Source organism: Paraburkholderia diazotrophica (genome assembly GCF_038900755.1).
Lineage (GTDB): Bacteria > Pseudomonadota > Gammaproteobacteria > Burkholderiales > Burkholderiaceae > Paraburkholderia > Paraburkholderia diazotrophica_A.
Genome location: NZ_JBBPEN010000007.1, coordinates 343,914 through 400,740, shown reverse-complemented (window position 1 = coordinate 400,740; position 56,827 = coordinate 343,914). Strand labels below are relative to the sequence as shown.

The 56,827-nt window shown below is 63.6% G+C and carries 55 protein-coding genes (2 of these 55 only partly in view); 26 read left to right on the top strand and 29 right to left on the bottom strand.

The window, feature by feature from the left end; all coding sequences use genetic code 11:
* The 7 genes from AABE10_RS23310 to ugpQ all read right to left on the bottom strand — a co-directional run.
* On the bottom strand, positions 1-1,204 hold the 5' portion of the coding sequence (locus AABE10_RS23310; protein WP_342935593.1) for a sensor histidine kinase. Its footprint begins 920 nt before the window's first position; only the first 1,204 of its 2,124 coding nucleotides appear in the window; it begins with the start codon at positions 1,202-1,204; its stop codon lies beyond the left edge, outside the window.
* 3 nt (positions 1,205-1,207) lie between these two features.
* Positions 1,208-2,488: a dicarboxylate/amino acid:cation symporter gene (locus AABE10_RS23305; protein WP_342935592.1), complete on the bottom strand. Its 1,281-nt coding sequence runs from the start codon at positions 2,486-2,488 to the stop codon at positions 1,208-1,210.
* A 387-nt stretch (positions 2,489-2,875) separates the two neighbouring features.
* Positions 2,876-3,943, bottom strand: a complete 1,068-nt coding sequence (locus AABE10_RS23300) for an ABC transporter ATP-binding protein (protein WP_342935591.1) — start codon at positions 3,941-3,943, stop codon at positions 2,876-2,878.
* Positions 3,944-3,957: 14 nt separating this feature from the next.
* The gene (locus AABE10_RS23295; RefSeq protein ID WP_342935590.1) at positions 3,958-4,791 is read right to left on the bottom strand and encodes an ABC transporter permease; all 834 of its coding nucleotides are present in this window, start codon (positions 4,789-4,791) and stop codon (positions 3,958-3,960) included.
* Complete coding sequence (locus AABE10_RS23290) at positions 4,788-5,729, bottom strand: ABC transporter permease subunit (RefSeq protein WP_342935589.1); 942 nt, start codon at positions 5,727-5,729, stop codon at positions 4,788-4,790. The genes AABE10_RS23295 and AABE10_RS23290 overlap by 4 nt, the downstream gene beginning before the upstream one ends.
* Positions 5,730-5,860: 131 nt before the next feature.
* The gene (locus AABE10_RS23285; RefSeq protein WP_342935588.1) at positions 5,861-6,967 is read right to left on the bottom strand and encodes an ABC transporter substrate-binding protein; all 1,107 of its coding nucleotides are present in this window, start codon (positions 6,965-6,967) and stop codon (positions 5,861-5,863) included.
* A gap of 71 nt (positions 6,968-7,038) precedes the next feature.
* Positions 7,039-7,803, bottom strand: a complete 765-nt coding sequence (ugpQ, locus tag AABE10_RS23280; RefSeq protein WP_342935587.1) for a glycerophosphodiester phosphodiesterase — start codon at positions 7,801-7,803, stop codon at positions 7,039-7,041.
* Between the two features lie 311 nt (positions 7,804-8,114).
* On the opposite strand from ugpQ, the gene AABE10_RS23275 reads away from it, so the two are divergent.
* Entirely contained in the window at positions 8,115-8,888 is a 774-nt protein-coding gene (locus tag AABE10_RS23275; RefSeq protein ID WP_342935586.1) for a DeoR/GlpR family DNA-binding transcription regulator, read from the top strand.
* Positions 8,889-9,111: 223 nt separating this feature from the next.
* On the opposite strand, the gene AABE10_RS23270 is transcribed toward AABE10_RS23275, so the two are convergent.
* The 5 genes from AABE10_RS23270 to AABE10_RS23250 form a co-directional block, all read right to left on the bottom strand.
* Positions 9,112-9,588: a type VI secretion system tube protein Hcp gene (locus tag AABE10_RS23270; protein WP_342935585.1), complete on the bottom strand. Its 477-nt coding sequence runs from the start codon at positions 9,586-9,588 to the stop codon at positions 9,112-9,114.
* A gap of 315 nt (positions 9,589-9,903) precedes the next feature.
* Positions 9,904-10,383 carry a DUF2778 domain-containing protein gene (locus AABE10_RS23265; protein ID WP_342935584.1) on the bottom strand — a complete coding sequence of 160 codons (480 nt, stop codon included), beginning with the start codon at positions 10,381-10,383 and terminating at the stop codon, positions 9,904-9,906.
* 477 nt (positions 10,384-10,860) lie between these two features.
* Entirely contained in the window at positions 10,861-11,850 is a 990-nt protein-coding gene (gene lipA, locus AABE10_RS23260; RefSeq protein ID WP_342935583.1) for a lipoyl synthase, read from the bottom strand.
* Positions 11,851-11,863: 13 nt separating this feature from the next.
* The gene (gene lipB / locus AABE10_RS23255; RefSeq protein ID WP_342935582.1) at positions 11,864-12,628 is read right to left on the bottom strand and encodes a lipoyl(octanoyl) transferase LipB; all 765 of its coding nucleotides are present in this window, start codon (positions 12,626-12,628) and stop codon (positions 11,864-11,866) included.
* 76 nt (positions 12,629-12,704) lie between these two features.
* A complete protein-coding gene (locus AABE10_RS23250) occupies positions 12,705-13,031 on the bottom strand; it encodes a DUF2917 domain-containing protein (protein WP_342935581.1) in 327 nt (108 codons plus the stop codon).
* A 98-nt stretch (positions 13,032-13,129) separates the two neighbouring features.
* Between AABE10_RS23250 and AABE10_RS23245 the strand changes: the two genes are divergently transcribed.
* On the top strand, positions 13,130-14,152 hold the full coding sequence (locus tag AABE10_RS23245; protein ID WP_342935580.1) for a transcriptional regulator GcvA: 1,023 nt from the start codon (positions 13,130-13,132) through the stop codon (positions 14,150-14,152).
* A 28-nt stretch (positions 14,153-14,180) separates the two neighbouring features.
* Here AABE10_RS23245 and AABE10_RS23240 read toward each other — a convergent pair whose 3' ends face one another.
* The 9 genes from AABE10_RS23240 to AABE10_RS23200 all read right to left on the bottom strand — a co-directional run bounded on the left by AABE10_RS23240 (position 14,181) and on the right by AABE10_RS23200 (position 22,257).
* Positions 14,181-14,450, bottom strand: a complete 270-nt coding sequence (locus tag AABE10_RS23240) for a DUF493 family protein (protein ID WP_087734212.1) — start codon at positions 14,448-14,450, stop codon at positions 14,181-14,183.
* Positions 14,451-14,538: 88 nt separating this feature from the next.
* Complete coding sequence (locus AABE10_RS23235) at positions 14,539-15,759, bottom strand: D-alanyl-D-alanine carboxypeptidase family protein (protein ID WP_342935579.1); 1,221 nt, start codon at positions 15,757-15,759, stop codon at positions 14,539-14,541.
* Positions 15,760-16,147: 388 nt separating this feature from the next.
* Positions 16,148-16,792 carry an alpha/beta hydrolase gene (locus AABE10_RS23230; protein WP_342935578.1) on the bottom strand — a complete coding sequence of 215 codons (645 nt, stop codon included), beginning with the start codon at positions 16,790-16,792 and terminating at the stop codon, positions 16,148-16,150.
* 41 nt (positions 16,793-16,833) lie between these two features.
* A complete protein-coding gene (locus tag AABE10_RS23225) occupies positions 16,834-17,157 on the bottom strand; it encodes a ferredoxin (protein ID WP_342935577.1) in 324 nt (107 codons plus the stop codon).
* A gap of 198 nt (positions 17,158-17,355) precedes the next feature.
* Entirely contained in the window at positions 17,356-18,516 is a 1,161-nt protein-coding gene (locus tag AABE10_RS23220) for a VanZ family protein (RefSeq protein ID WP_342935576.1), read from the bottom strand.
* A gap of 30 nt (positions 18,517-18,546) precedes the next feature.
* The gene (locus AABE10_RS23215; protein WP_342935575.1) at positions 18,547-19,173 is read right to left on the bottom strand and encodes an ABC-type transport auxiliary lipoprotein family protein; all 627 of its coding nucleotides are present in this window, start codon (positions 19,171-19,173) and stop codon (positions 18,547-18,549) included.
* Between the two features lie 18 nt (positions 19,174-19,191).
* Positions 19,192-20,154, bottom strand: coding sequence for an MlaD family protein (locus AABE10_RS23210; protein ID WP_342935574.1), 963 nt, complete (start codon positions 20,152-20,154; stop codon positions 19,192-19,194).
* Positions 20,155-20,230: 76 nt separating this feature from the next.
* Positions 20,231-21,121, bottom strand: coding sequence for an ABC transporter ATP-binding protein (locus AABE10_RS23205; RefSeq protein ID WP_342935573.1), 891 nt, complete (start codon positions 21,119-21,121; stop codon positions 20,231-20,233).
* Entirely contained in the window at positions 21,118-22,257 is a 1,140-nt protein-coding gene (locus AABE10_RS23200) for an ABC transporter permease (protein WP_342935572.1), read from the bottom strand. Before AABE10_RS23200 ends, AABE10_RS23205 begins: the two co-directional genes overlap by 4 nt.
* Positions 22,258-22,427: 170 nt before the next feature.
* On the opposite strand from AABE10_RS23200, the gene AABE10_RS23195 reads away from it, so the two are divergent.
* The 3 genes from AABE10_RS23195 to AABE10_RS23185 are packed head-to-tail and all read left to right on the top strand — an operon-like array spanning position 22,428 to position 24,484.
* On the top strand, positions 22,428-23,333 hold the full coding sequence (locus AABE10_RS23195; RefSeq protein ID WP_342935571.1) for a biotin--[acetyl-CoA-carboxylase] ligase: 906 nt from the start codon (positions 22,428-22,430) through the stop codon (positions 23,331-23,333).
* Positions 23,330-24,205, top strand: coding sequence for a type III pantothenate kinase (locus AABE10_RS23190; RefSeq protein ID WP_342935570.1), 876 nt, complete (start codon positions 23,330-23,332; stop codon positions 24,203-24,205). The genes AABE10_RS23195 and AABE10_RS23190 overlap by 4 nt, the downstream gene beginning before the upstream one ends.
* Positions 24,206-24,244: 39 nt before the next feature.
* On the top strand, positions 24,245-24,484 hold the full coding sequence (locus tag AABE10_RS23185; RefSeq protein ID WP_342935569.1) for a hypothetical protein: 240 nt from the start codon (positions 24,245-24,247) through the stop codon (positions 24,482-24,484).
* A 47-nt stretch (positions 24,485-24,531) separates the two neighbouring features.
* Here AABE10_RS23185 and rfaE2 read toward each other — a convergent pair whose 3' ends face one another.
* From rfaE2 to AABE10_RS23155, 6 genes are all read right to left on the bottom strand, one after another.
* On the bottom strand, positions 24,532-25,014 hold the full coding sequence (gene rfaE2, locus AABE10_RS23180) for a D-glycero-beta-D-manno-heptose 1-phosphate adenylyltransferase (protein WP_342935568.1): 483 nt from the start codon (positions 25,012-25,014) through the stop codon (positions 24,532-24,534).
* A gap of 188 nt (positions 25,015-25,202) precedes the next feature.
* Positions 25,203-26,081: a ferritin-like domain-containing protein gene (locus AABE10_RS23175; RefSeq protein WP_342935567.1), complete on the bottom strand. Its 879-nt coding sequence runs from the start codon at positions 26,079-26,081 to the stop codon at positions 25,203-25,205.
* A 557-nt stretch (positions 26,082-26,638) separates the two neighbouring features.
* The gene (locus AABE10_RS23170; protein WP_342935566.1) at positions 26,639-27,376 is read right to left on the bottom strand and encodes a PhaM family polyhydroxyalkanoate granule multifunctional regulatory protein; all 738 of its coding nucleotides are present in this window, start codon (positions 27,374-27,376) and stop codon (positions 26,639-26,641) included.
* 263 nt (positions 27,377-27,639) lie between these two features.
* The gene (locus AABE10_RS23165; protein ID WP_342935565.1) at positions 27,640-28,491 is read right to left on the bottom strand and encodes an enoyl-CoA hydratase/isomerase family protein; all 852 of its coding nucleotides are present in this window, start codon (positions 28,489-28,491) and stop codon (positions 27,640-27,642) included.
* Between the two features lie 91 nt (positions 28,492-28,582).
* Complete coding sequence (locus tag AABE10_RS23160; protein ID WP_342935564.1) at positions 28,583-29,791, bottom strand: ABC transporter substrate-binding protein; 1,209 nt, start codon at positions 29,789-29,791, stop codon at positions 28,583-28,585.
* A 213-nt stretch (positions 29,792-30,004) separates the two neighbouring features.
* Positions 30,005-30,997: a fumarylacetoacetate hydrolase family protein gene (locus AABE10_RS23155; protein WP_342935563.1), complete on the bottom strand. Its 993-nt coding sequence runs from the start codon at positions 30,995-30,997 to the stop codon at positions 30,005-30,007.
* Positions 30,998-31,161: 164 nt separating this feature from the next.
* Here AABE10_RS23155 and AABE10_RS23150 point away from each other — a divergent pair, with 164 nt between their 5' ends.
* From AABE10_RS23150 to AABE10_RS23120, 7 genes are all read left to right on the top strand, one after another.
* On the top strand, positions 31,162-32,052 hold the full coding sequence (locus AABE10_RS23150; RefSeq protein WP_342935562.1) for an IclR family transcriptional regulator: 891 nt from the start codon (positions 31,162-31,164) through the stop codon (positions 32,050-32,052).
* A 117-nt stretch (positions 32,053-32,169) separates the two neighbouring features.
* Positions 32,170-33,396: a DUF3108 domain-containing protein gene (locus tag AABE10_RS23145; protein ID WP_342935561.1), complete on the top strand. Its 1,227-nt coding sequence runs from the start codon at positions 32,170-32,172 to the stop codon at positions 33,394-33,396.
* Positions 33,397-33,627: 231 nt separating this feature from the next.
* Positions 33,628-34,416, top strand: a complete 789-nt coding sequence (gene pcaD / locus AABE10_RS23140) for a 3-oxoadipate enol-lactonase (protein ID WP_342935560.1) — start codon at positions 33,628-33,630, stop codon at positions 34,414-34,416.
* 117 nt (positions 34,417-34,533) lie between these two features.
* A complete protein-coding gene (locus AABE10_RS23135) occupies positions 34,534-34,791 on the top strand; it encodes a BTH_I0359 family protein (RefSeq protein WP_087734231.1) in 258 nt (85 codons plus the stop codon).
* Between the two features lie 326 nt (positions 34,792-35,117).
* Complete coding sequence (locus AABE10_RS23130; RefSeq protein ID WP_342935559.1) at positions 35,118-36,191, top strand: homocysteine S-methyltransferase family protein; 1,074 nt, start codon at positions 35,118-35,120, stop codon at positions 36,189-36,191.
* Positions 36,192-36,248: 57 nt separating this feature from the next.
* Positions 36,249-38,966 (top strand): methionine synthase, encoded by a 2,718-nt coding sequence (gene metH / locus AABE10_RS23125; RefSeq protein WP_342935558.1) that lies wholly within the window; start codon positions 36,249-36,251, stop codon positions 38,964-38,966.
* A 181-nt stretch (positions 38,967-39,147) separates the two neighbouring features.
* Complete coding sequence (locus AABE10_RS23120; protein ID WP_342935557.1) at positions 39,148-39,354, top strand: acid-shock protein; 207 nt, start codon at positions 39,148-39,150, stop codon at positions 39,352-39,354.
* A 215-nt stretch (positions 39,355-39,569) separates the two neighbouring features.
* Here AABE10_RS23120 and AABE10_RS23115 read toward each other — a convergent pair whose 3' ends face one another.
* A complete protein-coding gene (locus AABE10_RS23115; RefSeq protein ID WP_342935617.1) occupies positions 39,570-39,896 on the bottom strand; it encodes a DUF1840 domain-containing protein in 327 nt (108 codons plus the stop codon).
* Positions 39,897-40,335: 439 nt separating this feature from the next.
* Between AABE10_RS23115 and argS the strand changes: the two genes are divergently transcribed.
* From argS to AABE10_RS23085, 6 genes are all read left to right on the top strand, one after another.
* Positions 40,336-42,120 carry an arginine--tRNA ligase gene (argS, locus tag AABE10_RS23110; RefSeq protein ID WP_342935556.1) on the top strand — a complete coding sequence of 595 codons (1,785 nt, stop codon included), beginning with the start codon at positions 40,336-40,338 and terminating at the stop codon, positions 42,118-42,120.
* A gap of 90 nt (positions 42,121-42,210) precedes the next feature.
* On the top strand, positions 42,211-43,002 hold the full coding sequence (locus tag AABE10_RS23105) for an SPOR domain-containing protein (protein WP_342935555.1): 792 nt from the start codon (positions 42,211-42,213) through the stop codon (positions 43,000-43,002).
* Between the two features lie 152 nt (positions 43,003-43,154).
* Positions 43,155-43,793 (top strand): thiol:disulfide interchange protein DsbA/DsbL, encoded by a 639-nt coding sequence (locus AABE10_RS23100; RefSeq protein WP_342935554.1) that lies wholly within the window; start codon positions 43,155-43,157, stop codon positions 43,791-43,793.
* 24 nt (positions 43,794-43,817) lie between these two features.
* Positions 43,818-44,588, top strand: coding sequence for an SDR family oxidoreductase (locus AABE10_RS23095; RefSeq protein ID WP_342935553.1), 771 nt, complete (start codon positions 43,818-43,820; stop codon positions 44,586-44,588).
* Between the two features lie 3 nt (positions 44,589-44,591).
* The gene (locus AABE10_RS23090) at positions 44,592-45,401 is read left to right on the top strand and encodes a helical backbone metal receptor (RefSeq protein ID WP_342935552.1); all 810 of its coding nucleotides are present in this window, start codon (positions 44,592-44,594) and stop codon (positions 45,399-45,401) included.
* A 219-nt stretch (positions 45,402-45,620) separates the two neighbouring features.
* A complete protein-coding gene (locus tag AABE10_RS23085; protein WP_342935551.1) occupies positions 45,621-47,216 on the top strand; it encodes an ABC transporter substrate-binding protein in 1,596 nt (531 codons plus the stop codon).
* 79 nt (positions 47,217-47,295) lie between these two features.
* Here the strand turns inward: AABE10_RS23085 and AABE10_RS23080 are convergent, their stop codons facing one another.
* Entirely contained in the window at positions 47,296-48,369 is a 1,074-nt protein-coding gene (locus AABE10_RS23080; RefSeq protein WP_342935550.1) for an MBL fold metallo-hydrolase, read from the bottom strand.
* A gap of 195 nt (positions 48,370-48,564) precedes the next feature.
* Here AABE10_RS23080 and AABE10_RS23075 point away from each other — a divergent pair, with 195 nt between their 5' ends.
* The 8 genes from AABE10_RS23075 to AABE10_RS23040 form a co-directional block, all read left to right on the top strand.
* The gene (locus tag AABE10_RS23075) at positions 48,565-49,026 is read left to right on the top strand and encodes a MerR family DNA-binding transcriptional regulator (RefSeq protein WP_342935549.1); all 462 of its coding nucleotides are present in this window, start codon (positions 48,565-48,567) and stop codon (positions 49,024-49,026) included.
* A 198-nt stretch (positions 49,027-49,224) separates the two neighbouring features.
* Positions 49,225-51,048, top strand: coding sequence for a bifunctional isocitrate dehydrogenase kinase/phosphatase (gene aceK / locus AABE10_RS23070; protein ID WP_342935548.1), 1,824 nt, complete (start codon positions 49,225-49,227; stop codon positions 51,046-51,048).
* Between the two features lie 58 nt (positions 51,049-51,106).
* Positions 51,107-51,883 carry a carbonate dehydratase gene (gene can, locus AABE10_RS23065; protein ID WP_342935547.1) on the top strand — a complete coding sequence of 259 codons (777 nt, stop codon included), beginning with the start codon at positions 51,107-51,109 and terminating at the stop codon, positions 51,881-51,883.
* Entirely contained in the window at positions 51,876-53,069 is a 1,194-nt protein-coding gene (locus AABE10_RS23060) for an acetyl-CoA C-acetyltransferase (protein WP_342935546.1), read from the top strand. Before can ends, AABE10_RS23060 begins: the two co-directional genes overlap by 8 nt.
* Before the next feature lie 50 nt (positions 53,070-53,119).
* A complete protein-coding gene (locus AABE10_RS23055; RefSeq protein WP_342935545.1) occupies positions 53,120-53,797 on the top strand; it encodes an SDR family oxidoreductase in 678 nt (225 codons plus the stop codon).
* 28 nt (positions 53,798-53,825) lie between these two features.
* On the top strand, positions 53,826-54,956 hold the full coding sequence (locus AABE10_RS23050) for an acyl-CoA dehydrogenase family protein (protein ID WP_342935544.1): 1,131 nt from the start codon (positions 53,826-53,828) through the stop codon (positions 54,954-54,956).
* A gap of 13 nt (positions 54,957-54,969) precedes the next feature.
* Positions 54,970-55,416 carry a YchJ family protein gene (locus tag AABE10_RS23045; RefSeq protein WP_342935543.1) on the top strand — a complete coding sequence of 149 codons (447 nt, stop codon included), beginning with the start codon at positions 54,970-54,972 and terminating at the stop codon, positions 55,414-55,416.
* A gap of 537 nt (positions 55,417-55,953) precedes the next feature.
* Positions 55,954-56,827, top strand: the 5' portion of a protein-coding gene (locus tag AABE10_RS23040; RefSeq protein ID WP_342935542.1) for a dienelactone hydrolase family protein. The gene runs 410 nt beyond the window's last position; only the first 874 of its 1,284 coding nucleotides appear in the window; the start codon lies at positions 55,954-55,956; the stop codon falls past the right edge of the window.

The following is a 56,827-nucleotide window of genomic DNA, read 5'->3' as shown; positions in this document are numbered from 1 at the left end:
GCATCACTTCGCGCACGCGCGCGCGGCGCATGCGCCAGTAGAACAGCAACAGCCACAGTGACACATAGCCGAAGCCCGTCACGATCGTCGCGTAGCGCGCGTCTGCATTGACGGGATCGATGGGCGCCATCGTGATGAGGCGCCAGTCCGGCTCGCCGAGCGCGCGCGTCGACGCGAGAAAACGCGGCGCATAGCGTCCGCCGCCGATGCGCACGATCTGTGCGCCGCCTTCGAGCGTGCGCACGACCGTCATCGGCAGCGGCGCGATCGGCTGGCGCGCGTACTGGCGCGTGTCGTAGATCGACGCGATCACATCGCTCGAAAGCGGCTTGACGGTGTGATATTTCCACGCCGGCACCGACGACAGAAAGATCACGCCATGATCGTCGGTGACGATCAGCGGCTCGGACGCATCCGCGCCCTGGAACCATTCGAGATTCAGCTTGACGACTGCCACGCCGACGATCTTGTTATCGCGTCGCACCGGCTGCGAAATGTAGTAGCCCGGATCGAGCGACGTCGTGCCGATGCCAAAGAAGCGCCCGACCTTGCCCTTCTCGGCCTCGACGAAATACGGCCTGAACAGATACTCCTGGCCGATGAAGCTGTCGCGCTCATTCCAGTTGCTCGCCGCCACGCAGCGGCCCGCCGCCGTGATGATGTACGTGACGTTCGCGCGGGCGCGTCGATTGAGGTCATCGAGATATTGATTGGCGCGCGCGACGTTGTCCGCGTCGGGCGCCACGAGCACGTCCTGCACGAGGGGATGCTCGCCGAGCAGATAAGGAAGCGATTCGTAGCGCTCGAGCGTGCTTCTGAGCGCGTTCGTCGTGCGATCGGCGCGCACGGCGGCGTTGCGCCGCAAAGTATCGATGCCGCGCTGCCACGTGATGCTCCACGTGAGCCCACAGGCTGCCACGAGCCCGGCGACGAGCGCGAACAGGATCAGCAGGCGACGCGTCACGATGGCGGAAGTCGTTCGATGGGGATCGCCTATTGTGGCATATCGCGCCCCATCGTCGCGTTCGTCGCATTCGTCGCGTTCGTCGGGCTGGTCGAGCCCATCGGGTCCATCGCACGCGTCGAAGCCGTCGGGCGCCTCTGCGCCCGCAAGACCTTCGGATGCATCAGGCGGCGATCGATGAGACGCCGCCGCCCTCGTTGCGAGCGGCGCCGCGCCATGTTGCCGCGGCGCCGCCTTCATGGCTCAGACCTCGGCCGTTTCGTTGACCGACACATCGCGGCGCAACGCGGCGCGCAGCTTCGAGCGGTCCAGTTCCTTTTCCCATGCCGACACCACGACCGTCGCCACGCCGTTGCCGACGATGTTCGTCAGCGCGCGGCATTCGCTCATGAAGCGGTCGATGCCGAGAATCAGCACCATGCCCGACAGCGGAATCGTCGGCACGACGGCGAGCGTTGCGGCGAGCGTGATGAAGCCTGCGCCCGTCACGCCGCTTGCGCCCTTCGACGTCAGCATCGTCACGGCGAGCAGCGTCAATTGCTGGCCCCACGTGAGGTCGGTGTTGGTCGCCTGAGCGATGAACAGCACAGCCATCGTCATGTAGATGTTGGTGCCGTCGAGGTTGAACGAGTAGCCCGTCGGCACGACGAGACCCACCACCGAGCGCGAGCAGCCGAGCTTTTCGAGCTTCAGCATCAGTTGCGGCAGCGCCGCTTCCGACGAGCTCGTGCCCAGCACGATCAGCATTTCTTCCTTGATGTACGCGACGAAGCGCAGGATGTTGAAGCCGACTGCGCGCGCGATGATGCCGAGCACGACGACCACGAACACGATCGACGTCAGATAGAACGTGCCGATCAGCTTCAGCATCGGCAGCAGCGAGCCGATGCCGTACTTGCCGATGGTGAACGCCATCGCGCCGAACGCACCGATCGGCGCGAGCTTCGTGATGATGCCGACCATGCCGAACAGGATGCTCGACAGGCTTTCGATGAAGCTCGTCACCGGCTTGCCGCGCTCGCCGATATGCGCGAGCACCGCGCCGAACAGCAGCGCGACCAGCAGGATCTGCAGGATTTCACCTTGCGAGAACGCCGACACGAGCGTGTCCGGAATGATGTGCATCAGGAAGTCGACCGTCGTCTGGCCGTGCGCCTTCGCCGCATACGACGCGACTTCCTTGCCGTTGAGCGTGGCGGGATCGACGTTGAAGCCGACGCCCGGACGCAGCAAGTGCGTCGCGGCCAGGCCGAGAATCAGCGCGAATGTCGAGACGATTTCGAAGTACAGCAGCGCCTTGCCGCCTACGCGCCCGACTTTCTTCATGTCTTCCATGCCGGCGATACCCGTCACGACGGTACAGAAGATGATCGGCCCGATCACCATTTTGATCAGCTTGATGAAGCCGTCGCCGAGCGGCTTCATGTCGGTGGCGAGCGACGGATAGAAGTGCCCCAGCGCAATGCCGATGATGATCGCGACGATCACCTGCACGTAGAGGACTTTATAAATAGGTTTCTTCACGATGATGTTCCTGCGATGGAGTAAAGCGGGTGGACCGAAGGCCAGTCACGTAGCGCATGAGGTACGGTCAGACGTGCGTCATGCGCGGTGAGCAAGCCCGCGACAAGACGACGAAATCAGAGGGACCAGAACAGGAACTCAGGCATCGTTGTCTCCTATCGACCAGAGTTGGCGCTGGAGCGCGTTACTCTGCTTTGTAGTGAATGGGCCATTGCGGCCGCACGTCTTCTTCGCAAGGTCGATGCCAGCGTTTATTTCTCGTCTAGCCTGTTGATTCGAAAAGCAATTTCAATATGGCCATCCGACCGGTCTTCCGGCTTTCCGGAAATCCGGAATGCGGGCGTCCGGATTCCCGAACGCCGTTATCGGCAAAATCGAGGGCTAACCCTAGGCTCCTTCTTCGAGCACGAGCAGGTTCTCGTGCGAGAAACCGAGCGCAACAGGCTGGCCGCGTTCGGGCAGACGGCGGTTCGGATCGTTGAAGATGTCGAGCGAGATCACTTCGTCTTTCACGCGAGTCCGGATGCGCACGATCGCGCCAAGAAAGCTTACTTCTTCGACGGTCGCCGTCAGCGTATTGCGGCCGGCAGCAGGCGCTTCGAGCACGATCGCTTCGGGACGCAGCGCGAGCATGCGCTTCTTGCCGGCATCGTCGGCGGGCAGCGTTTGCGTCGTGCGCAGTTCCTGGCCGTCGACGGCCATGCGCCCCATCAACGGATCGATCACATGTCCCGACAGGATATTCAGCGTGCCGACGAACGACGCGACAAAACGCGTGCGCGGATAGTTGTAGATCTCGAGCGGCGTGCCGACCTGCTCGACGCGCCCTTCGTTCATCACGACGATGCGGTCGGAAATCGATAGCGCCTCTTCCTGATCGTGCGTGACGAAAATCGACGTGATGCCGAGCTCGCGTTGCAGCGCGCGAATGTCCTGCCGCAGCGAAATGCGGATCTTTGCATCGAGCGCCGAGAGCGGCTCGTCGAGCAACAGCACTTGCGGCTTGCCCGCGAGCGCGCGCGCCAGCGCGACGCGCTGCTGCTGCCCGCCGGACAGTTGCCACGGATAACGCTCGCCGAGATGCGGCAGCTTGATCAGTTGCAGCATTTCGTCGACACGCTGCTTGATTTCGCTCTGCGGACGACGCGCGACCTTCAGCCCGAAGCCGATGTTCTCGGCGACCGTCATATTCGGAAAGAGCGCATACGCCTGAAACACCATGCCGACCTTGCGCTGCCGTGTACGCAGATGTGTGACGTCGCGGCCGTCGAGGCGGATCGTGCCACGCGTCGGCGTCTCGAAGCCGGCGATCATCCGCAGCACTGTCGTCTTGCCGCAGCCCGACGGCCCAAGAAACGTGATGAATTCGCCGCGCTCGATCTGCATGTCGAAGTGATGCAGCGCCGTGTTCGCGCCGAATGTCTTGTGCAGGCTGTCGATTTCAAGAAACGCCATGACGGTGCCTCGATTTAGGGCTTGTGCGCAGCGAGCGTGCGCACGGAGCCGAACACCTGGATCAGCCCCATCGACGCCCACGTAACCGCGAACGCGATGATTGCGAGCGCAGACGGTTCGTAGGCGCGGTTTGCGCCGATCAGTTGCAGATACGGACCGAACGCCGGACGGTCCAGCAAACTCGCAATCGTGAACTCGCCAATCACCACCGCAAAGGTGAGAAACGCGCCGGACAGAATGCCCGAGCGGATGTTCGGAAAGATCACCTTGAAAAGAATGGTCGGCCAGTTCGCGCCGAGGCATTCGGCTGCTTCCGTCAGCGAACGGATGTCGACGGCGCGCAGCCCTGCATCGACAGCGCGATACATATACGGCAACGACAGCGTCACGTAGCCGAATACGAGCAGCAGATCGGTCGCGCGCTCGTTCGACGTCAACGGCAGAATCGAGCTGCTGTTGTAGATGCGCAGATAGCCGAACACGATCACGATCGCGGGCACGACGAGCGGCAGCAGCGTGATGAACTCGACGATGCCGCGCAGCTTCGGCAGCCGCAGTTGTACCCAATACGCCGTCGGCACGACGAGCAGCACGCCGACGACGATCGTCAGCAGCGCCATCAAAATCGAATAGCCGAACGACGCCTGAAAATGCGAATCGGAGAGCACGACCTTGTAGGCATCGAAGCTGTACGTGCCGCGCCGCATGCGCAAACTGAATTCGAAAGTCGCGAGCAGCGGAATCAGAAAGTACAGCGACCCGACGATCATCGCGGTCCATGCGCCCACGCGCGATTGCGTGTTCGGTTGCGTGCGCGACTGCGTTTTCGATCGAGATTGCGTGCTCATCTGCGCCCCCTTTCGACGCGCGAGCGCAGCCAGATATAGCCGCCGTTCGACAGCCCCGTCACGAGAATCGTGCCGAGCGCGAGCGCATAGCCGAGGTTCTGGTTGTGCAGCACGTCGCCGCGAATTTGCGCGTAGAGCAGGATCGTCACGATGTTCAGCGAGCTGCCCGTCAACGCATACGCCGTCGCGACCGCGCCGAACGAGTTCGCGAACAGCAGCAGCGTCGCGCCCAGCACGCTCGGCCACAGCACGGGCAACGCCACATAGCGCCAATACTGATACGCAGTGCCGCCGAGGCAATCGCATGCTTCGCGCCACTCGCGCTTCAGGCCGTCGAGCGCGGGCGTGATGATGAGCACCATCAACGGGATCTGGAAATACAGGTAGGTGATCGTCAGGCCCCAGAAGCTGAGGATGCTGAAGCCCGTCGAATAGAGATTGATGCCCGTGTACTTCTTCAGCAGCACCGTGACGAGGCCGACGCGCCCCAACGTGCAGATGAACGCGAACGCGAGCGGCACGCCCGCGAAGTTCGATGCGACGCCCGAGAACGTGAGCAGCGTCGGCCGAATCCAGCCCGGCAACCGGCCATGCACGGCCGCCCATGCGAGCAGCGAGCCGAGCACCGCGCCGCCGAACGCCGATGCCGCGCTCACCTTGAAACTGATCCAGTACGCGTCGAGCGTGCCTTCCTGGAACAGGTCCCGCATGTTGGCGAGCGTGAAGTGGCCTTGCGCGTCCTGAAACGCGCCGACCATCAGAAAGCCCGTCGGCAGGATCAGGAACAGCAATGCGAAGACGAAGAACGGCATCACGCCGATCCACGTCCATAGCGGCGACGACCGGCCCGTGCCGCCGACCTTCGGCGCGGGCGCCGGCACGGACGAAACCATCAGGTCCGCCTCGCCGCCTGGCCCGGCTTCCGATGAAGCGCTCATCGACTCACCCTCGCTCACCCTCGAACAGACACGCGCGCGCTGCGTCGCGTGGCATCATCGCCGTCGCGGCAGGCGATGCGGGCGGCGCAGCGCGGCCCGCATCGCAATCGCATCACCAGATCACGCCGCACTTACTTGACGTTCGCGCCGACGACCTGGTCCCACTGCTTTGTTACGACGTCCTTCGTCGCGTCCTGTTGCTGCAGGGTCGGGAACACCGCGCTCTTGTATGCGGATGCGGGCGGCAGCTTGTCGAGCAGCGCCTGCGGCACCTTCTTCTGCGTGACCAGCTCGTTGTAGCGGATCGGGTGGCAATAGCCCGTCAACCAGCCGATCTGGCCTTCGTCCGAGTAGAGATATTCCATCCACAGCTTCGCCGCGTTCGGATGCGGCGCGTATGCGCTGATCGCCTGCACGTAGACGCCCGCGACGACACCCGTCTTCGGCACGACCACGTGTACCTTCGGGTTGCCCTTCAGCGTGTCGCGGTCGGCGAGCGCGTTGTAGTCCCAACGCACGATGATGGGCGTCGTGCCTTGCGCGAGCGAAGCCGCCTTGCCGATCACGGGCACGAAGTTGCCGCTCTTGTTGAGATCCGCGAAGTACTTGAGGCCCGCCGGGCCGGCCTTGCTCGCGTCACCCTTCGCGACGGAAAGGCCCGCTGCGTAGACGCCCTGGATCGCCTGGTTCGCCGAGCGCGGATCGCCCGCAAGCGACACGGCGTTCTTGTAGTCGGCCTTTTGCAGATCGCTCCAGTCGGCCGGGACCTTGTCGATCATGTCCGCGTTCACTTCGAACGCGAGCACGCCGTAGTAGTCGCCGTACCAGTAGCCTTCGGCGTCTTTCGAATCGTCCGGAATCGACTTCCACGTCGACACCTTGTACGGCTGCAACAGACCCTGCGCCTTCGCGGCGGGACCGAACGAAAGGCCGACGTCGATCACGTCGGGCGCTTGCGGACCCTTGTTGCCCTTGTTCGCCTTGATCGCTTCGATTTCGTCGCCGGAGCCTGCATCCGGATTCAGCTCGTTGATCTTGATGCCGTACTTCTTCTGGAATGCCGCGATCATCGGGCCGTAGCCGCACCAGTCGTGCGGCAGCGCAATCACCGTAAGCTGCCCTTCCTGCTTTGCGGCGGCAACGAGCGCATCGGAAGGCGCCGCCACCGCATTGCCCGCGGCGGCCACGCCGGCCAGCGCCGACGCCGAAATCAAACAACGTAACGTGGTCGGTTTCATCGTTTTCTCATCCTCTGCCGAAAATTGCTACGTTAGGAAAACTGGTTATCGACGTCTGTGTCTCCGCACATCTAGCTGACGACGTCCTCGCCGATCATATCGAGGCGATCGGTACAAATCATGTCGACGCCCCACTTCGCGAGTTCGCGTGCGCGCGCCGGATCGTTCACTGTGTATGCGAGCACGCGCAGCCCGGCGTCGCGCACCGCGCGGACGTTCTGCTGGCTCAGATGCCTGTGGTTCGCATGCAGCGAGACGCACGCGAGTTCGCGCACGATGCGCAGCCAGTCGCGGGGCACTGCATCGAACAGCATGCCGCGCGGCAGCGATGGAGCCGCATCGCGCGCGGCTTTGAGCGCGTCGAACGAAAACGACGAAAGAAGCGGCTTTCGCGTACGCCACAAGTCTTTCGCGGCGAGCGCGACCAGACGCCCCGTGATCTCGTCACGGCCCGGACACGGTTTGATTTCGATGTTGGCGGCGATCGCCTCGCGCTCGCAGCGCGCCGCCACTTGCGCGAGCGTGGGCAGACGTTCGTCCCTGAAGCGCGCATCGAACCACGCGCCCGCATCGAGCGATGCGAGCTGTTGCCACGTGTGTTGTGCGGCGGGGCCGCGACCATTGGTCGTGCGGTTGAGATCGTCGTCGTGCAGCAGAAAGACCTGATTGTCGGAAGAGAGCTTCGCGTCGAACTCGATCATCCTGTAGCCGAAGCGGATGCATGCGTCGAAGCCTGCAAGCGTGTTCTCCGGCGCGAGCTTGCCGCCGATTCGATGTGCGACGAGCCGTGGATAAGGCCAGTCTGCGGATAGTGCCTGATCGATCCCGTTGCTCATCGTGCGTGCCTTCACAATGATCTGATGGAACTGCGGCCTGCGTGGTGTATCCGTCGATTGCGACGGTGTATCTTATTCTGAGGATCGCGAATGTTTGGTGTGTTTGAAGCCGGGCGCAAATGCCTCAGAATGCGAAGGCTAAATATAAATACCCAAACTTGCAAGCTCCCCAAAAAATACAACCCGAAAGTACACAGGTATCGCGTCGTTATGCGCTTTGACATCGCTCCGACACAATGGATTGATAGTCATCGCGTGCGCAGAAACGCGACGGCCGCACAACGTTAAAGAACAGGCGAGGACAATCAAGCATGTGGCAGGAAGATCGTCATCAGAGAATACGCGCGCTGCTGTCCACCCTCAATCGTGTATCGACGGAGCGCATCATGGCGGACCTCGGGGTATCGCGAGAAACGGTGCGGCGCGACCTGCTCGATCTCGAAGCGCTCGGTGAACTGCGGCGCGTGCATGGCGGCGCAATCAAGCCCGCCGACGAAGCGCCCATCGCCGAGCGTGCGCAGACGCATGTGAAATCGAAGAAGGCCATCGCGAAGGCCGCGACGGGTGTCGTTGCAAGCGGACAGACGCTCTTCATCGACGCGGGCACGACGACGGCAGCGCTCGCCGATGAACTCGCGAAACTCGCGAACCTCACCGTCATCACCAATTCCATCGACGTCGCGATGAAGATGCGCGGCGCGCCCGAGCAGCGCGAATCGTGGGCGAACGAAGTCATCTTGCTAGGCGGTTCGATCAGCGACCGCGCGTTGTCGACAGCGGGCGATACGACCATCCTCGACATCCAGCGTTATCGCGCTGATATCGCGCTGCTGTCACCCGTCGGCGTGGATCCGAAGAATGGCGCGAGCAATTATGACCGCGCGGAAACGGAAGTCGCGCGCGCGATGGTCGGCAACGCGGACAGCGTCGTGATACTCGCGGACTACAGCAAGATCGGTCAGCGCAGCCGCATCGCGTATTGCGCGCCGGAAAAAATCGATCTGCTGATTACCAACCGGAAAGCAGCGGACGTCGCGGCATTCGCGCAACTCAAACGCAAGGTAGGCAAGGTGATTCTCGCGTGACTTTGCGGTTGCGCCCGTCTGGTCTCGTCCTTGCATCACCTTGCGTTGTTGCAATTTTGTGCGCTTCGTCCATAGTGCATCGGCAAGTGAGCCCGCGTGCACTGCGCCATGACCCGCGTTAAATGGAAAAGCCCGCTGGAGATGGAAACTGCGAAACTGCCTAGTCCGCGTCAAGGGCTCCCGCTTTGCGGACGGTGAGCGGGCGGTGCCCGCCAGCATGCGCCTACCGTGAGATGTTCTCTTTGACGTCGATGAGCGCGGTTACGGTTCCGGCATTCCCGCCTATGGCGTTTTGAAGGATGTATTCCTTCTTCATTCGCGCGAACGATAACCCGACCTTTTCAATGCAAGCCTGTCCGCCTGCGAGCGGTTGGACGCGTGAGATCACAACGTCATAGAGGGTGATGCGCAGGAACTCGTGGGGAACGCCACCAGCCTTGCGCATCGTCAGCCTTGCTTCTTGAATGTGCTTGCCGGTGAAGCAGTGGCGCGCGAGGTTCGGACTCGCGCGGTCCATCATATGCGTGAATTCCAGATCACTGACGGTCGCCTTCGCCGCGCCGCCGCCTGATCCCGACATCATGGTTGATTGCTGCTCAACCTTCCATGTCCAGTCAACCACGTCAATTTCGTTCAGGTGCATCGCGTCCTGCGATTCCCCGTCGATGCCTTGAATCTTGATGAAAATGTCGTTTGACATTGAATTCCCTGATTCGCTAGTTATGCTGTGATGAGCGCATGATGTGTCGCCATGCAAGCCTGCTTGCGGGAACAACGATTACGGCAGCTAGCAGATGCGCAATTAGAAAGAGCGCAAGATCACAAGCGTCCTCCATGTCCAGTGAGTCGGGGTCATAGTTGGAAGTGAATAGATGCACTGCCCACCTGACGAAATCCTTCAACCATCCCGGTATCTCAAAGTAGATGTGTGCATAGACAAAGCGCGTGATGAGAAGGCCTAAGAGGAGCCACACCACGATCGATACGACACACCAGCCGAAGAGCGCGATGCGTTTCATCGAACGTCAACCTTCCCATACGCTTTCATATCGCTACCCGGTACGGGCATCGTTGCTCCCATTGCGTGAAGGTACTGCCGGAGTCTGTCGAAGTCAGGACGATTCTTGATCGTGATGCAGCCGTCGCTCTCATGCATGGGGCCATCAGGATGCAGCCGGAAAAGCCCACGCCGAATTCCGTGAACCATTGTTGCGTCGCCCGTATAAGGATTCCAGAGCATGAACCATGTGCGATGGTCCGTGGAGCCGACGTAAGGCCCGAATTCCTCGCGAATCCAACCGAGCAAGCCGCCCGACTGACGATCTACGATGTAGTACGTGCCGGGAGGGATAGCGCCGACACCCACATCAGCCACGTCGTCGGGATCGTTACGGCCTTTGCCGTGCCCCGAGTACGCTTCGACGGAGCCAAAGCCCGAGCAGACAAGTAGCGAAGTATCTTTCTTGTTGAGTGTGTACGTGCAAAACACCGGCATGGTTGTGCGTTCCCTTCAGGTTAAAACGGGAGTTCATTCCAGTCATCTTTAAAGATCGGATTGCCGCCGAGGTAGACCCTTGGAATCGAGGAGTAGCGAAGCTCCACGAGTTCCGTCTGGTTTTGCGTTTGCTTGGCTTGGCCCTTGAATTTTGGCGATATCTGCTCCGCTTGAATCGTTCAGCCACAGGTGAAGCGGAATTGCCATGCGAGAACCTCATAACGCAGTGTGCGAAATTCGCTTCTACACCGTGATCGCAGGCTTGCAAATAGAACAGGTTCATTTGCGACAATCTTTGACATCAATGATGCGGCACGCATGGCGGGCCACGAAAAGCCGCGCGGGTCCACTCGCGGAATGCCCCCACACGGGCGCCGGGTGCCATGTGGGGCTGTGTCGCTATTCAAATCGCAGACGAAAAAAAAGCCCGCATTCGCGGGCTTTTCTGCTTCAACCGATTCCTACCGCAACACGCGCTCAAACCACGCCGGCATCGTGCGCCTGCACATCGGCGTGATAGCTCGAACGCACCATCGCGCCGACAGCCGCGTGCGTGAAGCCCATCTTGTACGCTTCCTCTTCGTACATCTTGAACGTGTCGGGATGCACATACGCGCGCACGGGCAGGTGGTGCTCCGACGGTTGCAGATACTGGCCGATCGTCAGCATGTCGACGTTGTGCTCGCGCAGATCGCGCATCACCTGCAGGATTTCTTCTTCCGTTTCGCCGAGACCGACCATCAGGCCCGACTTGGTTGCGACGTCCGGATGCAGCGCCTTGAAGTCCTTCAGCAGCTTCAACGAGTGCGCGTAGTCTGAACCCGGGCGCGCTTCCTTGTACAGACGCGGCACCGTTTCGAGGTTGTGGTTCATCACATCGGGCGGAGCGGCATTCAGGATGCCGATCGCGCGATCGAGACGGCCACGGAAATCCGGCGTCAGGATTTCGATCCGCGTTTCTGGCGACAGCTCGCGCGTCTTCTGGATGCATTCGACGAAGTGCGCCGCGCCGCCATCACGCAGATCGTCGCGGTCCACGCTCGTGATCACGACGTACTTCAGCTTCAGCGCGGCGATCGTGCGCGCGAGGTTGCCCGGCTCTTCGGGATCGAGCGGATCGGGACGGCCGTGGCCGACGTCGCAGAACGGGCAGCGGCGCGTGCACTTGTCGCCCATGATCATGAACGTCGCGGTGCCTTTGCCGAAGCATTCGCCGATGTTCGGACAGCTCGCTTCCTCGCACACCGTGTGCAGATTGTGCTCGCGCAAAATCTGCTTGATCTCATAGAAACGCGAATTGCCCGTCGCCGCCTTCACGCGGATCCAGTCGGGCTTCTTGAGTTTTTCGATCGGAACGATCTTGATCGGAATGCGCGCAGTCTTGGCTTGTGCCTTCTGCTTCGCGGTAGCGTCATAAGGCGCCGGAGCGGCGTTCGAAGCTGCGGGATTGGCGATAACGTCAGTCATTCGTTCGTTCCAGTCAGGCGGCGATGGCGCCCTGCGGTTGGCCGACGGCTGCGGGACGGCCGTCGATGTTGGCGATGAGGCTTGCTGCCAGGGTCCGGGCTACGTCGTCCCAGCCGGCTGCGACGCCGAGCGTCGCCATGTCGACTGTTTCCAGCCCCGCGTAGCCGCACGGATTGATGGCGAGAAACGGCTGCAGGTCCATTTTCACGTTGAGACTCACACCGTGATAGCTGCAACCGTTGCGGATCTTCAGGCCCAGCGCGGCAATCTTCGCGCCGACGTGCAGCCCTCCATCCGGCTGCTCCGGCGCGATGTAGATACCCGGCGCGCCGGCCTTGCGTTCTCCGGCGAGATTATACGCCGCGAGCGTGTCGATCACGGCCTGCTCGATCCGCGTCACCAGTTCGCGCACCATCAGCTTGCGGCGGCGCAAGTCCAGCAGCAGATACGCGACCACCTGGCCGGGGCCGTGATACGTGATCTGCCCGCCGCGGTCGACCTTGACGAGCGGAATGCCGCTGTCTGCAGCGAGCAGATGCGCGGGATCGCCGGCCTGGCCGAGCGTGAAAACGGGAGGATGTTCGACGAGCCAGATTTCGTCTGAGGTTTCGGGCGTGCGGGCGTCGGTGAATGCGCGCATCGCGTCGAAGCTGGCCTGGTAATCCTCCGAGCCGCGCCAGCGCACCGTCACCGGGTGCGCGGCACAGGCTTGCGCGGCGGTGTCAGGCTGACTGGAACTCGGAGAGACGATGGACGATGAAACCGGCGTGGCACACATGATTCCGGGAGTTTACCGAAAACCTGCGCACCTCGCCGGGCCGGAGGACAATGAGTGGGATCGAAGCGCGGCGCGATCAGACGGTACGCCATCCGGAGCGAAGCCACGCGCCGAGACGTTCGCTGACGCGGGCAAACCAGTTGAGCGCCTTCTCGTCGGCACGCGTCGGCACGAGAAACGCCACGCGCGCCTGCGCGCCCCGCTCGACCGATAGCCACAGCCGCTCGCCGCGCCGCAGACGCAGCGTCTTGCCCGGTTCGAGCCAGTAATCTTCGACATCGTCGCTGCGCGTCACCCACACCGCGCCGCCCGAGACGGCCAGCCGCGTGCTGCGCGTGACCTTCATCGGAACGGTTTCGCCGGCTACGATTTCAAACGTGATGCTAGAGGAAATTTCTCGCATGATGGCCTCGCCAAAAATCGCTTCATGGCTACAATCTTAGGCGTGGCAAGGGTTTTCGCCAAACGACCAATTTTCACGGCTTTGTGAGAAAAATTGTCATGGATCTTCGTCAACTGCCGGCACTGAACGCGGTCAAGGCCTTCGAGGCCGCAGCCCGTCACGAGAGCTTTTCGCGCGCCGCCGACGAGCTGTTCGTCACGCATGGCGCCGTTAGCCATCAAATCCGCGCGCTCGAGGAAGAACTGGGCGTGAAGCTCTTCGTTCGCGACGGCAAGCGCGTGCGGCTCACCGACATCGGCCGCCGCTATGCCGTGCATGTGCGCACGGCGCTGGTCTCGCTCGCGGAAGCGACGCGCGAGATTCGCGCCGGAGACCGCGACCGCCGGCTCGTCGTGTCGATGCTGTCGTCGTTCGCGGCGCGCTGGGTGACGCCGCGCATCGGTAGCTTCATCGAGGCGAATCCGCAGTGGGATCTCGAACTGCTGTCGACCAACGCGCTGACCGATTTCGCCCGCGACGACGTCGATGCCGCGATCCGCTTCGGCTACGGCAACTATCCGGGGCTGCACACGGAACTGCTGCTCGAAGAGGTGTTTTTCCCCGCCTGCTCGCCGACTTTCAACGGCGGCAATCTGCCGAAAACGCCCGCCGATCTCGCCAACGTGGCGCTGCTGCGCTCGGATGACGAGCTCTGGCGCCCGTGGTTCGACGCGGCCGGGCTCGCCGACTGGCCGGAGCCGAAGCGCGGCGTGCTGTATCAGGATTCATCGAATCTGCTGCAAGCGGCCATCGACGGCCAGGGCGTCGCGCTGACGCGCCGCTCGCTGGCGATGCACGAAATCGCGGCGGGGCGGCTCGTGCGGCTTTTCGATATCGACGCTCCGAGCCCGTGGCAGTACTTCTTCATCTGTCCGCCGCAGATGCTGCAAACGGCGCGCGTCAAGGCGTTCCGCGACTGGGTATTCGACGAAGTGGCGCGCTTCAGGAAGCTCTTCGAAAAGGTGTGCACCGAGAACGCGATGCGCTCGGCAATACAGGGGACACGGGCAAACAAAGAGACGCAGACCGCACCGGACGCATTGCACGTCCAGCTTCCAGCAGTGGCGCAGACGGCGCGCTAGCGCGCTGCCGCCTGTGCTTCGAAACGCTTTACAGCACGACCTTCACCATCGGATGCCCGGTCAGCGCCCGATAGATGTCGTCGAGATGCTCGCGGTTCAGCGCGCGCACCGTCACCGTCAGGCCGGTATAGTTGCCGCCGCTCGACGGCCGCACTTCGATACGCGTCGCGTCGAAACCGCCGTCGAACTGGCGGATCACCTCGACAATCGTCGTCTGGAAATCCGGGTGCGACTTGCCCATCACCTTAATGGGGAAATCGCAGGGAAAATCTATCAATGATTCGTTCACGGGACTCATCCTCGACTCCTTCACTCACCGCACGCAATCACCACATATGATTGCGCGCGGAGAAAAAGCAAGCCGCAGATCTGTTCTTGTTGCCAGCTTACTTCTTCTTGTTGAACATCAGCATCATCGAATCCCACACGCGTCCGACGATGCCCGCCTGCGGCACGGCCTGAAGCGCGACCAGCGGAACCTGCGCGAGCGTCTTGCCGTCGGCGACGAACTTCACGCTGCCCACCTGCTGGCCTTCCGTGATCGGCGCGATCAGCGGATCGGCGTGCTCGACCTGCGGCTTGACCTTGTCGCCCATGCCCTTTGGCAGCGTGATGTACTGATCGGACTTCACGCCGAGCTTCACCGTATCCTGCGAGCCCTTGTAGACGCGCGGCGTCTCGATGACCTGGTTAGCCTTGTACAGACGCACCGCGTCGTACGCGGAGTAGCCGTAGTTCAGCATCTTCAGGCTGTCCTGCACGCGATCGTGCTCTTTCGGCTCGCCCATCATCACCGTGACGAGGCGGCGCGACGCATCGGGCACGCCCGCCAGCGGACGCTTCGCAGTCGCGATCAGGCAGTAGCCGGCCGCCTGCGTGTGGCCCGTCTTCAGCCCGTCGACGGTCGGGTCGATCCACAGCAGACGGTTGCGGTTCGGCTGCTTGATCTTGTTGTACGTGAATTCCTTGACCGAGAAGATGTTGTAGTAATCCGGGTAGTCGCGGATCAGCCGCGCGGACAGGATCGCGAGATCGCCCGCCGTGGTGTAGTGCTGCGCATCCGGCATGCCGTTCACGTCCGAGAAGTGCGTGTGCGTCATGCCGAGCTTTTGCGCTTCCGCATTCATCATGTTGACGAACTGCGATTCGCTGCCGCCGACCAGTTCCGCCAGCGCGATTGCCGCGTCGTTACCCGACTGCACGATCATCCCGTAGACGAGGTCGTGCACGGTGACGGGCTTGTTCGCCTCGATGAACATGCGCGATTCATCCGTCTTCACGCGGCGCACCGCTTCGCTCGGATTGATCGTCTGATCCATCGTGATCTTCTTCGTGCCCAGCGCCTCGAACACCAGATACGCCGTCATCAGCTTGGTCAGCGATGCGGGCTCGACGCGCTCATCCGGATTGCCCGACGCGAGCACCTGGTTGCTGGTTGCATCGACGAGCACCCACGAGCGCGCGTTCACGCCCGGCGGCGGCACCTGCGCGAACGCGCTGCTCGCGACGAGCGCAGCGGGCAGAACGAGCCCCAGGGCCAGCTTGCTGGCGACGGTTTGCGGAATGAAGGAAGCGAGGCTGGAATGGCCGGGGTTCGAAAAGCGCATAGGATCGGTTCGGGCAGAAATATGTTCTGGGTGCGCAAGGACGCGCAGTTCGGATGTTCGCGTGATGCCGGATTCGCAGGCGCCGCCGCGCGCAAGCGGTGCGGCGTCGATTTGACTGCTTGTCAGACTATCGGTTCGCTGTCGGTTCGCGCAGCGCGCCTCGCATCTCGCGCCGAATCCGCCATCCAGACTCACGGACAGGCGATTCGATCCACCAGACGGGCAACGCTGCGCCCAAAAAAAGAGCGCTCATTATACAAGCGGCTGCCTGACAATTTGCCTTGAGTTTGTGCGGTCCCAACGAGTTTTTCCCGCAATTGCGCGGGCTTTGTGACGACAAAGGGCGGCACCTGGCCGCCCTTGTCTGTCACGCGCGAGCGAGCGCGAATCAGCGCCACGCGTCGACGATGATCCGCTTGAGAATATGCAGCTTGCGATGCAGGAAATGCTCGGCGCCCGGAATCACGATGACGGGCAATTCTTGCGGACGCGCCCAGTCGAAAACGGACTGGATGGGCACGGTGTCGTCGGTTTCGCCGTGGATGACGATCGTGTTTTCCGGCACGGGCGCAACTTCCCAGCGGCTCGCCGCCGTGCCGACGAACACCATCCGCTCGATTTCCTTGCCCTCTTCGCGCAGCCGCGCGGCGACGTGCGACAGCACGAACGTGCCGAACGAAAAGCCCGCGAGCACGAGCGGCAGATCGGCCTGGCCTGGCTGCGCGCGCATGTGCTCGAGCACGGCGAGCAGATCGTCGCGTTCGCCGATGCCGGCGTCATGCGTGCCTTGCGTTTCACCTACGCCGCGAAAATTCGAGCGGTACGTGATGTAGTTCAGCTGGACCAGCGTGCGCGCAATCGTCTGCGCGACCTTGTTGTCCATCGAGCCGCCGAAGAGCGGATGCGGATGCGCGACGAGCGCGATGCCGCGCGGCGCGGCGTTCGCATCGCGCGTTGCATCGGGTGCATCGAGCGCGACTTCGATCTTGCCCACCGGGCCGTCGACCAGATACTTCTTCGTTTGTGCATTCATCTTGTGGCGTCGCTGTTGTCGCTATCGGGTCACGGCGGGCATCAACGGTCCATCAGCAAACGCTCGACGATCTTGCCGTTGACGAGATGCGAATCGACGATCTCGTCGATATCGGCTTGATCGACGTACGTGTACCAGACACCTTCCGGATACACGACGATGGTCGGGCCTTCCTCGCAGCGATCGAGGCAGCCGGACTTGTTGATGCGCACCTGACCGGGACCGGCGAGGCCGAGCTGTTTCACGCGTTTCTTCGCGTACTCCTGCATTTCCTGCGCGTTGCAGTTCGCGCAACTTGGACGCGAAGCGCCCGGCTCGCGCTGGTTCAGACAGAAAAAGACGTGATACTTGAAGAAAGAATCCATGATGACTGGCGAGTGATATCCGTTGACGGCGCGCCGCGCGCGGCTCATACAGCGCGCCGGGCCGCAGGAGATGAGGTTCCGTCGATTATAACGACGGGGCTCGAACGCCGCAGATCGCACGGGCGCACGCCGCAGGCAAATCGCAGTTCGCATGTCGATGCCCACGCGAGCAACACGGCGATCCGCGATGCGCGCCCTTCACGCCCGCGACCCACGCCTTCTCGACAGCAATGCGTGTTCCGCCGACAGCCCGACCCACACGAGCACCGCATACGGCCACATCCACGCGAGCCAGCGCGCGAGTCCGTTGAAGTGCAGGTAGCGCCCTTGGCGCCAGTCGGCGAGCACGACATCGAAATACGGATTGACGGGCAGCAGATTGACGAACACCAGCGAAACGGCGAGCGCCATCACCGCGAGCGCCGCACGCGAACCGCGCGGCAGCTTCAGCGCCAGCAGCATCGCGACGAAACCGCTGGCGAGGCCGATCAGCGCGCCCGGCGTCGCCCAGTTGAACGCGAGACCCGATTGCGATTGCAGGAACGTCGCGCCCGCCTTGACGACGAGCGCCGCCACGACGAACGAAATCAGGAGCCGCGCGCGCGGCGCCCGCTCGCGCATCGGCAGCGACGCGAGCGCGCCCGCCGCCAGCAGATTGAGCGCGGTGATGATGGCTTCCCACGCATCGTCCGGTAGCCACGACGCGACGAATGCGGGCCACGTCTGCACGTGCCAGGCCGCGGGCGTCCATGCGAGCAGCGCGTCCTGCATCGTCGAATCGAAGCGCAGCCACAGATCGCGTGGCCACGCGCCGAGGCCGAACAGCAGCGGCGACGGATACATCGTCGCAAACGGCCACAGGGCCGCGAGTCCGATCACGGCAGTGCGATCGCGCTCGAACCACAGAAAACGCATCCGGCGCAGCATGCCGCGATCGAGCAGCGCGCCCGTCAGCGGCGACATCAGCGTCGCGCCGAGCAGCGCGCCGAGCGCATTCGCGGCGAGATCGAGATTCGACGCGACGCGTGTCGGCAGCCAGGTCTGCACCGCCTCCATCACGCCCGACAGCAGCGTGCCAAGCCCGAACGCGATTGCTACGGCAAGCGCGCCGCGCCAGCGCGGATAGACAGCGAGCACGACCAGCGCGCCGAACGGCATGTAGCCGAGCACGTTCGTCACGACATCGAAGGCCGTCAGGTACTGCGGGAAAGGATCGAAGAGATAGTCGAACGGACCGATGCCGAGCGAGCGCCAGCCCATGAACGGATACCACGATCCATAGACGATGAGTGCCGCATAGAGCGCGAGCGCCTGCCTCGCAAACGCCGACGGCCGGCGCTGCCACGCCTTGTCAGCCATCCAGCGCTCCCATGACCGCGCCCCTGTCCGTCATTGCTGCGCGACGAGCGCCTGCACGCCGAGCCACGCGGAAATCTGCGCGACGAGATCGTCGGTTGCGGCCGCGAGCGCGCGCGCGCCGCCTGCTGCATCGGCCGAGCTCGACGGCGCGCGCGCGAGGAACGTGCGCTGCCCGACCACCTTGCCGTCGACGAAGAGCGTCGTGCGGGCCGTGACGGAGCCGTGGCTTTCCGACTGGCCGTCGAAGTCCTGCTCGAACTGGTCAAGATCTACCTTCAATACGGGAGCATGCCCGCCATCACCGCCCGTGAGCACCGTGCCACGCGACGACAACGCATTGCGCAGCCGCTGCGTCAGCAGTTGCGCGGGCGGCATCGTCCAGTGGCTCGTCGCGTACGAGGCCGTCTGCAGGGAGTCCGCATACGTGAGGCGATAGATGAGCTTGTCGGAGTCGAGCGTCGCGGGCGCCGTGACATCGAGCACCTTGATCGCCGGCATCGTGCCCGTGCTCCCCGGCAGCGGCGCCGGGCCGAGGTCGTAGCGGATATCGGCGAGCGCGGCCGGATTACCCGCGCAACCGGCCAGCGCGCCGAGCGCGAGCAGCACGGCTGCGAGCGCGGCGCGCGTGATGAAGAGTCGGCGATTCGAACGTGACATTGCTTATTCCTTTGAAATTCATTTTGCCGCGCGCGCCGCGGGCCACACGAAGCCCGGCTCGCCCGGGCCGGGCGCGGCAGGCGGCGCGCCGAACAGCACGCTGTTCGGCGTGCTGCTGAACGTATCGGCGGCGCGGTCGACCGAGCGCACGGCCGTGCGCACGTCTTCCGCCAGCGAGTTGACGCGCGGCAGCGTGTCGTAGCCGACGCGCGCCGATACGTCCTGCAGCGTCGCGTTCATCGCCGTCAGCGCGTCGCCCGCCTGCTGCGCGGCCGTGCCGACCTTGTTCAGCGTGACGTTGAGCGGACCGTCCGCGCGATTGAGGCTCGTGATCATCCGGTTCGTCGATACGAGCGTCTGATCCAGCTGGTTCAACGTGCCCGGCAGCTTGCCCGCTGCCGGTCCCATTTGCGCCGTCAGCGTCGTGACGCCATCGGCTGCATGCTGCAGGCTCGCCGCCGTCGCCAGCAACTGGGCGCGCATTTCCGGCGAAAGCAGCTCGTCGACGTCGCGCACGGTCTTTTCGAGCTCGCGCAGCAGCACGTCGCCGCGCGACTGCAACTGATCGAGCAGGCCCGGACGCATCGGCATCTGCGCGACGTTCTTCGGCGACGACGCGAGCGGCGTCGTGTCGTGTCCCGTGTCGTCGAGCTGGATGAACGCGAGGCCCGTGACGCCCTGCAGGCCGAGACTGCCGAACGTCGAATGCGTGATCGGCGCGTTCTTGTCGACCAGGATGCGGATCAGTATCTGTCCCGGATGCGCGCGGTCGAATTTGATCGACTGCACCTTGCCGACGTCGAGGCCGCGATATCGTACCGCAGCATCCGGGTACAAACCTGTGACATTGGTTCGTGCAATCAGATCGAAAGGGATGCGCACCGACCGGTCGACGTTGAAGAAAAACGCCGCCACGCCGATCGCAATCGCCATCACGACTGTGAAGAGCCCGGCCCAGAAGGCGTGTGATTTGTTTTCCATGGTCAGGTTCCCTGGTTCGCAGCGGGTTGGCGGCCGGCTACGCAGGCGCTTTCACGGCCGCGTGTGATTGCCGGATTCACAGCGCGGTGCGCAGCGGAAGCGCTTCCGCCGCGGGCTCGAGCGCCTCGTGCGGCAGCTTCGCGCGCCGCTCCGGCGACAGCCCCTGCAACGCGAGCCGCCCGCGCAGCCCGAGAAAATACTCGCGGATGAACGGATGATCGAAGCCCGCCACTTCCTCGACGGGCGCCGCCACGATGACCTTGCGATCCGCAATCACGGCGACGCGCGTCGACAGCGCGACCATCGTATCGAGATCGTGCGTCACCATCACCACAGTCAGGCCGAGCGCGCGATGCAATGCGCTGATCAGCTCGACGAATTCGTCGGAGGCCTGCGGATCGAGACCGGCCGTCGGCTCGTCGAGGAACAGCAGCTCCGGTTCGAGCGCGATGGCGCGAGCGATGCCCACGCGCTTGACCATCCCGCCCGACAGCGCCGCCGGCATCTTCGACGCGTGCTTGCACGGCAGCCCGACCATTTCGAGCTTGAGCATCACGATGTCGCGCAGCAGGTCTTCGGGCACCTTGCCGAGCTCGCGCAACGGCTGCGCAATGTTGTCGAACACCGACAGCGACGAGAACAGCGCGCCGTGCTGGAACAGCATGCCCGAGCGCACGCGCATCAGCGCCGCTTCTTCGTCGTCGAGCTGCGCGATGTCCTCGCCGAACACCTTGATCGTGCCCGAGGTCGGTCGTTCGAGGCCGAGTATCTGGCGCATCAGCGTCGTCTTGCCCGAGCCCGAGCCGCCGACGATCGCCACGATCTCGCCACGCCGCACGTCGAAGTCCAGATGCTGATGGACGATGTTGCGGCCGTAGCGCTTCGTGAGATTGCGCACCTCGATCACGGGTTCCGCGATCTGCGGCAACGGCTGGTCCCGAACGGCGGAGGTAAGCGGCGCGATCATGACAGCCCCACGTTCTGAAAGAGAATCGCGAATACGGCATCGGCGAGGATCACGACCGTGATCGACGTGACGACGGATGTGGTCGTGCCCTCGCCGAGACTCTGCGAATTGGCCTTGATGCGAAAGCCGAAGTGACAGCCGACGATCGCGATCAGCATGCCGAACACCACGCCCTTGCCGAGCCCGATCCACAGATTCGCGACGGGCACGACGCCCGGCAGCGCACGCGCGAAGTACGACATGTCGATCTGCAACACGAGCTTGGCGGCCAGCGCGCCGCCCGTCAACGAGACGATGTTGGTCCACATCACGAGCAGCGGCATCGCAAGCGATAGCGCGAGCACGCGCGGCAAAATCAGACGCAAGCCGTGCGGAATGCCCATCACGCGCATTGCATCGAGTTCTTCCGTTACGCGCATCACGCCGATCTGCGCGGTGATCGCGGAACCGGAGCGGCCCGCCACGAGGATCGCCGACAGCACGGGGCCCAGTTCGCGCAGCACCGACATCCCCAGAATGTTCACGATGTACTGGTTCGCGCCGAAGAGCCGCAGCTGCTGCGCGGACAGATAGCTGAGCACGATGCCGATCAGGAACGCGACGAGCGCGGTAATGGGCAGCGCCTGCGTGCCCGCGCTGTAGACGTTCGCCGAAAACTCCTTCCACGGCGCGAGCTTCGGATTGCGCGTGATCGACAGCAGATCGAGAATCACGCGCCCGAACATCGCGATGCCGCCATACAGATGCTCGAAGAACGCGAAGATGCCGAGGCCGAGCTGCGTGAACGGATCGAAGCGACGCACGGGCTCGGGGTTCTCGCGCACCGTGTCGAGCAGCGCGATGCGCTCGAAGATGTCGCGCTGCGTATCGTTGAGCGCGACGAGATCGGCGGGCAGCCTGTAGCCCCACACGCGCCACAGCGCCTGGCCACCGACATGATCCATGCGCTCCACTTGCGACAGATCCCATTGCGCGACATGCGCGCGGCTAGCGATCAGTTCGCGCAGACGCGGCAGCGCCCTTTCGTGCACGCGGTCACGCGCCAGCGCGAGCGCCGTCCACTGACCGGACAGGCGGACGATCTTGCCCCGGCTGCCTGCCGCGACTTCCAGTCCGGGAGGAGTGTCGTAGTTCAAGGATCGCTGGAATAGGGTTATCGGATTAACGGGCATTGTAGCGAAGCCACCGCTCTTGGGCCTTGGTGATACGCCTCGTTACGGCGCGAGTTCTGGCGGGGCAGCGGAAGGAAAGCGGAATGGGTCGCGACCCGATCACGATGACAGGCTCAGTGGCTAAAATACGGCTCATGAATACCCCTAACTCATCCAGCGCCTCGGGCGACTGGCGAATCGACCGGCAGCGCGCCGTTGCATTGTTTGGACCGGCCGCGCACGACTGGCCCATCGAGATCGTCGAAGAGACGGGCTCGACCAACGCCGACCTGATGGCGCGCATGAAGGCGCTGCCACGCGAACCGGGCGCGCTCGCGCGGCCCGTCGTGCGGGTCGCCTATCTGCAGACGGCGGGACGCGGCCGCCGCGGCCGCACCTGGTATGCGGAACCGGGCAACGCGCTGCTGTTCTCGGTCGCGTGCGTGCTGCCGCGGCCGCTCGAAGGACTCGCGGGGCTAAGCCTCGCGGTAGGCGTGGCGCTCGTCGACGGCTTGCGTTCGCTGCCCGTTGCGGGCCCTGGCCAGATCGCGCTGAAGTGGCCGAACGACGTACTGCTCGAAGGCGACAAGCTCGCCGGCATCCTGATCGAAACGGCGTGGAGCACGCCGGACGCGAGCGCCGTCGTGATCGGTATCGGCACGAACGTGAAGGGCGCCGACGAACTCGCCGCGAAAGTCGGCGCGCTCAACGCGGACGTACCCGCGCAGGCACGCGGCGCGGCGCCCACGGCTCTCTCGCGCGCGCTGCCGAACGCAAATCTCACCGATACCCTCGCCGCCGAGCTCAACGCGCTCGAGCCGGCATTGCAGCGCTTCGGCGCAGAAGGTTTCGCGCCGTTCCAGCAGCGCTGGAACGGCTGCCACGCCTACGCGGGACGCGATGTGGTGCTGTTCGAGCAGGGCGTCGAGTTCGGCCGCGGCGTCGCGGCGGGCGTCGACGATCGCGGGCAACTGCTGCTCGATGCCCCGTCCGGCAGGCAGGCGATCGCGACGGGCGACGTGTCGCTTCGTCTCGCGGACGAAGGCAGCGGCGCCGCATGAGTGGCGCACCGTATCTGCTGATCGACGCCGGCAATAGCCGGGTCAAGTGGGCGCTCGTTCAAGCCGATGGTACACAGACGCACTCGGGCGCGTTCGCGCATGGTGGTCAACTGGTCAAGGGCACCGGCGATCCCTTGCAGTCGAGGCATGAGCCTGACTGGTCGACGCTGCCCCCACCTGGCTCTGCATGGTTATCGAACGTCGCTGGGGACGCCGTCGCGCGCCGCATCGACGCATTCATCGACCGGTGCTGGCCCGCTCTGCCGCGCACGACGATACGCTCTGCAGCGCAGCAGTGCGGCGTCACGAATCGGTACACGACGCCGTCGCAACTCGGCAGCGACCGCTGGGCGGGCATGATCGGCGCGCGCGCGGCGTTTCCGGGCGAGCCGCTGCTGATTGCGACGTTCGGCACCGCGACGACGCTGGAAGCATTGAACGCCGATGGCGTGTTCGTCGGCGGATTGATCGCGCCGGGCTGGTCGCTGATGATGCGTTCGCTCGGCGAGCATACGGCGCAACTGCCGACGCTCGACGCAATCGACGCGCGCGGCTTGCTCGCCGACGACGGCGACGCCGCAAGCGCAAGCGAGCATGCGAATCGTGCCGCATGGTTCGCGGTCGATACGCCGCGCTCGTTGTCGTCGGGATGCGCGCTTGCGCAGATCGGCTTCGTCGAGCGGATGTGGCGTGATCTGCAGGACGAATGGAAGAAGCCCGTGCGGCTCGTCGTCAGCGGCGGCGCCGCGGGCGAACTCGCGCAGGCGCTGGGCGTGCCGCACACCCGTCACGATTCGCTCGTGCTGGCGGGACTCGCGCTGATCGCGGCGGAAGCATCGGCGGGTTCGCCGCCGGACGCCCGCCCGGCCTGAGCACAGAATAGAGGACAAACAATGGTGGAGACATCAACGATGCTGCGCTGGATAATCGCCCTGCTCCTGCTCGCCAATATCCTCGCGTTCGTCACGATGCGCGGGCTGTTCGGCCCGTCGCCGGCAGCGGGGCCGCGCGAACCGAATCATCTGGGCCGGCAGGTGCGCCCCGACCAGTTGCGCGTGTATCCGATGTCGGCGGCCGATGCGACGGATCTCGCCGTCGTCGGCGGACCCGCGCCCATTACGCCCGTCGCCACTTCGGCGCTGAGCCAGTAAGGGCTGCTGGTCGATAACGCGCGGGCCCGACCATCGCAGCGCCGTCCTTAGCCCTGCGCGCGCACTTTCTTCAGAAGTGACGTCGTCGAACGATCGTGTTCGAACGGAATCGCCAGCGCCTTGCCGCCCCAGCCACGCACGAGCGCGGATTCCGGCAGCTTGTCCATGTCGTAGTCGCCGCCTTTGACCAGCACGTCGGGGCGCAACGCGTCGATCAGCGCGACGGGCGTCTGCTCCTCGAAACGCACCACCCAGTCGACGCTTTCCAGCGCGGCCAGCAGCGCCATCCGGTCGGCTTCGTTGTTGATCGGGCGGTCGTCGCCTTTGCCGAGCATGCGCACCGACGCATCGCTGTTCACGCCGACGATCAGCGTCGCGCCCAGCGCCTTCGCGTCCGCGAGATAGGTGACGTGCCCGCGATGCAGGATATCGAAGACACCGTTTGTGAACACCACGGGGCCAGGCAGCGAAGGGCGAAGTTGAGCGAGTGCATCGCGCGTCGTGAGCTTGCGTTCGAAAGTAGCGGCCATGTGAGAAGTCGTTTAACGGATTTGCGTCGAGTGTATGCGAATCGCCCCTTGCAGTTGCAGAAGAGCTGCACGGCGGCGGCGCATGGATTCAAAGCCAGAAAGAAAAACGGCCCGGCGGGTTTTCACCTGCCGGGCCGTGGCGTTCCTGTGCAGCGCGCCGTGCGTTCAGCGACGGCGCGCCGCCCCTGTCAGGCCGGTTGCTGATGCGCAGCCGACGGCTGTTCAGCCTGCAGGCGCGTCACGACTTCCTTGCGATAGCGGTTCAGTTCCTGAGCGGTGCCGAACGAGCGCTCGAACAGGATCGACAGGTTGTGCAGAATGCGTTCGACCACCTTCTTTTCCCAGCCGTCGTCGAAACGGATCTGCTCGTCGAGCCAGCGCTCGAGCCACTCCGGATCAGGCAGACGCGATTGCACGGTGTCGCGCGGGAACAGCGCCTGATTCACGTGCAGATTCGTCGGGTGCAGCGGCTTTTCCGTGCGACGCGCAGAAGCCATCAGCACGCCGATCTTCGCGAACGACGCGCGCGCGACATCGCCGAAATTCGTCAGCGCCTTTTTCATGTATCGCAGATACGCGCCGCCATGACGGGCTTCGTCGCGCGAAATGGTTTCGTAGATGTGCTTGATGACGGGCTCGGTATGCCATTCAGCCGCGCGGCGATACCAGTGATTCAGGCGGATTTCGCCGCAGAAGTGCAGCATCAGCGTTTCGAGCGGCGGCGCCGGATCGAACTCGAAGCGCACCGCGTGCAGTTCTTCTTCCGTCGGCACCAGCTCAGGCTTGAAGCGGCGCAGATATTCCATCAGCACCAACGAGTGCTTCTGCTCTTCGAAGAACCACACGCTCATGAACGCGGAGAAGTCGCTGTCGTGGTGATTGTCGCGCAGGAACATTTCCGTGGCGGGCAGCGCCGACCATTCGGTGATCGCGTTCATCTTGATGGTCGCCGCCTGCTCGTCGGTGAGCAGCGACGCGTCGAATTTGTCCCAGGGAATGTCCTTCTCCATGTCCCATCGAACGGACTCGAGCGATTTGTAAAGTTCCGGATAAAGCATGGTGTTCATGATCCCACCCCTGTTCTGCGCAAGGCGACGTCTGTTATCTGTTGCTACTCTGCTGCGGATGAACCGAAAATTCCGAAGCGTCGGGAACTTTCGCCGTCATCAGCGCAGCATTCAATTTTACGCGGTAATCGGCTGCCAAGATGCATGCTTTGGCAAAAGAACTACTGCGGCTCGTGATGCGCACGCGAATTTCATGCCTCGAATGCGCGGCCAACCGTGGGTGAGGGAGAACCTGTGCCTGAGGTCGTGCCAGCTTGGGGCCTGGACGGCAGCATGGGGTCGCGACGGACGCTCCGGCACCGTATCGGCGCCGGCATGGGCGGCGAATCTGTCGTTGATGCGACGTTGTTCGCGCGCTCCCGCAGGCCAGAAAAAGCTTACACGATGATAGCACGCGGGGCTGCACGGCCCTGTTTTCGGGCCGTCAGGACGCACCTGCAATTGACGTAAAGCAACGTCGACGCACGGTATCCACACGAATTCAACTGGATGTGCTAGCGCGAGCACGCGCTTTTAAAGCGGCCGCATCGCTTCGCCGCGATACGGCCGCCGCTACGTCATTCGGACGCCGACGAAGTTTTCTTCGTAGCCGGTCCGCCCGTCGCGCGCTTGGCAGCCGGGCGTTTCGCGGCGGGACGCGGCGCGTCGGCGGCGGCGGATTTCGCTTGCGCTGCGGCATCGGACTCGGACTCGGGCGCATCGTCCGGTTCGAGATCGCTCGGTTCGACTCCCGCGCCCGCTTCCGATGCGCCCGTCGCCGTCGTCGCGGCCGGCTGCGCCATCGCGAACTGCGCGATCTGGTTGAACTGCGCCTGCAACAGATTCCACCAGCCCGACGCATCGAATGCGGGCGGCGGCGTCGACTCGCCGGCTTCCTGCGCGCTCGCGGCAGACTGCGGCTCCGGCTGCTTCGGAGGCGCGTCGGCTGCGGGTTGCGTCATCGCCTGCTGCGCAAACGCGCCGAACGCGCGCAGCGTCGTGAGCGTCGCGCGCTGCACTTCGAGCGCCTGAATCGCCGATTGCAGCATGTTCAGGTTGAGCTTGAGCCATTGCTCGACGGCGCGCATGTCGGTGATGCGCTTGTCGAGTTCCTCGACGTTCGTGAGCGGCGCCATCATGTCGGACATCATCGACAGCGACGGCACGATGCCCTGCGCCGCGCCCGGATGCGTGCCCGGAAACGCGGCGCCGAACGGCGTGAGACGCATCATGCCCCACATGCGGTCGAGCATTTCGGCGGGCGGGAAACCGGGGAAGCCTGGAAACGGTGGTGTCGAGCCGGGTGTGTCGGTCATTGCGGTTCTCCTTGATTTCCTGAGTTCGGTTCCAGCGTGCGGCATAGGCATGCTGTTCGATCATACCGCGCGCGGTTTGCGGCTGGCCTCGCGAATTGCTTGCTGGTCAGGGGCCTGGAGAGCGCGCGGTTCGTGCACTATCGTGCGCTTCTACCGGTGACGGCTTTGCGTTCCACCAAAGCCACATTCGCCGATTCGCAGCCGCAAGGAACGCACCCGCGCCAGCACTACCCATGACCGACGCAGTTGCCGCCGCGCGATCGTCAGAACGGCTCCTTGCCCGAAAAATCCGGCGTGCGCCGTTCGCGCAGCGATGCCACGCCCTCTCGCACATCCGGTCCCGCGAAGCCCATGAATTCCAGCGCCAGCGACGTGTCGAACGCCGGCCCCGCCGAGCGCAGCCAGTTGTTCAACGCGTACTTGGTCCAGCGGATCGCCGTCTGCGAGCCATTTGCGAGCTTGCGCGCGACTTCGAATGTCTTGGGCAGCAGATCGTTGTCGTCGACGGCAAGCGAGACGAGTCCGATCCGCTCGGCCTCTTCGCCGCTCACGGGCTCGCACAGCATCAGGTAGTACTTCGCCTTCGCCATCCCGCACAGGAGCGGCCACACAATCGCCGCGTGGTCGCCGGCCGCGACGCCCAGACGCGTGTGCCCGTCGATGATGCGCGCCGATTTCGTCGCGATCGAAATATCGGCAAGCAGTCCCGCGACGAGCCCCGCGCCGACTGCGGGTCCGTGCATCGCCGACACGATCGGCTTGCTGCAATTGATCACGTTGTAGACGAGGTCGCGCGCTTCGCGCCACACGCGCGTGCGCACGTCGAAGTCATTCGCCATGTCCTCGACGAGGCCCAGATCGCCGCCCGCCGAAAAGCCCTTGCCTTCGCCGCGAATCACCACGACGCGCGTCTCCGGATCGCGATCGACGTCGCGCCAGATGTCGGCGAGCTCGCGATGCATGTTCGCATCAGCCGTCGCGAGATTGCTCTTGTTCGTGCCTTCACCGCTCATCACGATTTCGAGGATGCCGTGCGCATGCCGCCGCACGCGCAGCGACCTGTAGTGCGCGTAAAACGCGGGTTCGACCGATGGCGATTCCGATTCGTGAGACATGGCTGGCATCCGTAAGAGCGACGCGTCGGCGTCGAAACACACTTCACGCACGCAGCGCAGCCGACGCTGCGCTGCGCGAACGCACCGCGCTCTAGCGCGGCTGATACACCCACTTCGCGCTGTGAATCTCGACCATCACGCGCGCGCGCTGATCGAGGCCCAGGTGATCCGTCGTGCTCATGTTGACGACGCCGTTCGTGTCGGCGAGACCGCGTGTTGCTTCGAGCGCATCGCGCAACGCGCGGCGAAATTCGACCGTGCCGGGCGCGCCCGATTTCAGCGCGACGGGAATCGCGTTGTTCAGCAGCATGCTCGCGTCCCACGCATACGAGCCGAACGCCGACACGCTGCCCGGCCCGCGCAGCTTCTCGAAGCGCGCGATGTAATCGAGCGCGAGACGCTTCGAAGCATAGTCCGCGGGAAGCTGCGATGCGACCAGCACGGGACTCGCGGGCAGGAAAGTGCCGTTGCAATCGGCGCCGCACACGCGCAGGAAGTCGTTATTGCCGACGCCGTGGTTGTGATAGATCTTGCCCTTGTAGCCGCGCGAGATCAGCGTCTTCGGCGGCAGCGCGGCCGGCGTGCCCGCCGCGCCCACGACGACGGCGTCCGGGTTCGCCGCCATGATCTTGAGGATCTGGCCAGTCACGCTCGGGTCGGTGCGGTTGAAGCGCTCGTTGGCCACCACGCTGATGTGATGGATCTGCGCGAACTTCGCGACTTCCGCGTAGAACGTCTCGCCGAGCGCATCCGCCTGGCCGATATACGCGAGCGTCTTCACGCCGTGCTGGCTCGCGTGCTCGGTGATCGCGGACGCCATCATCGCGTCCGTTTGCGGCGTCTTGAACATCCAGTGCCGCTTGGCATCGACGGGCTCGATGATCTTCGCCGACGACGCCAATGAAATCGCAGGCGTCTCACCTTCGGCGACCACGTCGATCATCGCGAGCGAGTTCGGCGTGATCGACGAGCCGATGATGGCATCGACATGATTTTCGGAGATCAGCTTCTTCGTGTCCTGCACGGCTTGCGTGGTATCCGATGCATCGTCGAGCACGATGTATTCGATCTTCTGGCCGGCGACTTCTTTCGGAAAGAGCGTCGATGTATCGCGCGCGGGAATGCCGAGCGATGCGGCCGGCCCCGTCAGCGACAGTACGAGGCCGATCTTCACCTGCGCGAGCGCGAGTCCCGGCAAAAGAGAAAGCGTGGCGCCAAGCGCGGTGCGCCGCCCAGCGGCGCGAGAATTGATAAAGCGCTCGCGCAAAGTTGAAAATGCAAACGTCCCGTATCGCGGCATGCCTTGTGTCTCCGTTTTTTGTGCGTTCTACGATGCTGCGTGGCTTGCGATGTTCCGCTGTCTAAAGATCAGCGGCTGCGAGGCCCGATGCCCTCGCGCGAGCGTCAGTGTAGCGGCGCGCGCGGCGCTATCGGCATCGGGCGAAACCCTTTCGGTTCGCTCGACGCCGCGCATGCATGACACGTCAATGAAACGTCATGCGCGATGCCCCTCTCACTGCGCGTCTTCGAGCGGCGCAACGGCCTGATCGATCGAGCCGAAAATCGACTTGCCTGCTTCGTCGAACATCTCGATCTTCACCGTGTCGCCGAACTTCATGAACTCGGTTTGCGCCGCGCCGTGCTCGATGGTTTCGAGGCAGCGCTTCTCGGCGATACAGCAGTAGCCACGCTTCGCATCCTTGTTCGAGACGGTGCCCGAGCCGACGATCGAGCCCGCGCGCAAGTTGCGCGTCTTCGCCGCATGCGCGATCAACTGGCCGAAGTTGAACACCATGTCGGTGCCTGCGTCCGGTTGTCCGACCTTCCTGCCGTTCCAGTGAACGATCATCGGACGATGCACGCGGCCTTCGCGCCATGCGTCGCCGAGTTCGTCGAGCGTCACGGCGACGGGCGCAAACGACGTGGCCGGCTTGCTCTGAAAGAAGCCGAAGCCCTTCGCCAGTTCGGCGGGAATCAGGTTGCGCAGCGACACGTCGTTGACGAGCGTCACCAGCCGGATGCTCTTCAATGCGTGCTCGGGCTTCGTGCCCATCGGCACATCGCCTGTGACGACGGCCACTTCCGCTTCGAAATCGATGCCGAACGACTCCGACGCGCACACGATGTCGTCCTTCGGGCCGATGAAGTCGTCGCTGCCGCCCTGGTACATCAACGGATCGGTCCAGAACTCTGGCGGCATTTCCGCGCCGCGCGCGCGGCGCACGAGCTCGACGTGGTTCACGTACGCGGAGCCGTCGGCCCACTGGAACGCGCGCGGCAACGGCGCCATGCATTCTTTCGCATCGAACGAAAACGTGTTGCGCGCGCGGCCCTGATTCAGCTCGTCGTAAAGGTCGCGCAGTTGCGGCGCGTAGAAGGTCCAGTCGTCGAGAACGCGCTGCATCGTCGGCGCGATGGTGTCGGCGATGGCGGCCGTATGCAGGTCGCGGGAAACGACGATCAGTTGACCGTCGCGCGTGCCGTCCTTCAGCGTGGCAAGTTTCATGGCGGGAAAGCGTGTGGATGACGATAAGAGGAATGTATTCTACGATGGTGAATCGGCGCGGCCCAAGCGGACGCGTCATGCACGCTTTTGCACATCGCGACGCGCGCCCGGTTTGCGTCGTTTGCTTGCTGCCGTTTTCACGATCATTGCCTGTCCCGTTGCCTATGTCACCGACTGCCCGCTCCAGTTCGATCCGCCAGGATGCCGAATCCGCCGAACCGCTCGACTCCGTCGACGACGATGCCGTCGATCAGCACGAAGCCGGCGAGGAAAAGCTGCGCTCGGGCATCCAGTCGATCGAAGTGGGCTTCCGTCTGCTCGAAGTGCTCACGCACGAACCGCGCGCGATGATGCTGCGCGACCTCGCGCAGCGCGCCGGCATGAGCCCCGCGAAAGCGCATCGCTATCTGGTGAGTTTCCAGCGCCTGGGCGTCGTCGCGCAGGACCCGCTGACGGGCCGTTACGAACTCGGCGGCTTCGCATTGCAACTGGGGCTTGCGCGGCTCGCGCGCGTCGACGGCGTGAAGCTCGCGCGCGTTGCACTCGCCGAACTGCGCGACCGGCTCGACATGACGGTGGGCATCGCGGTGTGGGGCAATCAGGGGCCGACCGTCGTGCACTGGATGGAGTCGAGTTATCCCGCGAAGGCATCGCTGAAACTCGGCGACGTGATGCCGATGCTCAGTTCCGCGACGGGGCTTCTGTTCGCGGCGTATCTGCCGCGCGGAAAGACGGCCGCGATGATCGAACGCGAGCTCGCGCACACGCAGCGTTGGGCGACGGCCAACACGCCGACCACGCGGGACGACGTCGAGCGCGTGCTCGACGACGTGCGCGCGCATGGCGCGGCGCGAGTCGAAGGCATGTTGCTGCCGACCATACACGCGTTCTGCACGCCCGTGTTCGATTCGAACGGCGATCTCGCGCTCGGGCTGATCGCGCTGGGTCACGAAGGCGCGTTCGACATCGCGTGGGGCGGTGCAGTCGATACCGCTTTGCGCGAGTGCGCGCACAAGCTGTCATACGAACTCGGGTATAGCCCGACGCCCCGATAGGCTTTCAATCGATGAGCCGCACGACCGGTCGCATGATGACCCGCACGATGAACGCGTGACGGCGGCGCCCGGTCGAAACGTCTTTAACCGCGTTCCGCGCTCAACCTACTGCCTCCGATGTCATCTCCGTTTGCTGTCCGCACCGTTTCGTCGCATGCGCAACTCGCCGCGGCGCAGCGCCGTTCGTCGCGTTTGCGGTGGACGGGCGTGCTGGCGGCTGTGGCAGGCGCGCACCTGATCGCCGCGCTGTGGTTCGAACGGCATCATGAAACGTTCAAGCCGGTTGCGCCCGAGCATGTTCCCGTGCAGGTCGCGCTGCTCAAGCCCGAGCGCATCGAAACGCAGGCGGCCGGCTCTCCGCCGCCCGCAGTAGCGAAGACCGCTCCGCCCAAACATGGTGCGCAGCCGCCGCGCGAGCATGTGCTGACGGCGACGCGTCCGCAACCGTCGAAAGCGCCCACGACGAACGACGCAGCCAGCGCGCCTGTCGGCGCTTCAGTTGCTTCGGATTCAGTAGCTGCTTCCGCTGCGGCAGCAGCCCAAGCCACCGCCGCGAACCCTAGACCCGGCATCGGCCAGGGCAACGCACCGCTCTCGACACCGGGGGTGAAGTTTTCCGTGCCGCCATCGGGCGATCTGCAATACGACACGTTCTACAACGGCGTGCGCAATCAGCCTGGCACGATTCACTGGACGAGCGATGGCCACTCGTATGACATCGTCGTTTCGGTGCCTCTACCGTTTGTCGGCACATTCAGCTATTCGAGCCACGGGCACGTCGACGCATTCGGTCTCGCGCCCGATCAGTACGTCGAAAAGCGCGGCCGTCGCGGCGAAGACGTGACGACGTTCCATCGCGATACGAAGCAGATCGGCTTCACGCGCACGCCGACTACATTGGCGCTGCCCGACGGCGCGCAGGACCGCTTCAGCATGGTGATGCAACTGGCGAGCCTGGTGCGCGGCGACCCGGACGCGTATCAGCCGGGCGTCACGCGGCAGTTCTACGTGACGGATAACGATAGCGGCGAGCTCTGGCCTATCGAGACGATAGGCGACGAAACCGTGCGCACCGAACAAGGATCGGTCGATGCGCGGCATTTCATGCGGCTGCCGCGCCGCGAAAACGATCGCCGGCGCATCGACGTGTGGCTCGCGCCGTCGCTCGGCTGGCTGCCGGCGCGCCTCGTGCAGACAGAACCGAACGGCACGCAGATCGAACTCGTGTGGCGGGGCAAGCTCGCGCCGCCGGATGTCAACGACACGTCTTCTTCGGACGACACCTCGTCGGGCAGCACCCAACCCTCCGTCACCGATCCCGGCGCCGGACCCGAAAAGCCCTGATGCAAGCAGGCTCTTGGCGCTGCGGGATACTTAACATCGAGGCTGTAGTCATCTTCAGAAACTTCTGTCGCGTGCATGAATCGGACGACGAACAGCGGCACGACGAGCAGCGCTCATCACACGAACGTTTCATGCGCATCCGGTGATGCGAATCGAACGACCCGGCGAACGACGCGGATCGCATGAACGATTCACTCGTTCTTTCATTGCGACAACACTTTTGGAGTCCGCATGCAAATCAATGTGAATGGCATCGATACGCGCTACATCCTGAGCAATGAAGGTGGAGGCCCCTGGCTCACGTTCGTTCATCAGCTAGGCGGCGATCTGTCGATATGGGATCAGCTCGCCGGATTCTTCCGCGACGAGTACACGGTCTTGCGCTACGACGTGCGCGGTCACGGTCAAACAGCCGTATCGGACAGGCAGTTCAGCGTGGCGGATCTGTCGCAGGATCTGCGCGCGTTGCTGGATGCGCTTGGCGTCCAGAAGACGCATCTGGTCGGCATGTCGATGGGTGGCATGATCGCGCAGCAGTTCGCGCTCGATAACCCCGATCGCGTGGAGACGCTGACGCTCGCCGATACGCACGCCGCCACGCCAGCCGATGGCCGTGCCCTCTGGGAGCAGCGCGCGGCGACGGTGCGCAACGAAGGCGTCGGCTCGCTCGCGCAAGCAACGATGGAACGATGGCTGACGGCCGGCTTCCGCGATGCGCATCCCGAAGTCGTCGAGCAGATTCGCGAGGTGTTCGAGCACACTTCGTCTGAAGGTTATGCTCATGCGTGCCTTGCACTGCGCGATTTCGATGTGAGCGGTAGACTGAAAGAGATCGCCCTCCCTACTCTCACAGTGGCTGGACGCCACGATGCAGGCACGCCACCTGCTGCTACACAGGCAATAGCGGATGCCATTCGGGGAGCGAGATTCGAACTGCTAGACGCGGCTCACCTCGCACCGATCGAGCAATCGCAACGTTTTACGGCTTTGCTTGAATCGTTTCTGCAGAAACTGGTCTAACAGACAGGTCCGGGATCTTTAACGCGTCAGGCCGGACCCACCCCTTGAATTCCAAACCATGGGCTCCATCTACGGTGCAACACTGGCCCGGAGCCATCGGAAAGAAGGAGTGTCGCCATGCAAATGATCTATAACAGCCCCAACTATTGTGTCGTCGAATTCCCGCCGCAGGACGGGCATATCGCGATGAGGTCCGGTGGGTATGAGATCGTCGACAAGAACACGCAGCGCGAGATTTATATCGACGGCGTGATGGCAGCCAGTTTTCGCGAGCATGTGCAAAAGCTCATCGAAGACGAACCGACGCTAGACGAAGTGGACGAATTTCTCGGTCAATTCGACAGCCTGATGAATCAGCCGGTCATTCTTCACTGACCCATCGGCGCCGCTGACGCCAACTCCAGGCGACACGTCTCCAATCGACCCCGCCCGGCTTGCCCGGCGGGGTTTTTCGTTTTTTGTCCTTTTCGTTTTTGTCTGCGAGGCGCCCGTCTCGCGGTGCGCCGCGCCGGGCAAGGCGAACGCGCCGCGCAAACAGCGAAAGATATACTGCCTGCGCTCCATTGTCAGCAACCGGCGCGCCTTGCGCGCAGGCACGGACTGCAAAGCCGCGTCGCGCGGCGAGTTCGCGGCCATCCGGCTACAATATTGAGTTTCCTGAAAAAGTCGGCAGAGCCAGCCGGCACGAGCGCGATCAGACCATGAACCAGCCCGCCAAGTCAGCCCCATCAGTCGCCAACGCCGGCGCCGCCTACACGCGCGGCGCGGCCCTGCCCGCGTTGCTCGAATCGCGCATCCTGATTCTGGACGGCGCGATGGGCACGATGATCCAGCGCTACAAGCTCGACGAAGCCGCCTATCGCGGCGCGCGCTTCAAGGACTATGCGCGCGACATCAAGGGCAACAACGAGTTGCTGTCGATCACGCAGCCGCAGATCATCAGCGAGATTCACGAGCAGTATCTGGCTGCTGGCGCCGACATCATCGAGACGAACACGTTCGGCGCAACGACTGTCGCGCAAGCCGACTACGGAATGGAAGCGCTCGCCGTCGAAATGAACCGCGAATCGGCGAAGCTCGCGCGCGCCGCATGCGACAAGTACTCGACACCCGACAAGCCGCGCTTCGTTGCCGGCGCAATCGGGCCGACGCCGAAGACGGCGAGCATCTCGCCCGACGTGAACGATCCCGGCGCGCGCAACGTCAGTTTCGACGAACTGCGCGCCGCGTACTACGAGCAGGCGAAAGCGCTGATGGAAGGCGGCGCAGACCTGTTCCTCGTCGAAACGATCTTCGACACGCTGAACGCAAAGGCCGCGCTCTTCGCGCTCGACGAACTGTTCGACGATACAGGCGAGCGCTTGCCCATCATGATCTCGGGCACGGTGACGGACGCATCGGGCCGCATTCTGTCGGGACAGACGGTCGAGGCGTTCTGGAATTCGCTGCGCCACGCGAAGCCGCTCACGTTCGGCCTGAACTGCGCGCTGGGCGCGGCGCTGATGCGCCCGTACATCGCGGAGCTGGCGAAGCTGTGCGACACCTACGTGTCGTGCTATCCGAATGCCGGCCTGCCGAATCCGATGAGCGACACGGGCTTCGACGAACTGCCGGCCGATACGTCGGGCCTCCTGAAGGAATTCGCGCAAGCGGGTCTCGTGAACATCGCGGGCGGCTGCTGCGGCACGACGCCGGAACACATCGCCGCGATCGCGAAGGCGCTGAACGACGTGAAGCCGCGCAAGTGGCCGAGCCACTATCGCGACGTCGCCTGAAGCACATCAACGCTGTCTGCCGAATCAACTGAAGCAACGACGAAATACGCACAGACCATGACCGATCACACGATGCGCCTCTCCGGCCTCGAGCCGTTCAACGTCACTTCGGGGACGCTCTTCATCAACGTCGGCGAACGCACGAACGTGACGGGCTCGAAGGCATTCGCGCGAATGATCCTGAACGGGCAGTTCGACGAAGCGTTGGCCGTCGCGCGCCAACAGGTCGAAAACGGCGCACAGGTCATCGACGTGAACATGGACGAAGCGATGCTCGATTCGAAAGCGGCGATGGTGCGCTTCATGAATCTGATCGCGTCGGAGCCGGACATCGCGCGCGTGCCGATCATGATCGACTCGTCGAAGTGGGACGTGATCGAAGCGGGCCTCAAATGCGTGCAAGGCAAGGCAATCGTCAACTCGATTTCGCTGAAGGAAGGCGAAGAGAGCTTTCGCCATCAGGCGAAGCTGATTCGCCGTTACGGGGCGGCGACCGTCGTGATGGCATTCGACGAACAAGGCCAGGCCGACACGTTCAAGCGCAAGACGCAAATCTGCAAGCGCTCATACGACATTCTCGTCAACGAAGTGGGCTTTGCGCCCGAAGACATCATCTTCGATCCCAACATCTTCGCAATCGCGACGGGCATCGAAGAGCACAACAACTACGCCGTCGACTTCATCGAAGCGACGCGCTGGATCAAGCAGAACCTGCCGTATGCGAAGGTGAGCGGCGGCGTGTCGAATGTGTCGTTCTCGTTCCGCGGCAACGACCCGGTGCGCGAGGCGATCCACACCGTGTTCCTCTACCACGCGATTCAGGCGGGCATGGACATGGGCATCGTCAACGCGGGCCAGTTGGGCGTGTACGCGGACCTCGACGCCGAATTGCGCGAGCGCGTCGAAGACGTGGTGCTGAACCGCCGCGAAGACGCGACGGACCGGATGCTCGAAATCGCCGACAAGTTCAAGACGGGCGCGGCGAAGAAAGAAGAGAACCTCGAGTGGCGCAACCATGGCGTCGAGCAGCGTCTCGCGCATGCGCTCGTGCACGGCATCACGAACTTCATCGTCGAAGACACGGAAGAAGCGCGCGTCAAGATCATGCAAGGCGGCGGCCGCCCGATCAACGTGATCGAAGGCCCGCTGATGGACGGCATGAACATCGTCGGCGACCTGTTCGGCCAGGGCAAGATGTTCCTGCCACAAGTGGTGAAATCGGCGCGCGTGATGAAGCAGGCCGTCGCGCATCTGATTCCGTTCATCGAAGAAGAAAAGCGTCAGCTCGCCGAAGCGGGCGGCGACGTGCGCGCGAAAGGCAAGATCGTCGTCGCGACCGTGAAGGGCGACGTGCACGATATCGGCAAGAACATCGTCTCCGTCGTGCTTCAGTGCAACAACTTCGAAGTGGTCAACATGGGCGTGATGGTCCCGTGCAACGAGATTCTCGCGAAGGCGAAAGTCGAAGGCGCGGACATCATCGGTCTGTCGGGCCTGATTACGCCGTCGCTCGAAGAGATGGCCTACGTCGCCTCGGAAATGCAGCGCGACGACTACTTCCGCGTAAAGAAGATTCCGCTGCTGATCGGCGGCGCGACGACTTCGCGCGTGCATACCGCCGTGAAGATCGCGCCGAATTACGAAGGCCCTGTCGTGTACGTGCCGGATGCGTCGCGGTCGGTATCGGTGGCGTCGAACCTGCTGTCCGACGAAGGCGCCACGAAATATCTCGACGAGCTGAAGTCCGATTACGACCGAATCCGCAATCAGCACGCGAACAAGAAGGCCCAGCCGCTCGTCACGCTTGCGGAAGCACGCGCGAACAAGACGAAGGTCGACTGGAGCGCGTATCAACCTGTCAAGCCGAAGTTCATCGGCAGGCGCGTGTTCAAGAACTTCGATCTGAACGAGCTCGCGAACTACATCGACTGGGGTCCCTTCTTCCAGACGTGGGATCTCGCCGGTCCGTATCCCGCGATTCTCAACGACGAGATCGTCGGCGAATCGGCGCGGCGCGTTTTCTCGGATGCGAAGTCGATGCTCGCGCGCCTGATCCAGGGCCGCTGGCTCACGGCGAACGGCGTGATTGCGCTGTTGCCGGCGAACACGGTCAACGACGACGACATCGAAATCTACACGGACGAATCGCGCAGCGAAGTCGCGCTGACGTGGCGCAACCTGCGGCAGCAAAGCGTGCGTCCCGTCGTGGACGGCGTGATGCGACCGAACCGGTCGCTCGCCGACTTCATCGCGCCGAAGGATTCGGGCGTCGCCGACTACATCGGCATGTTCGCGGTTACGGCGGGCCTCGGCGTCGACGCGAAGGAAAAGCAGTTCGAGCAGGATCACGACGACTACAGCTCGATCATGCTGAAGGCGCTCGCCGACCGCTTCGCGGAAGCGTTCGCCGAAGCGATGCATGCGCGCGTGCGCCGCGACCTGTGGGGCTATGCGCAAGGCGAGAGTCTGTCGAACGATGACCTGATCGGCGAGAAATATCGCGGCATCCGTCCGGCGCCCGGCTATCCGGCATGCCCGGATCACCTCGTCAAGCGCGACATGTTCGCCGCGCTGCAAGCCGACGAGATCGGCATGAGCGTCACCGAATCGCTCGCGATGCTGCCGGCCGCGAGCGTCTCCGGCTTCTATCTCGCGCATCCCGACAGCACGTATTTCTCGGTCGGCAAGATCGGCCTGGATCAGCTCGAGGACTACGCGCGACGGATGTCGCTGTCCAAGGCGGACGCGGAGCGCGCGCTCGCGCCGCTGCTCTGAGCGCAAGTGGCGGACGGCAGGACTATATCGCTGGCCAGAGGCTGAACATTTTCAGTTGAAAGGCCCAGCGGATATTTTCGGCTTTGTAGACTGAAAACGCTTCATCCTGCCGAACCTGCCAGACGCGACCGCAATAACGCGTCGGCTCAACGACTTGCAACCGTCAACGGAGAGAAATCGTATGAAGAAGCTGACGCTGATGTTGATCGCGTTATCGCTTGCCGCCGTCACGCCGCTCGCCGAGGCACAGCCTCAGGCCCCCGGTGGATCGAGCACGGTGAGTTCGTATTCGCCGCCCACCGTCACGCACGTGAAGAAACCCAAAAAGAAGAAGGTGAAGAAGGGTGCGTCCGCTCCCGCGACCGCGCCGGAAGCCGCAAGCCAGTAACGCGCGAGCGCAGCGTCACTGCGGAACAGCAACGAAAAAAGCCCATCGCGAGATGGGCTTTTTCATGGCCGGACGCGGCAGATGCGCGCTCTGCCGGAATCGATTCCACGTAGGCGCCGCCACGTCCACGACGGCGCGTAAGACGGTGGCACGGCGAACGGGAGCACACGACGAAGCCGCCTGTGTGCCGCCTCGTCGGCGCAGCCGAAAGCCGCTCAAATCCCCCAGACGATGTCCGTATTTTCCTTCTGCGCAGCGCGCAGCATGTCGAGGAACGGAAACGCGCGTTGCGCGAGACCGATCGGAATCTCGTGAGATTCGTGGCCTTCCTCCCCTTCGTGGAAGTGCCCTTCATGCTCGGCACGTTCCTGCTTGTCGGTCACGATCGCCGCTTCGAGCTTCGAGATCGCAACGCCGAGTTCGTCGTGATTGATTACACCGCGTGCGCCGAGCCGCTTGCCGATTATCCCCAGCAGATATTGGGCGAGATTCTCCAACATCACCACATCGGGGGCGGAGCGGCACTTGAAAGTAATCAGCATGACTGTTCCCTTTTCGTTATGTTGGCTTCTCCCACGGCCGGCCGCATGGTGCTCATCGCGGTCAGCCGCACGGGTTCCGTTGGCGCGCCGGCTGCTTGCTCGGGTGTTGCCGGTGGCCACGGCCCCTGCTGGGCATCTCATTGGACATATTAGCACCTGCTAAAATCCGGCTAGACGGAAAAGCTCGCCGCCGTGCGTCCGGTCACGCTGTATACGCCGTGCCGCTTTGTATACACCGTGCCGCTTCGCGGCAGCGCGTGTCCGGCTATCGGCACGGCGCGGGCCGCGAAGCGATCACCGCCCTACCGCGCCGCCGCAGCGTCACGCTCCCGGCGCGCATCCGGCGCTCAAGCGCTTTCCGCGCCGTCGACGGCCTGGTTCCGCGCCGTTCGCGGCGCTGCCCGCTTCATCGGACTGCCTCACTGGACTCGCAACAAGCATGCTGCCTGCACACAAACAAACTCTCGAAACCCTGCTGATCGACGTCGTCAAGCAGGTCGCCCAGGCCACACAAGGTGAATCCGAAGCCGCGTTCGTCACGCCGGCCATCACGCTCGAACGACCGAAAGTCGCCGCGCATGGCGACATCGCGTGCAACGTCGCGATGCAGATCGCCAAGCCGCTGCGCAGCAACCCGCGCCAGCTCGCGCAACAGATCGTCGATGCGCTGCTCGTGCATCCGCAGGCAAAGGGCCTCGTCGACAGGGCAGAAGTGGCGGGTCCGGGCTTCATCAACCTGCGTCTGTCGGCCGCTTCGAAGCAGGCCGTGATCGCTGCGATCTTCGAACAGCGCGACGCCTTCGGCCGCTCGACGCGCGACGCGGGCAAGCGCGTGCTGGTCGAGTTCGTGTCGGCCAACCCGACGGGCCCGCTGCATGTCGGACACGGCCGCCAGGCGGCGCTCGGCGACGCGATGTCGAACGTGCTCGCGTCGCAGGGCTATGCCGTGCATCGCGAGTTCTACTACAACGACGCCGGCGTGCAGATCGGCAACCTCGCGATCTCGACCCAGGCGCGTGCGCGTGGCCTCAAACCCGGCGACGCGGGCTGGCCCGAAAGCGCGTACAACGGCGAATACATCGCCGACATCGCGCGCGACTACCTGAACGGCGAAACCGTGTCGGCGAGCGACGGCGAGCCCGTCAAGGGCGCAGGCGACGTCGAGGATCTCGAAGCGATCCGCCGTTTTGCCGTCGCCTATCTGCGTCACGAGCAGGACATGGACTTGCAGGCGTTCGGCGTGAAGTTCGACCAGTACTACCTCGAATCGTCGCTGTACAAGGAAGGCCGCGTCGAGAATACCGTGAAGGAGCTGATCGACGCCGGCAAGACCTACGAACAGGACGGCGCGCTGTGGCTGCGCACCACCGACGACGGCGACGACAAGGACCGCGTGATGCGCAAGTCCGACGGCACGTACACGTACTTCGTGCCCGACGTCGCCTATCACGAGACGAAGTGGCAGCGCGGGTTTACGAAGGTCATCAACATCCAGGGCTCGGATCACCACGGCACGATCGCGCGTGTGCGCGCCGGTCTGCAGGGCCTCGGCATCGGCATTCCGAAGGGCTATCCCGACTACGTGCTGCACAAGATGGTCACGGTGATGCGCGACGGCCAGGAAGTGAAGATCTCGAAGCGCGCCGGCAGCTACGTGACGGTGCGCGATCTGATCGAATGGTCGGGCGGCGCGCTGCCGGGCCAGGAAGCGGCGCCCGATCTGCTCGACGAAGAGACCATCCGCCGCGGACGCGACGCAGTGCGCTTCTTCCTGATCTCGCGCAAGGCCGATACGGAGTTCGTGTTCGACGTCGATCTCGCGCTCAAGCAGAACGACGAGAACCCCGTGTACTACGTCCAGTACGCGCACGCGCGCATCTGCTCGGTGATCAGCGAATGGAAGTCGCGCTACGCGGCGGACGAAGCCCTGCTGCCGTTCGTCGATCTGTCGCCGCTCGACAGCGAGCGAGCGATGGCGCTGCTGCAGAAGCTCGCCGAATTCCCCGACATGCTGACGCATGCCGCCGACGAACTTGCGCCGCATGCGATCGCGTTCTACCTGCGCGATCTCGCCGGTGAATTTCACTCGTTCTACAATGCCGAACGCGTTCTCGTCGACGAAGAAGCGCCGCGCACCGCGCGCATCGCGCTGCTCGCGGCGACGCGTCAGGTGCTGGCGAACGGCCTCGCCGTGATCGGTGTGTCGGCACCCGCCAAAATGTAATCTCCACGCGCTTTAATTAAAACGTCAGGCGGATGGCCGTCGCTATAATCGACGGTCATTCCAGATTTCCTTTTGCAGGTGAAACAGACGATGGCAAAACCACGCCGCACAACGAAGCAATCGAAACAGACCGGGGGCACTTTTCTCGGTATCGTGCTGGGCCTGATCGTCGGCCTGGCCATCGCGGTGGTGGTGGCGCTCTACATCACGCGCGCGCCCACGCCGTTCGTCGCGAAGGTCGCGCCGCCCGCCGCGTCCGATGCCGGCGCGAGCCAGCCCCAGTACGACCCGAACCGTCCGCTGCAAGGCAAGAGCCCCGGCCAGCCGGTGCCGCAAGCCGCGCAGCCCGCGCCGCCCAACACGGCGCCCGGCCAGACCACGAACCAGTCGCAGACTTCGGGCATGCTCGAAGAGCCGCAGATCGTCGAAGTGCCGCCGTCGAACAACGGCGTCGCCGTCCCGCCGAAGCCCGCCGAGGACAACGGCGCGAACAACAGCGCGAACAACAGCAACACGATGGCGATGAACCAGCCGCGCAAGCCGCCGCAAGCGACCAGCGCGCCGAGCATCGCGAACAACGCACCGAATCAGCCGAAGGCCGGCTCGACGCCGAACGGCGCGCCGCCCTCCGCCGCCGACGTGAACACCGGCTATCTGCTGCAGGTCGGCGCGTACAAGACGGCCGCCGACGCCGAACAGCAGCGCGCGCGGCTCGCGTTCCAAGGCTTCGAATCGAAGGTCACGCAGCGCGATGCAGGCGGTGTGACGTACTATCGCGTTCGAATCGGCCCGTTCTCGAAATTCGAGGAAATGAACACCACGCGTCAGCGCCTGTCCGATGCGGGCGTCGACACCGCCGTCATCCGCTTCACCAAGCAGTGATTCACGCGCAGTAACGGGTTGTCACGCGCCGCCGCTGAACCTTCAGCGCGCGGCGCGAGTCTCATGTGCGGCAGACGCCTGCCGTCGAACCGTTGCGGTCGCGGCGCGCCCAAGCCCGCCACCGTTACTTCCCCTGATTGGGTTCACAAGACATGAAAAAACTGCTGAGCATTCTTTTCCTCTCTCTCGGCCTCGTCGCGAGCGCGGCGCAAGCAACGCCCGCTGCGCCCGTCGCCGGCAAGGACTACACGGTGCTGTCCACGCCGCAGCCCGTCGAGGAGCCCGCCGGCAAGATCGAAGTCATCGAATTCATGTGGTACGGCTGCCCGCACTGCAACGAATTCGATCCGTACCTGGAATCGTGGGTCAAGAAGCAGGGTCCGGACGTCGTGTTCAAGCGCGTGCCCGTCGCGTTCCGCGACGATTTCATTCCGCACTCGAAGCTCTATCACGCCGTCGACGCGCTCGGCCTCGCGAACCAGCTCACGCCGACCATCTTCCACGAGATCCACGTCAACAAGAACTATCTGCTGACGCCGGAAGATCAGGCCAAATTCCTCGCGAAGAACGGCGTCGATTCGAAGAAGTTCATGGACGCATACAACTCATTCTCGACGCAGAGCGCGATCCAGCGTGACAAGAAGCTGATCGAAGATTTCCGGATCGACGGCGTGCCGACGCTGGCCGTGCAGGGCAAGTACGAAACGGGCCCCGCGCAGACGAACAGCCTGCCCGGCACGCTCCAGGTGCTCGATTACCTGGTCGGCCAGGTGCGCGCGAAGAAGATGTAATTCCATTCACGCTCGACGGCCGGCATGAGTTCACCGTTGAAGGTTTTCATCACCGGCGCGTCGAGTGGCATAGGCGAAGCGCTCGCCGCCGAATATGCGCGGCGCGGCGCGATTCTCGGCCTCGTTGCCCGTCGCGGCGACGCTCTCGCCCACTTCCAGCAGTCCCATCCCCAGAACGCGATTTCCGTGTATTCCGTCGACGTACGGGACGCGGACGCGCTCGCTCATGCCGCGCAGCAATTCATCGCGGCACACGGCTGCCCCGACATCGTGATCGCGAACGCGGGCATCAGCCACGGCGCCGTGACGGGCCACGGCGATTTGCAGGCGTTTCGCGACGTGATGGACGTGAACTACTTCGGCATGGTCGCGACGTTCGAGCCGTTCGCCTCGGCGATGATCGCCGCGCGCAAGGGCACGCTCGTCGGCATCGCGAGCGTCGCGGGCGTGCGAGGGCTGCCGGGCTCGGGCGCGTACAGCGCGTCGAAATCGGCGGCGACGAAGTATCTGGAAGCGCTGCGCGTCGAGATGCGGCCACTCGGCGTGTCGGTAGTCACGATCGCGCCCGGCTATATCCGCACGCCGATGACCGAGCGCAATCCGTACCCGATGCCCTTCCTGATGGACGCGGACCGCTTCGCCGAAAAAGTCGCCGGTGCGATCGCGCGGAAAACGCGCTTCGCGATCTTCCCGTGGCAGATGCGCGTCGCGGCGATGCTGCTGCATGTGCTGCCGCGCTGGCTCTACGACGCCGTCTTCGAAAAGGCCCCGCGCAAGCCGCGCGCTGCCCGCTGAATCATGATCGCGCGTGTCGATGCAGCCGGTATCGAGCACGCGAAAGCGGGTAGCGGCGCGCGCATCGTGTCGCTGGTGCCGAGCATCACCGAACTTCTCTTTGCATTGAAGCTCGACGCGCACATTGTCGGGCGAACGGGCTTTTGCGTGCATCCGCGCGACAAGGTGCGCAAGGTTCCGAAAGTCGGCGGCACGAAGGCGGTGAAAATCGATGCGGTGCGCGCACTGCAACCCACTCATGCAATCGTCAATATCGACGAGAACAAGCGCGAGACCGTCGAACGGCTGCGCGAGTTCGTCCCGCATATCGTCGTCACGCATCCGCTTGCGCCGACCGATAATCTCGCGCTGTACGCGCTGCTCGGCGCGATTTTCGACCGTGAGAACGACGCGCAACAGTTGGCCTTCGCCCTTCGGACGCAACTCGATGCAGCCGCTTCGCGCGCGTGGCCACGGCAAAACGTGCTCTACGCGATCTGGCGCGAGCCGTGGATGACGGTCGCGCGCGACACCTATATCTCGGCGATGCTGGGTCTCGTCAACTGGCAAACGTTGCCGGACGTGCAAGGCGGCGAGAAAGGCGCAGCCCGTTATCCGTCATTCGATCTCGATGCCGCGTGGCTCGATGACGTCGATCGCGTGCTGTTGTCGAGCGAGCCGTATCGCTTCACACGCCAGCATGGCGACGCGCTAAAACAGCATGCGCGCCTCAAAGGCAAACGTATCGAGCTGATCGATGGGGAGATGGTGTCGTGGTACGGCTCGCGCGCAATCGACGGCCTCGCGTATCTTTTGCGCTACGCCAGCCGCTAGCGTGAAGGCGCAACCATATCGATATGCGGATTCAATTGTTGTCGCTGCCGTAAGCGTTCGATAAGCTTGCGCCAGAGCCGGCGGAATTGACGCGCTGCGTCGGCGCCGAATCCGTATCAGAATGAAAATGCGTGAAGCACCTGCCCGGAGCGCGCGCAGTGCACGACAGAATGCACGACGCCGCCCCGCCACGAAGAATTCGAAATTCCGGGAGATCTTATGCGTTTCAAGCTGCTCGCCGCCACGACGCTGATGGCCCTCGCCATTGCGCCCGCGCTGACCATCGCAAAACCGCTTACCGTTTGCACCGAATCGAGCCCTGACGGCTTCGATGTCGTTCAGTACAACTCGCTCGTCACGACCAACGCATCGGCGGATGTGATTTTCAACTCGCTCGTGTCATATGACGAGGCGGCGAAGAAAGTCGCGCCGTCGCTCGCCGACAAGTGGGACGTCAGCGCCGACGGCCTCACGTACACGTTCCACCTGCATCCGAACGTGCAGTTCCAGACCACCGACTACTTCAAGCCGACGCGTCCACTGAATGCCGACGACGTCGTGTTCACGTTCGACCGCATGCTCGACGACAACAACCCGTGGCACAAGGTGGCGGGCGCGAGCGGCTTTCCGCACGCACAGTCGATGGGGCTCGTGAAGCTGATCAAGTCGGTATCGAAGGTCGACGACAACACGGTGAAGTTCGAACTGAACGAGCCGAACGCAACGTTTGTGTCGATCCTGACGATGGGTTTCGCGTCGATCTATTCGGCCGAGTACGCGGACCAGTTATTGAAGGCCGGCAGGCAGGCCGATCTGAACGCAAAGCCGATCGGCACGGGTCCGTTCGTGCTGAAGAGCTATACGAAGGACTCGATCATCCGCTATGACGTGAACCCGTCGTACTGGGGCCCGAAACCGAAGATCGACCGGCTGATCTACGCAATCACGCCCGATGCCGCCGTGCGCGCGCAAAAAGTGAAGGCGGGCGAATGCCAGATCGCGCTGTCGCCGAAGCCGCAGGACGTCGCGGATGCGAAGAAGGACAAGTCGCTCGCGATCGTCGAGACACCTGCGTTCATGACCGCGTTCGTCGCGCTCAATACGCAGAAAAAGCCGCTCGATAACCAGAAGGTGCGCGCCGCGCTCAACATGGCGTTCGACCGCACGTCGTATCTGAAGGCCGTGTTCGACAATACGGCGACGCCAGCGAACAATCCCTATCCGCCGAATACGTGGAGCTACGACAAGGCAGTGAAGCCGTGGCCGTACGACGCCGCCAAGGCCAAGAAGCTGCTCGCCGAGGCAGGCTATCCGGACGGCTTTTCGACGACGATCTGGGTGCGCCCGACCGGCAGCGTGCTGAACCCGAATCCGAAGGCGGGCGCCGAAATGCTACAGGCCGACTTCGCGAAGATCGGCGTGAAGGCGGAGGTGAAGGTGATCGAATGGGGCGAGCTGATCAAGCAGGCCAAGCAGGGACAGCACGATACGCTGTTCATGGGCTGGGCCGGCGACAACGGCGACCCGGACAACTATCTGTCGCCTCTATTCAGCTGCAATGCGGTGAAGTCGGGGATCAACTTCGCGCGCTACTGCGATCCGGAACTCGACAAGCTGATCGAGCAAGGCAAGCAAACCGCCGATCAGAGCAAGCGCACGAAAGCGTATCAGGCCGCGCAGCAGATCATCCACGATGAGGCGCTGTGGATTCCGCTCGGCTATCCGACCGCGACCGCCATCACGCGGACGAACGTCCACGGGTATCACGTCAGTCCGTTTGGTCGGCAGAATTTTGGGGCAGTGGTGGTGCAGTAGTCATCGTCGCTCACGAAACGGTCTGCATTCGACGGCCCGAACGCAATCGCGTTCGGGCCGTTTTGCATTCGGTCCTGGCCTATCGCATTTCGAACCGGATGACACCATCCGCGCCCTGCACGCGCTTCATTTCCCCGTCGAGCCACAACAGGTGCAGGTGCGCGAGCGCTTCGCCCATCGCAAACGTCATCTGATGGATATCGAGTTCGCGCTTGAACATGATGGGGACGATATCCGCCGCGCTGCACGGCTTCTGCGCGCAAGCGGCGCGTACTTCCGCGAGGCGTGCCGCGTGATGGTCGCGCAGCTGAAGGACGCGCGTATGCAGTCCGCGAAACGGCTTGCCATGCGACGGCAGCACCAGCGTGTCGGCGGCCATCGATTCGTAGCGGCCGAGCGAACCGAGATATAACGCAAGCGGATTGCCTTCCGGCTCGATATCGAACACCGACACGTTCGTCGAAATGCGCGGCAACACCATGTCGCCGGAAATCAGCACACGGTCCGATTCTGCGTGCAACGCGCAATGCTCCGGCGAATGACCGAAGCCTGTCACGACGCGCCACGTGCGACCGCCGATCGTCAGCGCATCGCCCTCTCGCATGCGCCGGTATTGGCGCGGCACCGACGGCACCAGATTCGAGTAGTAGCTCTTGCGATTGCGCAGCTTGTCCAGCGATGCCTCGTCCGTCAGCCCATGCCGCGCGAAATGCCGCGCCGCGCCGTCGCCGCCCGCGTTCGAGCCGTCGCCTGCCGCCATTACGCGGCCGAGCATGTATTCGCCGAGCGTGATCCACAGACGCACGTTCCAGCGCCGCTTGTCGCCGCCTTCGCACAGCCAGTCCGCGAGACCGAGGTGATCCGGATGGCAGTGCGTGACGATCACGCGCAACACGGGAAGACCTTCGAGCATCGAATCGAACAGCGTCTCCCAGTTCGCGCGGATCTCGTCCGAAGCGATGCCGCAATCGACGATCGTCCAGCCCTTCTGCCCGTCGATCTCGTCGCGCAGCAGCCAGAGATTGATGTGATCGAGCGCGAACGGCAGCGGCATGCGCAGCCAGTAGACGCCGGGCGCGACTTCCTGCGTCGTGCCGGCGGCGGGCATCCGGTCGGCGAACGGGTATTCGAGTTGGTGTTCGAGAGCATTCATCGTGGGGGTGTCCTCCGTCGGCGGCGCGGCACATCGGTGAATGGGTGAATCGCGAACCGTGTGCGTCGTGCGGCGCGGGTTGCGCTTTGTTCAGGTTGACGATAACGTAAACGTCGATTCTAACCGTTCAATCCGTTTTTGTGCCCGGCTACACGAAAAGCCTGCCAGGCCGGACGATTCGATGAACACCCGACGATGAACACGCACTACACGACGCAATACACGATCACCGAACTGGCTCGCGAATTCGATGTGACGCCGCGCGCGATCCGTTTCTACGAGGACCAGGGTTTACTCTCACCGAGCCGCGAAGGATCGAGCGGACTGCGCCGCGTGTACTCGGGCCGCGACCGAACGCGGCTCAGGCTCACGCTGCGCGGCAAGCGGCTGGGCTTCACGTTGTCGGAAATTCGCGCGCTGCTGGATCTATACGATTCGCCGACGGACACGGTTCCCCAGCTCGAGGCGTTTCTCGCGACGGTGGTCAGGCATCGCGAAGTGCTGGAACGTCAGCGCGAAGACCTGAACGCGACGCTCGAAGACCTCGCGCAATACGAAGCGCAAGCGCGCGCGCTGCTCGAAAGCGGGATGCGCCGCAACGGCTATGACGAAGCGGAAAAACTCGCGCACGCGGAAGCATCGAAAGAAAAAACCTGAGCAGGAGATCGGGCGACATACACGATAGTTGGCGCGGCTTTGCGTGAAGATGTGCCAAACGCCTTGCAACACGCTTCAAAAGACGATGCGTCGGCGCCGCGCTCAAAGGACCTGAAGCGGCCTGAAGGCGTCTCGCAGGCTCACCCGGGCGATACAATCGCGGATGTCTTCACGACATTGAACGAATGCACGGTCGACATGAATCACTTTCCCAAACTGCTGTCGTCACAGATCGGCTTCGACGTCGCGGAGACGCTGCTCGAAGGCTTCGACCGGCATTACTGCATCTTCCGTGAAGCCGCGATCCGCGCGAAAGACCTGTTCGAAGCCGGCGACTGGCACGGCCTGCAAAAGCTCGCGCGCGAGCGCATCACGTCGTATGACGATCGCGTGCGCGAATGCATCGAAAAGCTCGAAGACGAATACGACGCGGAGAACATCGACGACGACGTGTGGCAGCAGATCAAGCTGCACTACATCGGTCTCTTGACGACACACCGCCAGCCCGAATGCGCGGAGACGTTCTTCAACTCGGTGTGCTGCCACATCCTGCACCGCTCGTACTTCAACAACGATTTCATCTTCGTGCGGCCCGCGATCTCGACGGAGTACATCGAGAACGACGAGCCCGCCGCAAAGCCGACGTATCGCGCGTATTACCCGGGCAAGGACGGGCTCGCCGTCACGCTGGAGCGCATCGTCACGAACTTCCAGCTGAACCTGCCGTTCGAGAATCTCACGCGCGATGTCGAGTGCGTGATCCAGTCGTTCCGCGACAACTTCGGCACCTTCAACAATGAAGCACCGAATTTCCAGATTCACGTGCTGTCGTCGCTGTTCTTCCGAAACAAGGCGGCGTACATCATCGGCCGAGTGATAAACGGTGACGCAATGGTGCCGTTTGCTCTGCCGATCCATCACGTGAAGCCGGGCCTGCTCGCGGTCGATGCGCTGCTCTGCCGGCGCGACCAGTTGCTGATCATCTTCAGCTTTTCGCATTCGTACTTCCTCGTCGATATGGAAGTGCCGTCCGCGTATATCGAGTTTCTCGGCAGCATCCTGCAAGGCAAGCCGAAAGCGGAAATCTATACGTCGGTGGGCTTGCAGAAACAGGGCAAGAATCTCTTCTATCGCGATCTGCTGCGGCATCTGAAGCATTCGAGCGACCTGTTCATCGTCGCGCCCGGAATCAAAGGCATGGTGATGCTCGTGTTCACGCTGCCGTCGTTCCCGTATGTGTTCAAGGTCATCAAGGATTCGTTTCCGCCACCCAAGGACACGACGCGCGAAAACGTGCAGAACAAGTATCAGCTCGTGAAGCGCCACGACCGGTTGGGACGCATGGCCGATACGCTCGAATATTCGAGCGTCGCGTTGCCGCTGTCGCGCCTCGATGACGCGCTCATTCGCGAACTGGAAAAGGAAGCGCCGTCGATGCTCGAATACGAAGGCGACAATCTCGTCATCAAGCATCTGTATATCGAGCGCCGCATGGTGCCGCTCAACATCTTCCTGCAACACGGCACCGACGCCGACATCGAGCACGGCATCAAGGAATACGGCGACGCAGTGAAGGAACTGATGCAGGCGAACATCTTCCCCGGCGACATGCTCTACAAGAACTTCGGCGTGACGCGCCACGGGCGTGTCGTGTTCTACGACTACGACGAGATCGAATATCTCACCGACTGCAACGTGCGCGCCGTGCCGCCGCCGCGCAACGAGGAAGACGAGATGTCGGGCGAGCCGTGGTACACGGTCGGACAGCACGACATTTTCCCGGAGACGTACGGCACCTTTTTGCTCGGCGATCCGCGCGTGCGCGAATCGTTCATGAAGCATCACGCGGATTTTTTCGATCCATCGCTGTGGCAAAAGAACAAGGACTCGATTCTCAAGGGCGAATTGCCCGACTTCTATCCCTACGACCGCAGCCTGCGCTTTTCAGTCCGCTATCCGGAACGGTTCGCTGCGGACCGCGCTGCCGATGCGGATCTGGCGCCCGCCGTGCGCGTCGCATGAACGCGCGCAGCGTCCGCCATCGGATAAACAGACACACGCAACTTACGTCGAAACGATCATGAACACGAACACGCCTTCCGCCTCTCATCCTCTTGCGCACCTGTTCCAGAACAACGATGCGTGGGTCGCGCACAAGCTCGACGAAGACCCCGAATTCTTCTCGCGGCTCGCGCATCAGCAGGCGCCCGAATATCTGTGGATCGGCTGCGCGGATTCGCGCGTGCCCGCCAACGAAATCATCGGCTTGCCGCCGGGCGAAGTATTCGTTCACCGCAATATCGCGAACGTCGTCGTGCATACGGACCTGAACTGTCTGTCGGTGATCCAGTTCGCCGTCGATCTGCTGAAGGTCAAGCACATCATGGTCGTCGGCCACTATGGCTGCTCGGGCGTCGGCGCGGCGCTGCTCGGACGGCGCGTCGGTCTCGCCGACAACTGGCTGCATCACGTGCAGGACGTGCGCACGAAGCACGCGGCGCTACTCGAGGAATGGCCGATGGGCGAAGCGCGGCATCGGCGTCTCGTCGAGCTGAACACGATCGAGCAGGTGGTCAACGTGTGCCGCACGACGATCATCAACGACGCCTGGGCGCGCGGCCAGGACCTCACCGTTCACGGCTGGGTGTACGGCGTGCACGACGGCCGCGTGCGCGATCTCGAGATGACGGTGAAAGATCCGGCATCGCTCGACGGGATCTATACGAATTGCGTTGCGGCCGTATCGGCGAGCCGCGCGCACACGGCAGACAACGACATGGTCGCCGCCGATGCCGCGAGGCTCGGCGGTGTGGCCGCTGTCGTCCACGGAGTCATCAAGGAGCTGAAACATGAGTGAGACAAACCACGATCCGATCGTCATCGTTTCCGTCGCGCGCACGCCGATGGCGGCGTTCCAGGGCGACTTCGCCTCGCTGACGGCGCCGCAGCTCGGCGCCGTCGCGATCAAGGCGGCCGTCGAGCGAGCGGGCCTCAAGCCCGAGCAGATCGACGAAGCCGTGATGGGCTGCGTGCTGCCCGCCGGCCAGGGCCAGGCGCCCGCGCGTCAGGCCGCGCTCGGCGCGGGTCTGCCGCTGTCGACGGGCTCGACGACCGTCAACAAGATGTGCGGCTCCGGCATGCGCGCCGCGATGTTCGCGCACGACATGCTGACGGCCGGTTCCGTCGACGTGATCGTCGCGGGCGGCATGGAGAGCATGACGAACGCGCCGTATCTGCTGCCGAAGGCGCGCAGCGGAATGCGCATGGGCCACGGCCAGGTGCTCGACCACATGTTCCTCGACGGCCTCGAAGACGCGTATGACAAAGGCCGCCTGATGGGCACGTTCGCCGAGGAATGCGCGGCGTCGTTCGATTTCACGCGCGAAGCGCAGGACAAGTTCGCCATTGAATCGCTGACGCGCGCGAAACGCGCGAACGAAGACGGTTCGTTCGCGTGGGAAATCGCGCCCGTTACCGTCGAAGGCAAGAAAGGCAGCGTCACCGTCGAGCGCGACGAGCAGCCGTTCAAGGCCAATCTCGACAAGATCTCGGCACTCAAGCCCGCGTTCAGCAAGACGGGCACGGTGACGGCCGCCAACTCGTCGTCGATCAGCGACGGCGCGGCGGCGCTCGTGATGATGCGCGAATCGACGGCGAAGAAGCTCGGCGTGACGCCGCTCGCGCGTGTCGTCGGCCACTCGACGTTCGCGCAGGAGCCGGCGAAATTCACCACGGCGCCCGTCGGCGCGATCCGCAAGCTGTTCGACAAGAACGGCTGGAAGGCGGCAGACGTCGATCTGTACGAGATCAACGAGGCGTTCGCCGTCGTCACGATGGCCGCGATGAAAGAGCACGGCCTGCCGCACGACAAGGTGAACGTCAACGGCGGCGCTTGCGCGCTCGGCCACCCGATCGGCGCATCGGGCGCGCGCATTCTCGTCACGCTGATCGGCGCGCTGAAGAAGCGCGGACTGAAGCGCGGCGTCGCGAGCCTGTGCATCGGCGGCGGCGAAGCGACGGCGATGGGCATCGAGCTCGTCTAACCCTTGTTCCAACGACAGCGCGCGGCAATCCGCGCGCAAGAGGACACGTCATGAAGACCGTGTTGATCGTAGGCGCGTCGCGCGGCATCGGCCGCGAGTTCGTGAAGCAATACCGGCACGACGGCTGGCGCGTGCTCGCCACAGCGCGCGACGACGAATCGCTCGGCGAACTCGTCGCGCTCGGCGCCGAAGCGTTTTCGCTCGACGTCACCGATCCCGATGAAATCGCCGCGCTCGGCCGGAAGCTGGACGGCGAACGGCTCGATACCGCCGTGATCGTGTCGGGCGTGTATGGCCCGCATACGGAAGGCGTCGAGACGGTCAGCGCGGAGGACTTCGACTTCGTGATGGCGACCAACGTGCGCGGTCCGATGCAGCTGATCCCCGTTCTGCTCCCGCTCGTCGAAGACGCGCGCGGCGTGCTCGCCGTGCTGTCGAGCCGCATGGGCAGCATCAACGAGACGACGGGCACGACGGGCTGGCTGTATCGCGCGAGCAAGGCGGCGCTGAACGATGTGCTGAAGGTGACGTCCGTGCAGACGCGCACGGCCACCTGCGTCTCGCTGCATCCGGGCTGGGTGCGCACGGACATGGGCGGCGCCGGTGCCGCCGTCGATCCGGCGCACAGCGTGAAAGGCATGCGCGAAGTGCTCGCGCAGGCGGCAAGCACGCCGCACCTCTTTCATGGCCGCTTCTTCCAGTACGACGGCACCGCGCTCGAATGGTGAGCATCGCACTAACCGGGGAGACATCCGCATGCTGCTCGATCAGGACCATCTGATGATCCGCGACGCGGTTCGCACCTTCGTGCGCGAAGCCGTGACGCCAAACGCCGCGCAATGGGACCGCGACCGCGCGTTTCCCGCCGACGTGCATCGCCAGCTTGCAGAACTCGGCGCGTATGGCGTGCTCGTGCCCGAGGAATATGGCGGTGCCGGGCTCGACGCACTCGCGCTCGCCGTGATACTCGAAGAAATCGCGGCGGGCGACGGCGGCACGTCGACGGCAATCTCCGTCAACAACTGCCCCGTGTGCAGCATTCTGCTGACGTATGGCGACGAAGCGCAGAAACGCGATTGGCTCACGCCGCTTGCGCGCGGAGAGATGCTCGGCGCGTTCTGCCTCACCGAGCCGCAGGCGGGCTCGGATGCGTCCGCGTTGCGCACCACGGCCACGCGCGATGGCGACTTCTACGTGCTCAACGGCGTCAAGCAGTTCATTACGAGCGGCAAGAACGGCAACGTCGCGATCGTAATGGCCGTCACCGACAGGAGCGCGGGCAAGCGCGGCATCAGCGCGTTCATCGTGCCGACGGATACGCCGGGCTATGTCGTCGCGCGCCTCGAAGACAAGCTCGGCCAGCATTCGTCGGACACCGCGCAGATCGTCTTCGACAACTGCCGCGTGCCGGCCGCGAATCTGATCGGCGCGGAAGGCGAAGGGTATCGGATCGCGTTGTCGGGCCTGGAGGGCGGGCGCATCGGCATTGCCGCGCAGAGCGTCGGCATGGCGCGCGCCGCGCTCGAAGCGGCCCTCGCGTACGCAAAGGAGCGCGAGAGCTTCGGCCAGCCGCTGTTCGCGCATCAGGCCGTGCAGTTCCGTCTCGCCGACATGGCGACGCAACTCGAAGCGGCGCGCCAGTTGATCTGGCACGCGGCATCGCTGAAGGATGCGGGCCAGCCCTGTCTGACGGAAGCGGCAATGGCGAAGCTGTTCGCATCGGAAGCGGCGGAGCGGATCTGTTCGGCCGCGTTGCAGATTCACGGCGGCTACGGCTATCTGAGCGATTTCCCCGTCGAGCGCATTTATCGCGACGTGCGCGTGTGCCAGATCTACGAAGGCACGAGCGACATCCAAAAGATCCTGATCGCACGCGGACTGAACTGAACAGCGCTTTTTTATGACTGCATCAGCAAAGCAACGCCCTGTCGATTGCCCTTGCGGCGGCGCCGCGCCGGATCGACGCGATGCGGGCAAGCCGCCGCGTTTCGCCGACTGCTGCGGCCGCTACATCGACGGCGGCGCCGCTGCGCCGGGCGCGCTCGAACTGATGCGCTCGCGCTACAGCGCCTACGTGCTCGGCGAGTCCCAATACTTGCGCGATACGTGGGCGGCGCAAACCTGCCCCGCCGATCTCGACGTCGACGCCGGTGCGCCCGATGCGCCGCGCTGGCTCGGTCTGCAGATCAGGCGCTACACACCGCTCGACGATACGCACGCCGAAGTAGAGTTCGTCGCGCGCTACAAGGTGGGCGGGCGGGCGCATCGGCTGCATGAATCGAGCCGTTTCGTCAGAGGTGAAGACGGGCGCTGGCGTTATGTCGACGGCGATGTGAGCGATCGCTGACGTCCGGGCTTCGATAAGCGCGCGATAGCATCCCTGGCGCTGCTCACATCATTCAAAAAGGGGCCGATTCCGCAGCAAAATCAGGGTGTTGGATCGACACCACGTCCCTCAAAAACGCTTTCTCTCCGAATCGCCCGGGGCCCGCGCAAAGCCGTTGCGCGCGCATCGGAAGCACGCCCAATTAGTTCCGCAAGGGGTTTGTACTGAATTGCACAAATATAAATTGTCGTGCCAGTATGAGTCCCACAGATGTTGCAGCGCTTCGTAGCGAGGTAGCGGACCACCGCTCCCGCAGGATGTCCCGATGCACCGCCGGCTGATCCTTCGGTACGGCAAGCGATCCGGGACATCGCGAGGCGCTCACTCGACGCGTGGGGTCGCGTCTACCGGCTTCGGTTCATCCAGGTGCTGTCTGGTCAGTCTGTCTGCGCGAGGAGCGCAGCGTACGCGGCTTTTTTGGCCCGGATTTGCGGTGTAACCGTAGTGCAATCAGCCCGTAAGGGAAGCTTCAGGCGTTTTTGAAAGTAGGTGTTGCGGATGGCGTTCAGCAAAGTTCTGACAGTTTGTGCGATGTCGGCGGCCTTGATGGCCTGCGCTGTTTCGTTCGCGCACGCCGATCCGCTCGCGGAAACCGATGGCCCGCTGAGCCGCGCAAACGTGCAGCGCCTTGCGCTCGACGACGGCTATCTGCCTGTCGTCAAACTGAGCGAGCAGATCATCCGGATTCCCGTCGGCGCCGACGGCAACGTCACTCTCGAAACGACGGTCTACAAACCGGATGGCCCCGGCCCGTTCCCGATGGTCGTCTTCAACCACGGCAAGATTCACGGCGATCCGCGCATGCAGACGCGCAGCGATCCGATGTCGCTCGCACGCGAGTTCGTGCGCCGCGGCTATGTCGTCGTCGCGCCGAACCGCCAGGGTTTCGCCGATTCGGGCGGCACGTACGTACAGGACGGTTGCGACGTGACGCGCAACGGTCTGAGCCAGGCCGCCGACGTCGCCGCGACCGTCGACTACATGTCGAAGCAAAACTACGTGGACGCGCAGCACATCATCGTGGCCGGCACGTCGCACGGCGGTCTTGCGACGATCGCCTACGGCATGGACGCGGCGCCCGGCGTGCGCGCGCTGATCAATTTCTCCGGCGGCCTGCGCCAGGACGCCTGCTCCGACTGGCAAGGCAATCTGGTGCGAGCATTCGGCACGTACGGCGAGAAGACGCATGTGCCGTCGCTGTGGCTGTACGGCGACAACGATTCGATCTGGCCGTCGTCGCTGGTTTCGCGAATGTACACCGCCTACACCGAACATACGCAGGCGTCGGGCGGCAGCGCGAAGATGGTGGATTTCGGCTCGTACAAGAACGACGCGCATCGTCTCGTCGGCGATCGCGACGGCGTGCACATCT

Excerpts from the sequence above, each read along its gene's own strand:
- AABE10_RS23300 (WP_342935591.1), bottom strand. The coding sequence starts at position 3,943 with ATGGCGTTTCTTGAAATCGACAGCCTGCACAAGACATTCGGCGCGAAC.
- AABE10_RS23295 (WP_342935590.1), bottom strand. The coding sequence starts at position 4,791 with ATGAGCACGCAATCTCGATCGAAAACGCAGTCGCGCACGCAACCGAAC.
- AABE10_RS23290 (WP_342935589.1), bottom strand. The coding sequence starts at position 5,729 with ATGAGCGCTTCATCGGAAGCCGGGCCAGGCGGCGAGGCGGACCTGATG.
- AABE10_RS23285 (WP_342935588.1), bottom strand. The coding sequence starts at position 6,967 with ATGAAACCGACCACGTTACGTTGTTTGATTTCGGCGTCGGCGCTGGCC.
- ugpQ (WP_342935587.1), bottom strand. The coding sequence starts at position 7,803 with ATGAGCAACGGGATCGATCAGGCACTATCCGCAGACTGGCCTTATCCA.
- AABE10_RS23275 (WP_342935586.1), top strand. The coding sequence starts at position 8,115 with ATGTGGCAGGAAGATCGTCATCAGAGAATACGCGCGCTGCTGTCCACC.
- AABE10_RS23270 (WP_342935585.1), bottom strand. The coding sequence starts at position 9,588 with ATGTCAAACGACATTTTCATCAAGATTCAAGGCATCGACGGGGAATCG.
- AABE10_RS23265 (WP_342935584.1), bottom strand. The coding sequence starts at position 10,383 with ATGCCGGTGTTTTGCACGTACACACTCAACAAGAAAGATACTTCGCTA.
- lipA (WP_342935583.1), bottom strand. The coding sequence starts at position 11,850 with ATGACTGACGTTATCGCCAATCCCGCAGCTTCGAACGCCGCTCCGGCG.
- lipB (WP_342935582.1), bottom strand. The coding sequence starts at position 12,628 with ATGTGTGCCACGCCGGTTTCATCGTCCATCGTCTCTCCGAGTTCCAGT.
- AABE10_RS23250 (WP_342935581.1), bottom strand. The coding sequence starts at position 13,031 with ATGCGAGAAATTTCCTCTAGCATCACGTTTGAAATCGTAGCCGGCGAA.
- AABE10_RS23245 (WP_342935580.1), top strand. The coding sequence starts at position 13,130 with ATGGATCTTCGTCAACTGCCGGCACTGAACGCGGTCAAGGCCTTCGAG.
- AABE10_RS23240 (WP_087734212.1), bottom strand. The coding sequence starts at position 14,450 with ATGAGTCCCGTGAACGAATCATTGATAGATTTTCCCTGCGATTTCCCC.
- AABE10_RS23235 (WP_342935579.1), bottom strand. The coding sequence starts at position 15,759 with ATGCGCTTTTCGAACCCCGGCCATTCCAGCCTCGCTTCCTTCATTCCG.
- AABE10_RS23230 (WP_342935578.1), bottom strand. The coding sequence starts at position 16,792 with ATGAATGCACAAACGAAGAAGTATCTGGTCGACGGCCCGGTGGGCAAG.
- AABE10_RS23225 (WP_342935577.1), bottom strand. The coding sequence starts at position 17,157 with ATGGATTCTTTCTTCAAGTATCACGTCTTTTTCTGTCTGAACCAGCGC.
- AABE10_RS23220 (WP_342935576.1), bottom strand. The coding sequence starts at position 18,516 with ATGGCTGACAAGGCGTGGCAGCGCCGGCCGTCGGCGTTTGCGAGGCAG.
- AABE10_RS23215 (WP_342935575.1), bottom strand. The coding sequence starts at position 19,173 with ATGTCACGTTCGAATCGCCGACTCTTCATCACGCGCGCCGCGCTCGCA.
- AABE10_RS23210 (WP_342935574.1), bottom strand. The coding sequence starts at position 20,154 with ATGGAAAACAAATCACACGCCTTCTGGGCCGGGCTCTTCACAGTCGTG.
- AABE10_RS23205 (WP_342935573.1), bottom strand. The coding sequence starts at position 21,121 with ATGATCGCGCCGCTTACCTCCGCCGTTCGGGACCAGCCGTTGCCGCAG.
- AABE10_RS23195 (WP_342935571.1), top strand. The coding sequence starts at position 22,428 with ATGAATACCCCTAACTCATCCAGCGCCTCGGGCGACTGGCGAATCGAC.
- AABE10_RS23190 (WP_342935570.1), top strand. The coding sequence starts at position 23,330 with ATGAGTGGCGCACCGTATCTGCTGATCGACGCCGGCAATAGCCGGGTC.
- AABE10_RS23185 (WP_342935569.1), top strand. The coding sequence starts at position 24,245 with ATGCTGCGCTGGATAATCGCCCTGCTCCTGCTCGCCAATATCCTCGCG.
- rfaE2 (WP_342935568.1), bottom strand. The coding sequence starts at position 25,014 with ATGGCCGCTACTTTCGAACGCAAGCTCACGACGCGCGATGCACTCGCT.
- AABE10_RS23175 (WP_342935567.1), bottom strand. The coding sequence starts at position 26,081 with ATGAACACCATGCTTTATCCGGAACTTTACAAATCGCTCGAGTCCGTT.
- AABE10_RS23170 (WP_342935566.1), bottom strand. The coding sequence starts at position 27,376 with ATGACCGACACACCCGGCTCGACACCACCGTTTCCAGGCTTCCCCGGT.
- AABE10_RS23165 (WP_342935565.1), bottom strand. The coding sequence starts at position 28,491 with ATGTCTCACGAATCGGAATCGCCATCGGTCGAACCCGCGTTTTACGCG.
- AABE10_RS23160 (WP_342935564.1), bottom strand. The coding sequence starts at position 29,791 with ATGCCGCGATACGGGACGTTTGCATTTTCAACTTTGCGCGAGCGCTTT.
- AABE10_RS23155 (WP_342935563.1), bottom strand. The coding sequence starts at position 30,997 with ATGAAACTTGCCACGCTGAAGGACGGCACGCGCGACGGTCAACTGATC.
- AABE10_RS23150 (WP_342935562.1), top strand. The coding sequence starts at position 31,162 with ATGTCACCGACTGCCCGCTCCAGTTCGATCCGCCAGGATGCCGAATCC.
- AABE10_RS23145 (WP_342935561.1), top strand. The coding sequence starts at position 32,170 with ATGTCATCTCCGTTTGCTGTCCGCACCGTTTCGTCGCATGCGCAACTC.
- pcaD (WP_342935560.1), top strand. The coding sequence starts at position 33,628 with ATGCAAATCAATGTGAATGGCATCGATACGCGCTACATCCTGAGCAAT.
- AABE10_RS23135 (WP_087734231.1), top strand. The coding sequence starts at position 34,534 with ATGCAAATGATCTATAACAGCCCCAACTATTGTGTCGTCGAATTCCCG.
- AABE10_RS23130 (WP_342935559.1), top strand. The coding sequence starts at position 35,118 with ATGAACCAGCCCGCCAAGTCAGCCCCATCAGTCGCCAACGCCGGCGCC.
- metH (WP_342935558.1), top strand. The coding sequence starts at position 36,249 with ATGACCGATCACACGATGCGCCTCTCCGGCCTCGAGCCGTTCAACGTC.
- AABE10_RS23120 (WP_342935557.1), top strand. The coding sequence starts at position 39,148 with ATGAAGAAGCTGACGCTGATGTTGATCGCGTTATCGCTTGCCGCCGTC.
- AABE10_RS23115 (WP_342935617.1), bottom strand. The coding sequence starts at position 39,896 with ATGCTGATTACTTTCAAGTGCCGCTCCGCCCCCGATGTGGTGATGTTG.
- argS (WP_342935556.1), top strand. The coding sequence starts at position 40,336 with ATGCTGCCTGCACACAAACAAACTCTCGAAACCCTGCTGATCGACGTC.
- AABE10_RS23105 (WP_342935555.1), top strand. The coding sequence starts at position 42,211 with ATGGCAAAACCACGCCGCACAACGAAGCAATCGAAACAGACCGGGGGC.
- AABE10_RS23100 (WP_342935554.1), top strand. The coding sequence starts at position 43,155 with ATGAAAAAACTGCTGAGCATTCTTTTCCTCTCTCTCGGCCTCGTCGCG.
- AABE10_RS23095 (WP_342935553.1), top strand. The coding sequence starts at position 43,818 with ATGAGTTCACCGTTGAAGGTTTTCATCACCGGCGCGTCGAGTGGCATA.
- AABE10_RS23090 (WP_342935552.1), top strand. The coding sequence starts at position 44,592 with ATGATCGCGCGTGTCGATGCAGCCGGTATCGAGCACGCGAAAGCGGGT.
- AABE10_RS23085 (WP_342935551.1), top strand. The coding sequence starts at position 45,621 with ATGCGTTTCAAGCTGCTCGCCGCCACGACGCTGATGGCCCTCGCCATT.
- AABE10_RS23080 (WP_342935550.1), bottom strand. The coding sequence starts at position 48,369 with ATGAATGCTCTCGAACACCAACTCGAATACCCGTTCGCCGACCGGATG.
- AABE10_RS23075 (WP_342935549.1), top strand. The coding sequence starts at position 48,565 with ATGAACACGCACTACACGACGCAATACACGATCACCGAACTGGCTCGC.
- aceK (WP_342935548.1), top strand. The coding sequence starts at position 49,225 with ATGAATCACTTTCCCAAACTGCTGTCGTCACAGATCGGCTTCGACGTC.
- can (WP_342935547.1), top strand. The coding sequence starts at position 51,107 with ATGAACACGAACACGCCTTCCGCCTCTCATCCTCTTGCGCACCTGTTC.
- AABE10_RS23060 (WP_342935546.1), top strand. The coding sequence starts at position 51,876 with ATGAGTGAGACAAACCACGATCCGATCGTCATCGTTTCCGTCGCGCGC.
- AABE10_RS23055 (WP_342935545.1), top strand. The coding sequence starts at position 53,120 with ATGAAGACCGTGTTGATCGTAGGCGCGTCGCGCGGCATCGGCCGCGAG.
- AABE10_RS23050 (WP_342935544.1), top strand. The coding sequence starts at position 53,826 with ATGCTGCTCGATCAGGACCATCTGATGATCCGCGACGCGGTTCGCACC.
- AABE10_RS23045 (WP_342935543.1), top strand. The coding sequence starts at position 54,970 with ATGACTGCATCAGCAAAGCAACGCCCTGTCGATTGCCCTTGCGGCGGC.